Genomic DNA, 57131 nt, shown 5'->3' on the forward strand with positions numbered 1-57131 from the left:
TGGGCGTGGCGCGGGAACTGACCGGGCGGTCGACCTTCCGTCTCTACGGGATCACGTCATGAGTGTTGCGACCAGGAAACAGAAGTCAGCGGATGATGGCCACGCCCACTTCGACCGGGAGCTTGACGACCTTCCCCCGAAGTTGCGTTGGCGCGAATGGATGGGTCGGATCGAGGCAGTGCTCTTCGCCAGCGCGAAGCCGGTTGGTCGCGACGACCTGGCCCGCGTGGTGGGGCAGGGGGCGTCGGTCGAGATGCTGATCGACGACATCCAAGCCGAGTTGACCGGCCGTCCCTACGAACTGACTCAAGTTGCTGGCGGCTGGATGTTCCAAACGAAGACCCAGTTCGCGGATGCGATCAAGGCTGCGGCCGACCTTGGCGAGCATTCGCTGGCCTTCACCGAGATGGAAATGGGCGTGCTCTGCGCCGTCGCCTATCACCAGCCGATCGACCGGGCGGGGCTGGCAGACATCTTTGGCAAGGAGGTCAGCCGCGATCTGTTGGCCCGGCTACGCTACAAGGACCTGATTGCATCTGGGCCGCGGTCACCGCGCCCGGGTGCGCCGCATACTTTCGTAACGACAGAGACGTTCCTCGTGACCTTCGATCTGCAGAGCTTACGGGACCTTCCGGAGCTGGACCTGTCAGACACTTGACGTCCGAAATATGCAGGAATCTGGACACGTAGCGCCGCCTGCTTTCAATCGGTCGCGCTCTGACTTTCAATCAGCCGGCGACTTAAGAGGAATTGAGGTCCACGGGTATCAGGTTGCTACACGGCGTTGTCGCCGTGAGGCATAAAATTGAACTCTATAACTCAAAAATAGTCTATATGTGAGTTATAGAAAGGAGTTCTATAGCTCATGGCATGGAACTGGCAGGTACCCGGTTGGCCGAATTTCCGGTACGACGATGCAGAGCTTGCGCCACTCGAGCAGCGGTTCCTGCTGTCGTCAGGCGAAATCCTGGGTGCCGTTCAGCATGTCAATTCGGCAGAGCGTGATCAACTCCGCATCGACCTACTGAGCGATGAGGCCATGAAAACTAGCGCCATCGAAGGCGAGATACTGGACCGGCGCAGCGTGCAGTCCTCGCTGCGCCGACATCTCGGATTGGGACCGGACAATTATCCGAACAAACCTCGGGAACAGGGTGTGGCTGAGATGATGGTCGACGTCTACTCGACCTATGCCGAGCCCCTAACGCACGACACCCTGTTTCGGTGGCACGGGATGCTTTTGTCATTCGATAAACGCTTGGAGACCATCGGGTCGTACCGGCGACACGAGGATGCCATGCAGATCGTCTCGGGTCGTCTTGATCGCCCCGTCGTGCATTTTGAGGCTCCGCCATCTGCGCAGGTTCCGGATGAGATGGACCGGTATATCGACTGGTTCAAACGGACCGGGCCGGGTGCCGAAGAGCCCCTGCCAGCGTTGACGCGCGCCGGTCTCAGTCATCTCTACTTTGAAAGCATCCATCCGTTTGAAGATGGGAATGGTCGTTTGGGTCGGGCCCTGGCCGAAAAGTCCCTGGCTCAGAACATTGGGCAGCCGAGCCTGATCGCGCTGGCCTTCACCATCGAGCGAAAACGCAAGGACTATTACAATCAGCTTGAGCGGCACCAGAAGACGCTAGATGTCACGCCTTGGCTGGTGTGGTTTGCAGAGATCGTTCTGGAAGCGCAGCAGGTCACCCTCGACCGCGTGGGCTTTTTCATTGCCAATGCACATTTCTATGACCGGTATCGCGACGCGTTGAATGAAAGGCAGGCCAAGGTTATCGAGCGCATGTTCCGCGAGGGGCCGGATGGGTTCAAAGGTGGCCTGAGTGCGGAGAACTATATTTCGATCTCCGGAACATCGCGAGCAACCGCGACCAGGGACCTACAGGAACTAGTCGAGATTGGTGCCCTAACGCGTACTGGCGAACGCCGATACACACGGTACTGGCTTAAGCTCAAAGGGCCGGGTGGATAGTGCATTGTCGGCAGGAAGGGGCGGGCAGCGGTCCCTAGCTGCGGGTGGCGCCAAGTTCCGCTGTTCGGGACATTCCAGACCTTCATCAAGACTATTCAAAAATGCAAACGTTCCAGACCGGACATTCATGCCCTCTGTAGCGGAGCTCCGCTCTAAGTTTAAAACGTAAGTTGCTCGAAACCAAAGTTTGCAGATGCAGCAGTGCATCGACCGAGACTGTCGGCTGCAACGTCGCAAAACGGATGTTTCGTCTCTTTTTCGATTGCACGCGGAAGAATGAAGCGAAAATCTGACGAAAAGAGCGTTCGCGTGCCACATCCAAGTGACGGCGCAATTAGAGGCCTGACGTGGTACACTCATCTGCAATAGCGATTCTCCAATAGTTGTTTTCGTCGCGCATCGAAAAGGCGCGGCAGTTGCTCGAATTAAATTTGGGTCTGGGAGGAAATCATGACCAAAATCATGCTTAACGGCTCGGAGACGGAGTTCTCCGAAGATCCTGCAATGCCGCTGCTCTGGGCGATACGCGACATAGCTGGCTTGCCCGGTACGAAATACGGATGTGGTGCAGGTCTTTGCGGGGCTTGTACGGTTCATGTCGACGGTATGGCGCAGAAATCCTGTCAGCTCACGCTGTCCGACGTTGAAGGGCGTGAGGTGACTACGATCGAGGGTCTTGATCCAGATGGCAACCACGCGCTCCAGATCGCCTGGCGTGACCTCAACGTACCGCAATGCGGGTTCTGCCAAACCGGACAGATCATGCAAGCCGCCTCGCTGCTATCCGAAAACCCCAAGCCAACCGACGAGGAAATCCTGACTTCGATGTCCGGCAATGTCTGTCGCTGCGGATGTTACCAGAGGATCGTCGACGCGGTCCGTCTCGCGAGCACAGGGAGCTGAGCCATGTTGAAATTTATTGACCCTCTTGCCGCAACAAGCGAAACGGTCCACTTGACCAAGATCTCCCGTCGGGGCTTCCTCGGAACGACAGGCGCGTTCGCGCTTGCGGCTTATGCTTTCCCAGCCAGTTCCTTTGACACTTATCCGACCGGAGCTACCGGCATGGCGAACGGCATCGTCGAAGACCCTCTGATCTTCGTTTCGATAGACGCCGACGGCATCGTAACGCTGGTGGCGCATCGTTCCGAGATGGGCACCGGCAGCCGGACCTCGATCCCCATGGTGATGGCAGATGAGATGGAGGCCGACTGGTCGCGCGTGAAGATCGTCCAGGCCCCCGGCGACGAGCCGAAATATGGTAACCAGGACACGGACGGGTCACGCTCGATGCGGCACCATATTCAAATGGCGCGCAAGATCGGCGGTTCTGTCAGAACCATGCTGGCGCGTGCCGCTGCGCAGGAATGGGGCGTGGAGCCTGATCAGGTCACGGTCGAGATGCACGAGGTCAAAGGCCCTGGAGGCCAGACAGCTGGTTTCGGAGACCTTGCAGAGGCCGCGATGAGCCAGCCCGTGCCGCCGCACGAAGAGATCGCCTACAAGACGGAGGACCAGTTCCGTTATATCGGCAAGGGCGAGGTTCAGATCACGGACCTTCACGACATCACAACAGGCAAAGCCACCTACGGCGCCGACGTGACACTTGACGGCATGAAATTCGCCGTCATCGCCCGGTCGCCCGTGGTGGGTGGCAAGGCTATCTCCTTTGATGCCACCGAGGCACTCAACATCCCAGGTGTGGAGAGCGTGCAAGAGCTGCCATATGGGGGCCTCGGGCAAAAGTTTGCGCCCCTTGGCGGCATTGCCGTGATTGCGACCAATACATTCGCGGCGATCAAAGGACGTGACGCGCTCGAAATCGAATGGGAGTCCGGAGAGCATGGGAGTTACAACTCCGATTCCTACATGCAGGAGCTGATCGCCACCTCTGAGAAACCAGGCACCAGTGCGCGTACGCAAGGGGACGTCGATGGTGCCCTTGCCTCCGCAGACAAGGTCTTTGCGCGCACGTACACGCAAGCCCACATGGCGCATATCCCGATGGAGCCACCGGCCGCGCTCGCCAATTACACTGACGAGGGGCTGGAAATCTGGGCGCCAGTCCAAAGCCCCTACACCACCAGGACCGACACGGCGAAGGCCTTGGGACTGGACCCGGAAAAGGTCCGGGTCAACGTCACGCTTCTGGGGGGCGGCTTCGGACGGAAATCGAAAGCCGACTTCGTGACCGAAGCTGCGCTTTTGTCCAAGGCCGTGGGCGCGCCTGTCAGGGTGCAGTGGACGCGCGAGGATGACGTACAACACTCGTTCTATCATACGACCTCGGCAGAACGGATCGAGGTGGCACTCGATGCGGACAATAAGGTTACGGGATGGCTGCACAGGTCGGTCGCGCCATCAATACTGTCGACGTTCGCTCCGGACGAAGGCAACGTCCTGCCGCTGGAGCAAGGGATGGGCCTGAATGACTTGCCGTTCGACATCGCGAACATCCGATGCGAAAGCGGCAAGGCACTGGCCCACACAAGAATTGGCTGGTTCCGTGCCGTCTCGAACATACCGCACGCCTGGGCGATCGGCTCATTCGTTGGAGAACTGGCTGCGGAGCTTGGAAAAAACCAGAGAGAGATGTGGCTCGAACTGATCGGTGAGCCCCGTCAGCTTGATCCAGCGGCGGCCGGACTGCCCGATAACTTCTGGAACTACGGCGAGCCTATGACAGAGTTTCCGATAGAGACGGGACGACTCGCCAAAGTGCTGAACGTCGCTGCCGACGGAATCGGCTACGGCAAGGAGCTCCCGGAGGGCGAAGGTATCGGCCTTGCTGTCCACCGGAGCTTCGTGTCCTATGTCGCGGCCGCTGCACGCGTGAAAATCGTGGATGGCAGGATAACGGTGCCTGAAATGCACATGGCGATCGATTGTGGCTTCTGCGCCAATCCGGAGCGGGTTGAAAGCCAGATGCAGGGCGCAGCCGTGATGGGTATGACGGTGGCTTTGCATTCCGGTATCACGTACCGGGATGGCGCAGTGGTGGAATCCAATTTCTACGATTACGATGTGGTACGCTCAGATAACTATCCTTCGGTCACCACCCACATAATGCCTCATCCGTTTTCCGTGCATGCCACCGGCGTCGGAGAGCCAGGTGTGCCGCCTGTACCGCCTGCAGTGGCAAACGCTCTCTTTGAAGCGACCGGGGAAAGGAAACGCGACCTGCCGATCGGGACAACTGTCTGAGTACGGTGATACGGGGCGGGCCTGAAAAGATCCAAAATCGATGCTGAAGTCCGCGAAGCGGCGGCGAGGGTCAAGGCGCGATGTCGAGAACTGTATTCGTACCTGGCCAACAACTTCGATGCGCTCACCGATTATGGTTGGCGGTATCGGAATGGTTTAGCGATTTCATCCTCTCGCGCAGAAGGATGCGTCGATGAAATTGGAAATACTCGGATGGGCAAACGGCAACGCATGAGATGGTCACCCAAAAGCGCGCATCACGTCGCCGTCACAAGAGCCGCTGTCCTCGATGGGCGATTGGCTGTCTCACAAATGACAGCCTGACCCCCAAGTTTTGCCCACTCCCGTCCCGGGTGTTATCCCAGAAACTTTCGGTGGGTCCGAGAGCCCAGGCTAATCCACTGGTCGAGCGCCCGCGCGGCGAACTTTAGGCCGTAATCGACACAGATGCTGTTCGGTAGATTTACAACGGCTAGACGCCGAAGTCCTTACGTCAGCTAGTCTGGTCATCGACCCGCGCACCGGGTGCATTGTATTTCACTGACGCGATTCCATTTTCTCGTGCTGACGCGCTGCCATAGGCCTCGCTGGTTCCTATGACTTGGCCGTTGCTTGCCTTGAGATTGAACATCGGCTTTCCTGCGGAATTGGTTTTACGCTCGTAGCGCTCGTCCAGGGGCGCATTCGATTTCACCGATGCGATGCCATTTTCGGCGCTGGATTTTTGTTCGTAGCCCTCGCTCCCCAAGATGATCTCTCCATTGCCCGCTTTCAGGCGGAAACGGAACTCTCCTGCCTTGTCTTGGAAAAGCTCGAATTTACCAGCCATACAGAAATCTCCTGCGTCAATCTCATCGAGAGCCACAGTTGAAACGCCCTGAGAGCGATTGGCAAGGATAGATTTCTGTGCTCAGCCTCATCTGACCTAACCATTTTGATTGTTCGTGCATAATCGGCTTGGATCCTGAACTCATCGCAAACCCTAGGGGCGCTGCGCTCTCCGAGTGGCGTGGTCTCTGGGTGGCTTACCGGTCAATAACACTGCCCAAGCAATGACGTGACGAGTTAAAAAGGGATTGCCAACTAGTTTGCCGAGCGGGGCTTGGTTAGGCGTCGGGCATGAATATACCATCCACCATGCCGCGCCTGAAAGGCTACCGGTTTCCTCGTGAGGTCATCGCATATGCGGTCTGGGCCTACCATCGCTTTGCGCTCAGCACGGCAGATGCCGAGGATCTTCTTGCCGCTCGGGGTGTGGTGGTCAGCCGCGAAACGATCCGGAAATGGGTAAACCGCTTTGGGGCCCACTTCGCCGGTTGCATCAGGCGCGACAGACCGGATGCAGTCGACAAATGGCACCTGGATGAGGTCGTCATCCCAATCAACGGCAGAAAATACTGGCTCTGGCGAGCAGTTGACGCGAGCGGCGACGTGCTCGACATTCTCGTTCAGGCACAGCGGAACGCCAAGGCTGCAAGGCGTTTTCTGGCAAGGTTGATCAACCGATTCGGTGAAGCCCGTGTTGTGATCACGGATAAGTTGCGGAGCTATTTCAAGCCGATCCGGGACCTTGTACCGCGCGCGGATCATCGCGCACACAAGGGCTTGAACAACATGATTGAAGGATCACATAGGCCAACACGAAAACGCGAGAAGCTAATGGGGCGGTTCAAATCGCCCCAACAGGCACAGAGATTTCTGGCTGCCCATGATCAGATCAACACCGTCTTTCGTCCGCGTCGCTTTCAACTTTCCGCTATCTCATATCGCCACGCCAGGGCGGACGCTTTCGACCTATGGCAAAGCTATACTGCCGAAATGACCGCCTGATAGGCAAAGCTCGCGATCCTCTCAGTCAGGTGGAAACAAGTTGGCAATCCCTGATGAACGCCTTCTGCGCGTCCGTGAACTTTGACGTCTTCATGCGTATCCGCTCCTCTCCCAGCCAGGGATTCGATGCGGAAAACTCTAACCAAGATCGGGGGCATTTCAGGGGATCACATCACAGAGCCGACGCGTTCAATCTGTGGGAAGGTTATGCTGCCGAACTATCGGCCTGATTGCGCGGTCTCACGCTTATTCCAGTCCACGGCAGATAATTTGGCAATGCCCCAATGCCGCCTCAACCCGGTTTCCTCTGACATTGCCCCCGGCTGGTTTTGAAATACTTGAATGGGTCGCGTTTTGTCATCCGGGCAGGCTAGGCCGCAGCCGATTGCTTCTCAACCCGGTTTCCTTTGACAGTGCCCTGACACCGCCTACCTCGCCTACTGTTAAAGAAATACGTCGGCATATTTTTCACGTAGTTGGATTTTCAGAACTTTGCCTAGGGAGTTGCGGGGAAAATCTGAAACAAAAATGATCTTTTTCGGTTGTTTGTATCGTGCTAGGTTCTCGCGTACGACGCGTTCAATTTGGTCAGGGGTCTCTTTTGCTCCTGGCGTCGATTTTACAGCAGCAACAACACCCTCGCCAAAGTCAGGATGTGCAACGCCGAATACAATGGCCTCTTCGACTTCGGCAAGGCTTTCAATCACTATCTCAACCTCTCGTGGATAGACGTTGAAGCCACCGCTTATGATAAGATCCTTGCTCCGTCCAACCAGCCAGAGAAAGCCTCTTTCGTCTTTCCGACCGATGTCGCCTGTATCGAAGTGTCCGTCTTGAGACCATGCCCCAACACCATCCGGCTGATTCAAATAGCCCTTGATAATTGCGGGGCCACGCACCCAGACACGTCCGACAGCGCCGGGTTCAACCTTTTTGCCATCGGCATCAACAATACGCATTTCAACGCTTGGCAAGGGTTTTCCAACCGAGCCAATCTGTGCGCTTCCATCGGCCGGGTTTGATGTCAGGATATTGGTTTCGGTCAGCCCATAGCGTTCAACCACAATAAGTCCGGTGCGTTTTTGTAGCGCATCGAATACCTCTGGTGAAAGCGGCGCGGATCCGGCAGTCATCAGACGCAAGGATGAACAGGAAGCATTGTTAAAGTCTTCATGCGCCAGAAGTCGGGTATAGATCGCGGGCACGGCCATCAGGACCGTGGCGCTTGTAAGATGCTGAATGACCAGAGCGGCATCAAATTTGGGCAAGAATATCAGGCCGGCCCCGTGAATAAGTGGCATGCAGGCCGCAATAAAAAGCCCGTGCGCATGAAATACTGGAAGTACATGCAAAACTCTGTCATGCGGACCGATGCTCCAGCACTCGGCCAGTTCTACCGCGTTGGTCATCAGATTGCGGTGCGACAGAGGTGCGCCTTTAGGTCTGCCTGTGGTGCCGGATGTAAATAGTATTGCCGCTATATCATCCGGGGATGTCTCTCCCCTTTCGAGGGGGGCGGTTGTCTCGGACAAGGTCAGATCATTGGGCCCGCCTGTCATGAACTCGCAATGGCGGATGGATTTGTCAGTCAGTATCTTTTCAGCTGTTTTGCAGTTGTCGATTAACATTGATGGAGACGATTCTGAAATAAGGAACGCGGCTTCGCGCTCAGTGAAGCCGGGGTTAACCGGTACGAATGTGCACCCGATCCGCAGAATGGCAAAAAATAGAAGAATACCCTCGCCAGACTTTTCAAGGCGTACAGCCACACGATTTCCGTGCTGTAGTCCATACCCCTTCAATTGCCGTGCATATTGATCAATCAGCGTATCTGCTTCAGCAAAGCTGATTGTTCGTGGTAGCGCGTCCGGGTCGGCGTGTGGCAGGATTAGTGCGAGCTTATCCGGAAATGCCTGTGCCTGAGATCGAAACGCGTCAGGCAGTGTTTGCGAAGGGTTTTCAATTGAGGTCTTGATCATGTTCCCAATCTCCCGGGGAATACGCAACGTGTTGATATTAATTATGACAACTAACCAAATCCATAGAGCTGCGCAGGGTTGTCTTTTAAGATTTTTGCGTAGGTCAGGTCGTCTTGAACCCAACGCCATAGCAGGTCGAGTAATGCTCCATCATTGGGCATCGGTACAGGGATCTGCGGATGGGGCCAATCCGTACCCCAGAGCATCCTGTCAGGGCAGTTCTCTATAAGAAGCCGCGCGAATGGTGCGGTGTCATGATAGGGCGGTTTTGGCTCCGCTGTTATCCGATATGCGCCGGAAAGTTTGACCCAGACCTTGCCCGTATCAAGGAAACGCAACAACTTTTGAAAGCCGGCATTCCCGGTACCCTTATGTACCGGCACATGCCCCATATGATCGAAAACCAGATCACAGGGCAGGTGCTTTAGGGTTTGCCACAGTGAATCATTATTATGGGATACATCAACCAGAAACTGAATATGCCATCCGATTTCACCGAGGCGCGCCGCATAACGCGGTAGATCCTTGATTCCAGAACCACCCTTAAACAGTAGATTTATCCGTGCTCCACGCGCACCTGAGGAATTCAGTTGCAATAGGTCTCTGTCTGAAATGTTTTCATCTGTAACGACAACAGCGCGAAAATCCGATCCCGCCTTGCTTATCGCCTGCATTGTAACGCGGTTGTCGGTTCCGTAAAAGCTGGGCTGTACGATGACCGCGCGGTGAAGGCCAAGGCGCCCCAACATATGCTGATAGGCTGTGAGTGAGGCCGGTGAAGGCGTATAGCTGCGATTTCCAGCAAACGGAAACTCTTTCCGACGCTCAACAATATGCGCATGGCAATCACAAGCCCCGGGCGGGGGGCGATGAGCCGGGAGCGCCGGTTCTGGATCGAACGGGGCGCATACTTCACTGTTTTCAGCATTAGGATCGCTCATCTTAAATCACCAAGCAGCAGTATAAAGAGCCAGCGCATCGGCCTGCGTTATCTCACGAGGGTTATTCACCAGCAGACGGGTTTGCAGCATCGCGTCACTAGACATCTTTTCCAAAGCCTCTTGGGGAATGTCAGCATCACGTAACCTTTGAGGAAGGCCCAGTTTTTCCGACAACTCCGCAAGTGCGTCAATAAATGCTGCACAGCGCGCCTGACCGCCTTCGATGTCCTTGAGCCGCGGAAAGGCGTCTACGGCAATTTCGCTATAGGCGTTCCAGGCATTGGGGGCGTTGAAGCGCAGGACATGCGGCAGCATCAGCGCATTAGAAAGCCCATGCGGCACATGGAACGTCCCGCCGATTGGATATGCCAGGGCATGAACGGCAGCAACCGGTGAGTTTGCAAATGCCTGACCTGCCAGCATTGAACCAAGCAACATGGCGCTACGCGCCTCGATGTCTTGTGATTCTGCGACGGCTTTCTCGATATTCCCCCCCAGAAGACGGAGTGCTTCGCGCGCCAGCATCTTGCTAATCGGATTGTTGTTGGGATTGGTCGAGGCATAGGCCTCAATCGCATGCACTATCGCGTCGATGCCGGTGGCGGCGGTAATTGCGGCGGGCAGGTCCAACGTGAGTTCTGCGTCTAACAGGGCGATATCCGGTAAGATGACCGGGCTGGACACGCCGCGTTTTTCTTCATTGCCGACCGTGATGATTGATACGGGTGTTACTTCGCTTCCGGTGCCTGCTGTGGTTGGGACAAGCACAAGGGGCAAACGCGGCCCTTTGGCATTTGCGACCCCCCAGACCTCATCCAAGTCTTCGTTTGAACCCAAAATGAGCGCGGCCAGTTTTGCAACATCCTGAGATGATCCGCCACCAAAACCGACAACGCCCGTCACCCCTTTATCGCGTCCGATGTCTATGGTTTTTTCAAGCGTTTCGCGCGAAGGGTCTGCTTCAACCTCATCAAAAATAGTAACTTCGGATGTGGCGGTTTGCAGTGATGCTAGTGCGGGGTCGCATAAACCGAGTTTACGAAGTCCGGGATCGGTGATGAACAATATCGAGCTACCCAAGAGAGAGCCCGCAATCTGGCCAAGTTCCGAGGCGCTGCCCGGTCGCGAAACGATGGACTTCGTCGTGTTGAAGGTGAACGTTGTCATGAAAATTCCTGTCTGAATTGTCAAACTTGCGAATACCCTACTAGCGATGCGGTTTCATTTGCCGGTGAACTGGGGTGATCTTTTCTCAAGGAAAGCTGTCCGGCCTTCCTGGTAATCGTGGCTCATTATGGCACGTGATATCACCTCCTTGGTAATAGCCGTATCAATGTTCTGCTGTCCCTTTGCCATGCTATTCAGCATCAGTTTAGTTCCTGACAGGCTTAGTGGGGCATTGTTGGCAATCTGTGCTGAAAACGCGTGGGCTGTTTCCATTGGATCTGTGCTGATTTCATCAATGAATCCCATCGTGTGACCCGTTTCGGCGGAGAACCGATGCGCCGAGTAGAGAATGCGTTTGGCGTTGGATAGCCCAACCAGCGACATCAGCTTGCGCGTGGCCGAGAGGCCGTAAACGATCGAAAGGCGCGCGGCGGGGATCGCAAAACTGGCATCATGGCGGGCAAATCTGAAATCGCACGCCATTGCAAGATGGCATGCACCGCCAAGGCAAAACCCGTTAATTACCGCGATGGTTGGTTTTCGCAGGTTTTCAATTGCATCTCCGCAGGTGTCTACAACAACTTCGTAATCTTCGGCCTGTTGGACGGTGGCGCGCACCGCGTCGAATTCGGATATATCGGCGCCTGAGCTATAGTTTTCGCCTGCACCGGTCAGGATGATGGTGCGAACAGCCGGATTTTGTTCCAGACCTTGCATCGCTTGTGGTAAACGCTGCCACATCTCAAGGCTTATCGCATTATAGCGTTCGGGTCGATTGAGGGTGACAATACCTGTTGCGCCTTGAATTTCAGTTATAATTTGGTCAGACATCATCATCCCTCGGTTCACTTTTTACCTTGGCCAGATGCATGCGCATTTCCTGCGGTATACTGACCGGCTGGCCTGTCTTGCGGTCGACATAGACATGCACCATTTCCCCTTGTGCCGCGGCGCGGTCGTCTCCTTCACGAAATATCCCCAACGCATAGGTCACGCTGGAATTGCCCAGCCGGTTGGCTTTCAAGCCGACATCGATGGAGTCGGGAAAGGCCAGAGAGCTGAAGTAGTTGCATTGGCTATGTGCAATCAGGCCAATTACTGGACTGTGCTCGATATTCAGCCCCCCGCGGATCAGGAATTCGTTCAGGGCGGTATCGAAAAAAGAATAATAGGTGACATTGTTGATGTGTCGATAGGCATCATTGTCTTTCCAGCGCGTGGTAATACGGCTGAAATGGATGAATTCGCGGCGTTTTTTTGGTGAAGGGCGCGCGCTCATTTGGGTGGTTCGTTCTCAAGAGTGTGATATGCGCGACCGTCGATCTCAGTCAGGAAATCCAGCACGCCACGGTTGAACATATCCGGTTCCTCCAGGTTCAGGGCGTGGGTTGTATATGGCATGATCCATAACCGAGAATCTGGTATGGTTCGCTTCATGAACAGGGCTGGATCGAGGCATGGATCATCATGATCACCGGCCATGATTAGCGTCGGAATCTGCAATGTTTCCATTCTTTCTTGCAGGTCGTAAATTGTCGCCCGGCGCATTTGGTAACCTCGGGAAGTCAGTGCGCTGCCCAAGGCAGAATGTTCGACAAACTGAGCATTTGCTTCGGCAAAGCCGTGCGGATCTTTGAGCTGGAACAATCGACGCGCTTCACCATTTCGATATTCACGGGTTGCGTCATCCATACCCTCGTTGAGCATACGCTCCGCCATTTTGTCAGTGCTGGAAAGAAACTCCTTACGCCGATCTAGATCTGATCCGTGCCCTGCAGAGGCGATAACAAGTGATCGGCACATTTCTGGATGAGCGAGACCGAAATTCAGGGTCGCATACCCCCCCATTGACAAGCCGATAATGTGCGCTGGTACTTTTACGGTTTCTCGGATGATGTTTGCGATATCCTCGACCCACGCTTCCTGATTGTATGCATCCACATTCTCAGGAACATCGGATGGAATATAGCCCCGGGCACTAAAGCTGAAACAACGATAGCGTCGGCCAAAGTAGCGAACCTGAGGTTCCCAGCTGCGATGGTCTCCGGCAAACTCATGCACGAAAACTATCGGAAGCCCCCTGCCGGTCGATTCAACGTAAAGTCGTACACCGTTGGAGTTGATATAGCTCATTACTTTCTCCTCAACGCCTCTCTGAGAGAGGCGGTTCAATTAAGCAGCTGTGGCAAGGCAAGCGTTATCCAGGGAACATAGGTAACCAGCATCAGTACAAAAATCATAACTCCCAACATTGGCCAGAGGGCATTTGATACCTGCTCAACCTTGAGGCCGCTGATCGACGCTCCGACAAATAGCGAGTAGCCAAAAGGCGGGGTTGCCATGCCGATGGCAAAGTTGATCACGACGATGGCCCCAAGATGGATGGGGTCAATCCCGAGTTGTGCGCCAATCGTTATGAGCACCTGACCAAGAATGATCATGGCTGCAATATTGTCCATGATAGCGCCGACAAACAGCAATAGCAGGTTGATCATCAGCAGGATAAGGATCTTGTTATCCGATACCGACAGAATGGCAGCAGCCAGGCGCTCTGGCAGACGTTCCATCGCGATGAGCCAGCCGAATGCCGATGCAACGGCGATAATTGAGCATACCATCGCAGTGGTGCACATTGATGCCGAGACGATTGAGCCGATTTCGCGAATATCCAGCTCACGATGAACGAGCAATCCAACAAAGGTTGCATACACAACACCAAAGGCCGAGGCCTCCGTCGGTGTGAATATGCCGCCATAAATCCCGCCCAGAATGATAAGTGGTGCCGCAAGCGCCCATTTGCTGTCTCGTAATGTTGCGCGCAGCGCGCCTTTTTCCAGACACCCGGTTTCGGGTGAAATGTCATCTTTGCGGGCTTTGAAATAGCTGACCATCATCAACCCGAGAGCGATCAGAATGCCCGGGATGATACCTGCGAGAAACAGATCGCTAATCGATTCCTCAGCGATGATACCCCAGATGATCATCGGGATAGAGGGCGGAATCATCTGTCCGATCGGTCCGGAGGCGGTGGCAAGGGCGGTCGAAAAATCTTTCTTCCAGCCGCGCTTTTCCATCTCGGGGATCATGATGCCACCAATGGCAGCGGTGGTCGCTGGTGCTGACCCCGAAATTGCGGCAAAGAAGGTCGCTGCCATTACCGTTACAATCCCCAAGCCCCCGACCATCCGCCGGACCAGTACCTGACACAAGGCAACAAGGCGCTTCGAGAGGCCGCCATGCATCATCAGGTTACCAGTCAAAATAAAGCCTGGAATAGCAAGCAGCGAAAAGACCTGTGATCCCGCGACGACCCGCTGTGCCAAAACGATGAGATCAATATCGGTGATCAAAAGGCCAAGGATAGAGGCGATTCCCAGTGCGAATACGACCGGTAGCCCACTAAGCAGTGCAAAGAGAAACCCCGCGATCAGAATCCAGTCTGTGGCACTCATGTGAAGTCTTCCTTCGCTGAGGTCAGCGGGTTGATAAGGCGATTCAGCGCTTGTATTGCGCCCAATACTCCGCAGACGGGCGCCGCCAGATGCAGGGCTTCAACCGGATATCGGATTGCCGCAGATGTTTGTCCCACCGTCGCGGCGACATATCGGTAACCCGACCAGGCAAAGACCAGAAAGAATATAAGAACGACCAGCGAAAGGAAGCTCAGCCATATCTCTCGGGGCTTCCGGGGCAATATTTCGACGATGAAAAGGAGGCGGACATGCCCGTTGTGATAAACCGCCGACGTCATTGCTAAGAGCAAGAGCCATGTGAAAAGCAACAAGGCTAACTCTTCGGTCCACACGAATGTCGCCCCTAGGATATATCGAGAGAATACCTGCAAAACCAGACTGACGATCATTACAATCCCCATCATGGCCACAATCCAATCTGTTGCTCGCGCTATCGAGCCTGAAAAAGAATTAAAACGTGGAAACATCAGCCTACCTTTGACGGTGTAGGGTAGTCTTCCGGAGCATGGCCGCCCCGAAAGACTTCGCAAAAGTGAGAATTATTGAAGATTGTTTAGGGCGCGGTCGAAAAGCTCCGCGCCGATTTCCGGTTTGAACTTCTCGTAAACATCACCGACGAGGTTTCGGAATGCGGCGGGGTCTTCCGTTTCATTCACTTCCATGCCTTCTTGCTTCAGTGAGGCGATCATGTTTTCGGTGTTTTGCCTAACCACTTCGCGCTGGCGTTCAATGGCCAATGTTGCGGCTTTGCGAACCGCGTCCTGCTGATCGTCATCCAACTTGTAGAACACACGCTTGGAAATGAGAAGTTCCAGCGTTGTATAGGTGTGGCGCGTTAGGGAGAGATACTCGACAATATCGCTAAAATTGTTCCCCTTGACCACTGGAATGGGAATCTCCAGACCGTCAATGGTTCCTTGTTGTACTGCGGTATATACTTCTCCCCACGCCATGGGAACTGCCTCACCTCCAAGGCTTTGGAACATGCTGACGAAAACCGGGTTCTGCATAACCCGATATTTCACACCGACAATATCTTCGGGAGTAGTTACGGGGCGCACATTGTTCAGCATGTTGCGAAAACCGCTTTCGGCAAAGCCCAGACCAACTATGCCACGGGTTTCCAGCTTGGTCATCAGCTCCATACCTATTTCGCCGTCCAGCAATTCATGTGCTTGTTTTGAACTCGAATACAAGAACGGCATGTCGTTGAGAAGGAATGCTGGCTCAAGGTTGGCAACCACAGCATTGGTAATCACACCCATATCAAGCGTACCAAAAGACAGCCCTTCGACCATCTGCTTTTCATCACCCAACTGATTGTTCGGGAAAAACTGTACCTCGAAGGTGCCGGGCGAGACCTCTTCCAATGCCTCGGCGAATTTATGCGCTGTGATTGCGTAAGGATCACTTTCAGAATCTGCGGTGGTCCATCCGATCTTGAGAGTCACATCTTGAGCGTATGTGGCTCCGGCCATACCGCTGATCGAAACGGCAACCGCTGCTAACATATTGGTGAATTTTATCATGTCATCTCCTCCTGATATGATTTGGTCTGTCAATGGGCCGTTTTACGTATCTGCAAGCCGCATTGCCTAACATCATTTTGACAAGACTGTCGGCTACACCGCTCCCTTTCCGGCGCGATGCAACGGCTGGTCTTCGACTGAACCCGAGAGATCCACATCTGCGGCTCCTCTCTCTCCCGAGCTCCCTCTATCGCCATCTAGGCGATCTGTGTTTATCCGCATCAGCAGTTCTCTCAGAGTTTCCCCCTGAGCCTGAAGGTGCTTGCGCATGATTTCTGCGGCAAAATCTTCCTCTCTGTCCTCGATCGCAGAAATCAGACGGCGGTGTTCATCATAGGAATTCGCCAGTCGGCCCGGCACAGCACCCTGAGCATTGCGCAACAATCGCATTCGGTTACGCAAAAGAAGAACATCGCGTTCAAGCAGCGTATTCCCGGCCGCGCGATAGATGCATTCGTGGAATTTTTCATTTACATTGTAATAGAGTCCTGAGTCATTTGCCTTTGCCGCCTCGGCGCATTCCTCATTATGGCTGCGCATTGCATCAATAACATCCTCTGTACGCCGTCTGGCGGCCAACCGCGCACATGATGCCTCAAGCTCTCCCATCATTTCGAAGAGTTCCAAGACGTCACGGATCGTAAGTTGCGCGACGATTGGCCGTCTGTTGGGTCGCAACTCGACAAGACCAAGCGCAGCAAGATGCCGCAGGGCCTCACGGGCCGGGGTCCTTGAAACACCAAACTCTTTAGCAACCCAGCTTTCTGACAGCACGTCGCCGGCTTTTAGCTGATTTGACAAAATGCGCTCTCCAAGCGCGTTTCGGACCACCTCTGCGCGAAGATATGACGATTTCTTCATGTTGTCATCAACCATAACCAAACGCTCTATGACTCCGATTCGAATTTAACTGTATAAAAGTTTATATAAAATGTATACACTTTTACAAGGTGATTTGTCAATGAGGGTTGCCAGCGGTCATGTGGGTGCTGTCATGTGTGGACGTATATGGACCCCGCCTGATTGCAACGGTCTGGTTGGGTCAGGTTTGGTGATCACGATTGCTGACGTATATCCGGCTTCTCTGAGCGGCCCGATACATCGTCGCCGCGAGCCCCGATTGGACCTGTCACGCTTTCGTGCCTTTGTGGTTGCTCGCTTAAGCGCCCATTCTTTCCCAGGCCATGGGGCTTTCCCAACCGTGGGTTAAATATCCGCGTCACAAATCAACTTCGGTAAAAACTCACCGCCTATTTGCCAATCTCGTCGGCAGATCGGTGAGCGTCTCACTGAGGAAGGCGACCGGGTCAATATCCAAAACCTTCAGAATGATGAACACCTCGACGACGTCGAGACGCCGCTCACCGAGTTCATACTTGGCGACGAATGACGGGGGCTTGCCGAGTTTACTGGCCAAGGCAGCCTGCGAGACACCACGGTCGCGCCGTGCCGCCACCATGGCCTGCAGGAATTCCTGATACGGTTTAGATCTGACAGTTCCGGCCACGCGCCATGTCTCTTTCCAGTGGACATGTGCAGATACGCTCGTTAGTCAAATACTCCCAAAACGGGATTAATGTTCTTGCCTTATCAACCATGTAACAAAGGAAATCGGACGAATGCGAGCTAAGCGATTTTTCACAAAACTTTGGCGTGCCGGCGTGATCATCGCTGCGCTGGCGTTTGCGATGCAGCTCAATCCGCATGTCGCGCAGGTGCTTACGCTTGGGGTGGCCCTGATCTGTGGGGTGGCTCTGATCCGCCCCTTTAACTGGCTGGGTCTGGGGAGCCGTGTCTTCTCGGGTTTGTTGTTTGTTGTCGTCGGCTTCGTGATGGCACCGCTCAGCCTCATCAAAGCCGATGAGGCGTGGAATGCACATCTTGCACAACTCAAGGAGGTCGATGCGGTCGCCTATCTCGAAGAGATCTAACATGTCGATCCGGACCGGTGGTATCGCGAACTTAAGGTACTTGCGCCAGAACGCTACGAAGAAGAAAGGCAACGGCGCGCGCGCATCAAGGCGGAAGAGGAAAAGGCCCGGCAAAAGGAACGCGCAGAGCGTCGCGCTGCGCAATGCGGCGAGGGGAACGCGACCAACGCCTATTTCTATACCCAGGCCTTCGTCGAACAACGCCTCAAATCGCCATCGACCGCGGATTTTCCGAGTACTCACACCCGCAATGCGGTGAGTGCCTATCCGATCGGGGGTTGCGTGTTCGAAGTCAGCGGATATGTCGATGCGCAAAACGGCTTTGGAGCAACGCTGCGCACCTATTTTCTGGCAAAGATCAAGCGCCTGCCTGAGCAGGACTCGTGGCGTCTGATCGATCTGCAATTCCTTACGAACTGATGAGGGAAACTGCCGAAATCGGGATGTCAGTTCTGGTCCTCCAACCCGCGCAAAAAAAAGGCCGGCTCACCTGAGCCGGCCAGTCTAACAGGGAGGTAGGAGATAACGTATCTCCGACTTTCACCATATCATGATATTGCCGCTCCAGCCGCTTCCTGAACCAGTAAAACCGGCGCCTGTGCCTTTCCGACATCACCTGCGGAATGCGTGTCGGCATAAAGCGTGGTGGGGGCGGGCTATGTGGGTGTGTTCGGGCACGAATGCCCCCGTACTGGGCGTCCCCAGATCTCACCGGCGTCTGGGGCGTCGGTTGGCACGCTCCTGTCGTTCTTTGTTGATCGGGTGGTTGCGTCCAAGCGAGCGCCAAAAGCCGACTCCTTTCGTCCAGTTCAGGAATTGGCTGAAACTGTCGACCTGATCGTCGTAGCGGCCCCGGGGAAAACTCTGCAGTTCCCGTTTGAAATCCGCAAGCCACGGAGCGTCAGTCGGAAGATGGACAAGTCCTTCCTCGATAGGGGCACAGGCCGCGTTGAAACGGATTTCCTTATCTTCGGACACATTGATGGGAATGTGCTGTTGATACTCGTTGCGCCGAAACTCCTGAAGTAAGGGTTTGCCGCTGGCCGCATCCTCGATCAGGACCCGATCCGCTTGCCAGCTGTCGCAAAGCGAGAAGGCCTTGCGTTTCAGGTCCGGAAAGTCGAGCTGGGTGCGAATGACGTCGAGCAGATATCAGCGCCGCTCCCGAAACCCCCAGATCGTGCAGACCGAATAATCTGCCCGGGGATCGGCTGACATCCCGGTGTCCCAGCTTTGCACGATCAACTCATACTCGGAGCGCTCAAGCGGGGTGTCGTAGCTGCCAAACCATTCCCACCGCAGGGGTGAGCCATCGGGGGCGATGGGGTTTTGCTGATACTGACAGTTGAACGCCGCCGCTCCCATTTCCTTACGCATCTCGTTAAGCGTGCTGAGGGGCAGGTTCTTGGGAAACAGTGCTTTCCCCGCCTTGCGCAGGTGGGTTTCGCCGCGAGGTAGCGCAATGCGCTCATCTTGTTCGGCGATGGCTGGCAGGTTCAGATGCCGATAGGTGCCTTTCTTGAGGAGATATCCTGGCGGATCCAGTTCATGCAGACGCTGGGCGATCATTGCGACCCGCCCTTCGGCGGGCTTGTCGAAGCGTGAAAGCAACGTGCCCTCAATGAAGTTTTGCGCGCGTTCGAGTTCGACCTCCGAGGCAGCGTCCTGGGCTTTCAGAAGATCATCGATGATGATGTAATCGGCACCATGGCCAGTGACAGCGCCACCCAGCGAGACGGCTTTGCGACTGCCGCCCATGGTGGTGTGAAACGCATCTGCTGTATTTTGGCGTTTGCTCAGGCGGGTGTGGCGAAAGGCCCGTTTGTACCACTCTGACTGCATGACGCGCCGGCAATCCTCGGAGTGTTTGCGCGCGACAACAACAGGCCTTCGGCTTTGCCGGCCATGATGAGATCGCTCACGTGCCGCCAGTCCATGCAAATCATGCAGATACCGCCATCGGTGAGCAGAGCGGTACTTTCGCGAATGAATTTGCGCAGGAAACCCTGGAACTCGCTCTCGCTCATCTCGCCCACGCTCATCGCGAAATCACGATGTCCGCTGTGATCGCCCGTTCGCACATGGCCGTTGATCGGCACGCTATAGGGCGGGTCGGTAAAGATCATGCGGGCCGTTTCATCGCCCATGAGACTGCGATAGATCGCCGGGTTCGGGGCATCGCCACAAACCAACCGATGGCATCCCAATTGCCAGACCTCTCCGGGGCGCGCGACGGGATTAGCCTTCGGATCCGGATCCTCCACGGTTTCGGGGGAGGCGGATGGCGCGGTGGTGCTAACGCCATCGAGGATGATATCCAACTCCGGCGTGTCAAACCCGGTGAGGGTGACATCGAACTCGAGGCTATCTGCGAGATCGAGATCGCTCAGGTCGAGAATTTCGAGGCGCAGAACCTCGTCATCCCAGGTCGATAGTTCCGCGATGCGATTATCGGCGATACGGTAGGCCTTGATCTGGGCTTCGCTCAGATGTTCGAGCCGGACGGTTGGCACCGTTGTGAGCCCAAGGCGTTTGGCGGCGTCATACCGGCCATGCCCGGCGATGATGGCGTGATCACGATCGATGAGCACGGGGTTGTTGAAGCCGAATTCGCGGATCGACCGGGCAATGAGATCGATCTGTTTGTCGCTATGTTGGCGCGCATTGCGCGCGTAAGGCTTTAGCCGATCAAGCGGCAAAGTGGTTATCTCTGGCGCTTTGCCCGACTGCGAAAGAGGTTTGTGTTCAGACATAAATGTCACCTTTATGGTTTCGAGCCCGTAGGCCATTTCTGTGAAACCAAGATCCGGAGACAAAAGAGCAGCGACTCAACGTCATCCCCGACCTTTCGGTCCGGACCTTGGTTGAGGCTGCTTCCTGCCGACTTGTGATAAGCCGCGCTTTAACCCAAGATTGGGTCAGGTAAGACTGCCTGTTAATGTTCGGCCACATGATTTAAGCGGCCGCTATGCAATCATGAGATAGCAAGAACACTGCGTGCTTGCAATAGGGAAATGTGCTTTATTTCGTCGTAAGTCATTGATGTTGACGAAAAATTCGGGGTGTCCTACCAGGTTTGGTGAGCCATGTCAGAACGGCAACCGGCCGGCCCGTCACACACATTCTGGACTGGTGGCATATCTCGATGCGGATCAAACACATCGAAAATGCTGCGGCAGGCCTTCAGGAGCGCTGTGCGGGTCGAAAGGGTGCCGACAAGCTGCCCTGGCTGGCGAAACGTCTTCGATGGCTGATTTGGCACGGCCAAACCACCAAGGCCTTGGTGGGGCTTCGTCACCTGCGCTGGCGTGCTGAGAGCTTGCAGGACCTCACCCGACCATTGGTGGGTCTGGCCATCCAGCGTATCCGAAAGCGCGGCGAATTTCTCGCGACCTACCTCGAGAACAACGCTGGCTCCATTGCGGACTACGGCAAGCGCCACCGGGACGGTCATCCGGTCTCGACGTCTCGTGCAGAGGGCTGCGTCGATGATCTTGCCAACCTCCGCATGGGAAAACGTCGAAGGATGCGTTGGTCACCCAAGGGCGCGCACCGCGTTGCGATCACAAGAGCCGCTGTGCTAGATGGAAGACTTAACGTGTCGCATCGACCAAAGGCTGCTTGACCCCCAACTTCTTTCCACTCCCCTGATGATCGCGATGACGGTCCTACTGATCGTCGTAATCGATCGAATCCTTGGAATTCAGAAAGTAGCTGGCTGACATGACGACTGACACCAACAGTGCCGTTAGGCTTGACAACGTATCGAAGACTTATGGAACGGTGCAGGTGATCAAAGACCTTTCACTGTCGATCGAGAAGGGCGAATTCGTCAGCCTCCTCGGCCCCAGCGGATGCGGGAAGACGACTCTGTTGCGCATGATCGCCGGCCTTGAGGACGTGACGTCGGGCACCGTACTGATCGGCAAGACCGACGCGACGAATTTACCCCCTGAAATGCGGGACATTTCGATGGTCTTTCAGTCTTACGCGCTTCTTCCGCATCTTACGGTGAGAGAGAACGTGATGTTTCCCCTCAGGATGCGCCGGCTTGGGACTAAGCGCGAGCAGGTCTTGCGGGCGGAGGGGACGTTGGACCTGGTTCAATTGCGGCACCTTGCAGACCGCAAGCCAGCGGAGCTGTCCGGTGGTCAGCAACAGCGCGTTGCCATTGCGCGCGCGGTGGTGTCTCAACCTCAGGTTCTTCTGTTGGACGAACCGCTTTCGAACCTCGACGCTAAACTGCGCGAAAACATGCAGGAGGAGCTAATTCGTCTTCACCGGCAAACCGGTTTGACAACAGTGTTCGTGACCCACGACCCGAAAGAGGCGCTCAGCCTGTCCGACCGTATCGTGCTGCTCAATGGTGGCAATATTGAGCAGGTAGGATCGCCCAAGGAAATCTACGCCGAACCCCGGACGCGTTTCGCAGCTACGTTCATGGGAGCCGGCAACCTCATCGACGCCGTATTCGAGAACCGGGGGACGTCCTGCTCCGCCATTGTCGGTGATCAGCGCATTCCGCTAGGCAGAAGAGACCTCTCCGACGGTGCAAAAGTGACCTTGATGCTGCGGCAGGAAGCCATTCAAATCCACGACAACCCGGGGGATGGCGATCTGCGCGCGCAAGTGCGGACGCGCATATACTTGGGGGGTCGCTCTCGGTACGTCCTTGATGTGGGCGGGCAGGAACTCCGCTGTCTTGCGGATGCGGCAAAGGATTGGGCGCAAGGGCAGGACCTTGGCCTGAGCGTAGAGCCTGAAGCTGTCCACGTCGTTTCAGACGGGACTGTTGCATTAATCAATTGAGTTCAATCGGCTTTGTCAGTTTGCTGATGTCAGGCTGAGTTTCTTGGTGACGGTGATGGTCACGCAGTCAATTCGTTGGAATAACCGGTCCACAGCGAGAGTGCGGCGTTCCAGCGTACAAATCTCATGTGATCGCGACTCGCCCCAACCAAATTCCGTCTCCAACATTATCCTGAATTTCATCTCCATCCCTCCTGCAGAAACAGCGAGACTTTAGATCAGAAACTTCTGGTATCCCCACATTCTTTCCACTCCCGGTCAAGCGTGCCTCACTGGTGTTGGAGGCGGTGCTGCGCGAGGCGCCGCGGGCCGACGTTCCGGGGCTGATCCTTGCGGATGCGGCCCTTGCCCAAGCCCTCGGTTGGGACCATCTCGTGCCGCTGCTGGCCTCGGGCCTGAAACGCGCCGAACTGCGCGAGCCTGGGGAAGACTTGCGGCTGGCCTGTCATCGCGCGCTCACCTCGTCGGCGGCCGAGGCCGTGCGCCTCGCTGCCGATCTCGCGCGTCGTGCGGCGTATCTGAAAGCGGTCGCTCCGAAACTGCGGGCCAAGCGGGCCGGCGACGCGGTCGAGATGTTCCTGACCCGCGATGCCGTCGCCCCCTCCGAGTTGCCTATGCAGGATCGGGCCGCGCGGCGGCTCTGTGACCGGTTGGTTGACCTCGGCGCGATACGCGAACTGACCGGGCGCGACACCTTTCGGCTGTATGGGGTGTAGTGATGGCGAGTGGATCGGTGATAGAGGGCGGTTGTGGGTTGGATGTTCAAATAGTATGATTAGATATGAACAGGTATGACAATCAAGGCGGAGGCATATCATGTCCAGACTGACGATTTCGATGCCCGATCAGATGAACGATTGGGTCGAGGCGCAGGTCAGCGCAGGCCGTTATGGCAATGTGAGCGAGTATTTTCGCGATCTGGTGCGGCGCGATCAGGAACGCCGGGAGGCGGCGTTTGATGATCTGCGCAACATGCTGGAGCGGGCCGAGGCCGGGGGCGTCAGCACGCGTGGCTTGAGCGACATCATGGCCGCCGCACGCGAGGAAGCGCGGCAAAAGGGCCTGCTACGTGGCGAGGATTGAAATTTCCCGTGATGCCGAGCGCGACCTGATCGACATCTACCTGTATGGGATCGAAGAGTTTGGTCTGCATCAGGCCGAACAGTATAGCGAGGTACTTTATGGCCGGATCGAAACCGTGGCGGAAAACCCGAGTTTCGGCTCGGATTATGGATATGTGAGCGAAGGGGTGCGGCGCTATGAGAGCGTCTCTCACGCTGTTTACTATCGGCAGATTGCGGGCGGTATTCGTGTCCTTCGGGTTCTGCACGGGCACATGGACCCCGGGCGGCATCTTGGGTGACCGGGATGTATGTGGCCCGTTGCGGAGGAGGCTGGGCATGATCTGCTGCTCTGGAGCCTGAGATGGCCATAGACCGACCCGACCCCGATCTTGACCGCGAGTTGTCCGACCTGCCGCCGGAGTTGCGCTGGCGCGAATGGATGCGCCGGATCGAGGCGGTGCTCTTTGCTTCTGCCTCGCCAGTGTCGCGTGAAGACCTGGCCCGCGTGTTGGGGCAGGGGGCTTCGGTCGATCTGCTGATCAAGGACCTCGCCGCCGATCTCGAGGACAGGGCCTTCGAGATTGCTCAAGTCGCCGGTGGGTGGATGTTTCGGACACGGGTTGCCTATGCGCCCGCGATCCGCGCTGCGGCGGATGTCGGGAATCAATTGCTGAATCTGAGCGAGTTCGATGTCGCGGTGCTGGCCGCGATCGCCTACCATCAGCCGATCACCCGCGATGGACTGAAGGATATCTTCGGTAAGGAGATCAGCCGCGACCTGATCGGGCGGCTGCATGCACGCGGTCTCATAGGCACGGGACCACGGTCGCCGCGGCGCGGGGCGCCCTATACCTACGTAACGACGGATCAGTTCCTGGTCGCCTTCGATCTGGAGTCGCTGCAAGACCTGCCGGATCGGGAGCAGCTGGAAGATGCGGGCGTGTTGTCCGAGACTGGGACATGAGCCTGTTTGTCACTGTACCCTAATTGATCAGAATCCAGTCTGAAATTGTCCCATAAAATCAATGGGGTCTGTTGCATTAACTTCTTCTATTGCGCAGGTTCCGTGTGTTGTTGATGATGGGGGTGCTGATGGCGCTGCGCAAGAACCCGTTCAAGCGGCATCGGTCTCCGCGAGAGATCATCCTTTTGGCGGTGCGCTGGTACTGTCGTTATCCGCTGTCGTGCCGAGACGTCCGCGACATGCTGGGCGAGCGCGGGGTGACGGTCGACGCCTCCACGATCCACCGCTGGGCCAGGAAGTTCGGCCCCGAGATCTGCGAACGGGCCTACAGTGGCCATCGTTCCTGGCGTGGGTTGCAATGGCATGTCGATGAGACCTACATCCGCGTCGGCGGACGCTGGTGTTATCTATGGCGCGCCGTCGATCAGTTCGGCCAGTTGATCGATTTTCGGCTAACCGCGCGGCGAAATGCCAAGGCTGCAAGAGCCTTCTTGCGGCAGGCCCGAGAGACGGTACGACTCTACCACCCGCTGACGATCGTCACTGACAAGGCGCACAGCTATGCGAAGGTGATCGGTGAGATCAATGACCGGCTCGGGCCGAAGGATGTGATCCGGCACGTCGATCGAAAGTACCTGAACAACCGGATCGAGAGCGACCATGCTGCCCTGAAGCAGCGACTGCGACCGATGCGTGGTTTCCGAACCATGGCCGGAGCGAAGGCTGCCCTCGCTGGGATCGAAACCTTCCGCACGATCCGAAAGGGCCAATTCGAGAACTGCAAGACCGGAGTTGCAAACGAGATCGACTTCGTCGCCAAGCTCTTCCCGGAAGCTGCCTGAAGGATGCGGTTCTGCCTCCTAGTGCGCGGCTCTCAAGTTAATGCAACAGACCCCGCATGAGATGGTCACCCAAAGGCGCCCATCGCGTCGCTATCGTGCAGGCCGCCGTTCTCGACGGAAGGTTGACCAGCGCATACCGCAGGACCGCAGCCTGACCCCCAAGTTTTGCCCACTCCCGATGTGGGTTGTTCATCCTTCGGGGTCCTCGGCTGGAGATTGGCGATTGCAGCCTAACTCCGAACCGGATGAACAGCCTACTGAGAGTTCACACCTAGTACAGTCGACCCAGGCTTTGAACTTCGGTGAATGGTTCTTCACTTCCACAGCTTAGGTTTTCTTCCTCATCAGGGGATCTGCCTTAACGATTGGCCCCAATTCTTGTGGCTACCTCACCGCGGGAACCATCAAGTAACTTAAAGTTAATTGACCCGCAATAATTTCTCGTTTGTCAGCTCAAGTGAGCGCTGCAAGCATGTCACATAGTTAGTAAAGCTGCGTTACTCGATTCTCGAAAACGACAAAGTGAGGCTACGCAGCCAGTGCGAAACCAGGGGATTAGTATTGATTTGAAGGAAATAACAAAGGTTCTGTTTGTCCAAAAGTCCGGCCCAAACTCTCGAAGTTTTCCTACCACAAGGTGGGTGCCGTGATGCGTGACTGACAGTTGTATCCCCGAATGAAAACCCAATTGGAAACACGGAACATGACCTACTCAGACGTCCAGCTCTATATTGGTGGCGCATGGCGCCCAGGCGGTGCTGGTGACACGATTGATGTGGTAAATCCTGCGACCGAGAAGGTAATAGGCACTGTTGCCAGTGCTACGCACGCCGATCTAGAGGCAGCGCTTGAAGCAGCGCAACTCGGATTTGATGATTGGAGCCGCCGCTCGGTCCACGAACGGTCGGCAATATTGCGCAAAGCTGCCCACTTATTAGGAGAAAGGGCAGAACGGATCGCCGAGATCCTGACTTTGGAACAGGGTAAGCCACTGCGGCAGGCAAAGTCTGAGGTGCTTGCCGGGGTCGAGATGATTGAATGGTGCGCCGAGGAGGCCCGCCGGACGTATGGATTGGTTATTCCCGCTCGCAGTCCCGGCGTGTTTCAGGTCACGCTGAAAGAACCGATAGGGCCGGTTGCAGCCTTCGCCCCTTGGAATTTTCCAATCAACCAATGCGTCCGAAAGCTGGCCGCGGGTTTAGCTGCTGGATGCTCCTTTGTGTTGAAGGGTCCCGAGGACACCCCGGGATCGCCCGCCGAACTCGTGCGCGCCTTTGTCGATGCGGGAGTTCCCGGGGCCGCTATCAACTTAGTTTTCGGCGATCCTCCGTTGATTTCCGGCCATCTGATTCCGCACCCCGTGGTTCGCAAAGTTAGTTTCACCGGGTCGACTGAGGTGGGGCGCTACCTGGGGGCATTGGCAGCCAGCCACATGAAACGCATCACTATGGAACTGGGTGGGCATGCGCCGGTCATTATCACCGAAGACGCGGATCTTGACGTAGCCGTCGAGTTGATGATTCAGCAGAAGTTCCGAAATGCGGGCCAAGTCTGTACCTCGCCTACGCGCTTTATAGTCCAGGAAGCAATATTTGACCGCTATGTTGACATGTTCGTCGAGAAAGCCGCGGCGCTGGTGGTGGGCGACGGACATGATCCGATCAGCCAAATGGGACCGTTGATAAACCAGCGCAGGATAGATTCTATAAGGTGCTTGATCGAAGATGCCGTCTCCGCAGGAGGGAACCTTCGTACCGGCGGAAACCGCATCGCCAATAAGGGGTATTTCTTTGCGCCTACTATTGTGACCGACGTCCCGGTCACGGCCCGCATTATGAATGAGGAGCCGTTCGGCCCAGTCGCTTTGATCAACCGCTATCGAACGCTGGACGAAGCCCTAGCTGAGGCAAACCGTCTGAATTATGGGCTAGCATCCTATGCATTCTCCGATAACGCTGCGACAGTCGCACGACTGAAGCATGGCATTTCAGCGGGTATGCTCAGCATCAATCATCTCGGGCTAGCACTTCCCGAACTTCCCTTTGGCGGAATCGGTGATTCCGGTGTGGGAACCGAAGGCGGGTCGGAGGTAGTTGCGCAATTTTTGGAAACTAAGATCGTAACCCAGTTACTAGGGAGAAAATAAGACGTTTACTGCGTCGCAGAACTGCAAAATTACAAAGTAGGGAGGAAGACATGAAAATCACAATGAAGCCGATTGCTTGGAGTGCAATTGCGGCGGTCGCGGCTTTCGGCTCAATCGAGGCTAGTGCCTCAGAGGTCGAATGGAGTATGCAAACTTATGCCAGTACCGGTATGTCCGAATATAACACGCTGGTCACAAATTTTGCCCAGAAAGTTGAAAAGGCGTCTGGCGGCCGAATGAGTATCCGGGTTTTCCCTGCGGGCCAAGTGGTGTCTTCGGCCGAGGTGCCCGAAGCGGTGCGGGCCGGGGCTCTGGATCTCGGAAGCACCTTCATGCTTTATTACGCAAGCAAAGAACCGGCTTTCCAAGGAGTCAATGAATGGCCCGCTGGACTCGAGCGTCAGCAAGCACTCGACTGGTTTTATTCTGGCGGGGGCAAAGAGTTACTGCGACCGGTGGCCGAGCGACATAACCTGTATTACCTCGGCGTCACGACATTGTTGGGCGAAAACATCTGGTCCAACAAGAAGATCGTGGGCCTCAGCGATCTCAACGGACTTAAAATACGAAGCTCCGGCTTGACAGCCGAGTCCCTTGCTAAGCTAGGCGCTTCGCCGGTCAATATCTCGTCTGAAGACATTTACACTGCCATGCAGCGCGGAACTATCGACGCGTTCGAATTCGTATCAACGCCCGTGCACTTTGGCTTTGGTTTGCACGAAGTAACAGAATTCGTGGTCTACCCGAAGTTCACTAAGGGTGGCTCATCGGATTGGATAGTCAACTTGGACTCCTGGAACGCGTTACCAGACGATCTCAAAGTGATCGTCGACCATGCGCTACGCTCGGCAAGTCAGGAATTTTTTGTTCAATCGCGCCTGGACGAAAGCAAGATTGAGCAAGAACTCAGAGATGCCGGGATCGAATTCGTCACCTGGCCCGACGGCGATCTCGAAAATTTCCAGAAAATCCGATATGAGGTCGTGCGCGAAAAATACTCGCCTGCGTCGGAAGAGTTTCGCAGAATCCAGGAGTCTCGCATGAACTTCTTGGCAGACCTCGGCTATAGCGTCGAAGCCCCCTGAAGACAGCCCTGATCTATTACAGAAGAATAAATCGGTTCGGGTCACAATCAGCCTGGGCCGATCAGTCTGAGGGGAGACAAGACGATGCTGAAATTGATGTATTCGATAGATAAGGTTTCGAGATACTTGTCATATCTTGCAGCACTGGCACTGATCGTGGGCGTGATCGCATCGTGTTACGAAGTATTTGTGCGATACATACTTTCAAAACCTACCTTATGGTCGGGGGAGTTGGTGCAGATCTTATTCGGCGCGATCTTTCTGCTTTGCGTGGGAGACAACATCCGAACTCGTAGTCATGTCGCCATAGATTTTGTTCAAAGCCTGTTGTCTTCTACCGCCAAGAATATCCTCGGGGCGAGCGTCTACTTTATTCTGTGTATCTACGCTGCGATATTTCTATCGGTCGTGTGGAAACGTTCTTGGGATTCCATCTTGATTCTTGAGACTTCGAACACGCCTTGGGATCCGCCCATCTGGCCGCAGTCCGTGCTACTGTTGGTCGCGGTGGCGTCGTTGTTTTTCCAGTCGCTGATCGGTGTAGTCAGGATCCTCAAGGGGACAGACCCAGACTTTCAGAATAACGACACCGAAACTGAACCGGAAAAGAGATAAAACCATGGACGCTTCGGTTATAACACTTTTGCTTTTTGTTTCTTTGATTTGCGTACTGTTTATGAGTGTGCCGATCGCCTTCGGCATCGGCATAGTTTCACTTACTTTCGGTTATTTCATTTGGGGCCCAGCTTCAATCTTCATACTGGCTAGCCAGGTGTTTGCGGGGATGCAAAATCCTTCATTGGTTTCACTGCCCTTCTTCATGTTTATGGCGGCGCTACTTGTACGAAGCGGGATTGCCGACGATCTCTATGATGCGATGTACATGCTAATCGGCAAGTTCCGAGGCGGGTTGGCGATAGGTACAATCTTCGTCTGCGCAGGGATCGGATGTATGTCGGGGGTCAGCGCCGTCGGTGTTTTGACGTCGACGAAGATCGCACTCCCCGCAATGCTGCGACGGAACTACGATGAAAAAATGTCGCTAGGAGTCATCATGGCAGGAGGCGCGCTAGGACAACTGTTTCCACCCAGTGTTCTAGCAATAGTTTACGGCGGTCTTTCAGGTGTTTCAGTTGGCAAAATGTTTGCTGTCGGTCTATCGACGGGAGCGGTAATGGTAATCTGCCTTGTAGCCTATGTGTCCATCCGTTGCTGGCTGGACAAAGATCTTTGCCCTGCAGCGTCGGACGATACACGCGAAAAGACCCCCCCGAAGTTGCGGATGCGGACCTACGCTCGCACCTTGCCGTCCATTCTGGTGGTTTTGGCCGTTCTGGGCTCGATGCTAGCGGGTATCGCCACTCCAACCGAAGCCGCGGCCATCGGTGCCGCCGTAAGCGCCGTGATTGCCCTGGCCCTACGAACTATTAATTGGAAGGGGATTTTTGATGCTGCAGTCGATGCTGCGAAGCAGACCACGATGGTTCTCTGGATCGCACTGAACTCGCTGCTATTTGTATCGGTTTATTCCGGCATAGGTGGCGGGGATGTCGTGCATGACCTGATCGCAAGCTTAGGCGTCACGCCCGGCGTCGTTACTGCGACGATGCTGCTAATCGTTTTTTTCTTGGGCTTCTTCGTAGATCCGATCGGTATCCTTTTCCTGACCATGCCTGTCTTTCTGCCGGTTCTGTCGGCGCTGAACGTTAATCTCATCTGGGTCGGGGCGTTGACCATTCTGGTGCTTGAGACCGCGTATCTGACGCCGCCTTTTGGCTATAACATCTTCTTCTTAAAATCGGCAGCCCCTGCCTCAATCTCGTTGCGGCGGATCTACTCAGCTGCTCCGGCATTTGTGTTCATGCAATTAATGACGGTCGTGGTCTGTTTTACACTGCCCGGACTCGTTCTCTGGATTGTCACATGAGGGACGCATCGATAGCCAAAAACGTTCATTATGACTATGTCATTGTCGGCGCAGGATCATCTGGCTGCGCACTTGCTGAGCGCTTGAGTCGCGACGGTACGGTGCGTGTTGCGCTGCTCGAGGCAGGTAAGAGCGACAAATCTTTCTTAATCGGCATGCCATCGGGAGTACGGCTGCTCTATGAGGGCGCGGGCTTCAATTGGAAATTCCAAACCACGCCGCAATTGGAACTGGGCTCACGACAAATCTACATCCCGCGTGGTAAGGTGATTGGCGGCTCCTCATCAATCAACTCGATGATCGCTATAAAGGGTGCTCATGTTGATTTCGAAGACTGGGCCAAGGCCGCCTCTTCCATTTGGGGAGCGGAAAATATGTTTCGGGTTCTGCGCGATATTGAGAATGCGAGTGGACTACCGACAAAGCATCGCGGTGACCGCGGATTGGAAGGCCCCATCAGATTATCGCGACGACTCATCGGGCATGAACTTTCCGAAGCGTATATCACCTCTTGCGAGCAGGCCGGGCTCGCAAGAAACTGTGACGGCTTCAATGGTAAAAGTCAGCTCGGTGCGGGGTTCTTCGATGTTAACATCGCGGATGGCCAGCGACATGGCGCGTCAATGTTCTTGCGAGAGGCTGCCCATCGCCAAAATCTCGTGGTTGTACCAAATCAGATCGTACGCCGAATCTATCTGGAGCAGGGTACTGCGCGAGGCGTCGTCGTACAGCAAGGCTCTGATGAAACTCTATTGCGCGCAGACAACGAGGTAATCTTGTGCGCGGGGGCGATTGGCAGCCCGCAGCTTCTGATGTTGTCGGGTATCGGGCCCTCTCAGCATTTGTACGACACTGGGGTCAAGGTCGTGGTTGATGCACCAGAAGTTGGTCAAAATCTGCGCGACCATCTTGATTGCTCAATGCGGTGGTCAACCAAGGGCGTCGATACCTTTACCAAATACTTTCGTCCTTATGAAGGGCTCGTGCATAGCGCTCTTTCTGGTGCGCGATACCTCGCGACCGGCACCGGCAACGCAGCGACACAGGGTATTGAAGCCGGTGCGTTCTGGACCGATGGGCAGTCAGGAAATGCAGAGTTTCAGAGCCATCTTGTTCTGGCGCTTAAGTGGCCGCCACATGGAAAGCACCCCAGAAACGGCTTTGCGCTGCGCGTTTGTCAACTCAAACCCAAAAGCGTCGGAGAGATTCGTTTGGCGTCATCGGATCCTCGCGATGCACCGCTTATTGACCCGGGGTTTCTCACCGATCCAAGAGATATCGACGCGCTTGCTGACGGTGTCGCGTTTTCCACCGAGATAATCCAAAATGGCGAAATGCAGCGGTATCTTGATCAAGCGCTTGATCACGAAGCCACAAGTTCAAATAAGAGAATTGTACACAATTGGATTCGGAAGACAGCCGAAACCGTTTATCATCCCGTTGGCACGTGTCGGATGGGGGATGACACTAACTCAGTTGTGGATAGTTCGCTTCGGGTGCGGGGCGTAGAAAATCTGCGTGTTGCTGATGCGGCGATTATGCCAACTATTCCAAGAGGAAACACAAATTTAATCTGTATGGCTATTGGCGTAATTGCGGCCGAAATAATTCTTTCTCGGTAACGTACCGAATGGCCGTTTTTGCCAATCATGAAAATGTGATCTTTAGCGCTAATTGGCGCGCTTTCTTTAGCGATGAGTAGCACGCATGCATAATCGGAGAGTGTCGCTTAGCGTGGTGACCTAATGGGATGAACTGCCTTCCCACCAACCCGCTGCTACTGTGGCGGGCATAGGTGGAGAGAGGAGCATCTGATGGACATCAAGGTTCTGGGCATTGATTTGGGCAAGACCGTTTGCAGTCTTGCCGGGCTGGATGAAGCGGGAGCGGTCGTGTTTCGCAAACGCCTTCAGCGGCATCTGCTGCTGGGCTTTCGTAACCACCCGGTTTCTACCGCAGCGGTTGGTCCTTGACGCGGGCGATGATGTCGGGCTCGCCGACAAAGTCCTCGAGGAAGCTGTGCCATGCCTCGACCGAGACTCTCGCAGACAGGAGCATGTCGCGGATTTCGTCGATTACGTCATCCGTGAGGGCCGTGATGTAGTCTTCGCGGCCGATGTGGACGCTGTCGATGTTGACATAGGAGAGATTGTCGTCGTTGCTGACGATGGCCTCCAGAAGCTCCATATCCTCGCCCAGCAGGGTGGCAACATGGCCGACCGAGCAGACATATGTCGTGGCTGCCATCAGGCGACCTCGCTGCGGGGGTGGACTGCAGCCTTCCAGTTCCACGGCAGCAGTTCGTCGAGCCTATTGATCTTGTGATCGTGGATGCGGTCGAGCACGTCCGCCAGATAGGCCTGCGGGTAGAGTCCGTTCATCTTGGCGGTTTCGATCAGCGTCATGGCGCGGGCCAGGGTTTCACCGCCGGTGTCGGCGCCGGCGAAGAGCCAGTTTTTCCGACCGATACCGATGGGGCGCATTGCCCGTTCAGGGGCGTTGTTGTCGATAGCGACGTGGCCATCTTCCAGGAACAGGATGATGGAGGGCCAGCGGCTGAGCGCATAACGGAAGGCTTTCGCCAGGTCGCCCTTGCCCGGTATGCGGGTCAACTGCGCTTCGGCACACTGGAGATCGGCGCCGTTCAGTTCTTTCACGATCCGCTGGTGACCGGGACCGCCGACATTCAGGAACTGTCGAAGACCCACGAGATCGTCTCGCGTTCGAAGACCGAGCTTTGGCATCGCATCCTGACGCATTATCTGCCGCTCTACTTCCCGGAGGCCGAACGATTTCATCGGAACTCCAGAACCGACTGGTTTCTGGCGTTCCTCGAGGAGTATCCATCACCACAAATGATCACGGCGATGAGCCGGGTGAGAACGGCGGTGCGAAAGTCGGCCACGGTAGCGGCGGGATGAGCCTGCTGCGGGCGGCGTAAAAGTCGGCCACCTTTACCCTTTCTGGCGACAGGGAGGGCGGGAGGTTTTTCACCGTGGATTTGTATCGGAAAGTTTGGCTGGCTTGTGCTGAGGGCATGAGCCAGCGAGAAGCGGCGCGGCATTTCAACATTTCTCGCGACAGCGTAGCTAAGATGATGGCGTTCTCGGTTCCGCCTGGATATCGACGAACGGCACCGGTCAAGCGACCAAAGCTGGATGCCTTCACCGGCATCATAGACGGTTGGCTGGACAGCGATCGGGAGATCCATCGCAAGCAGCGCCACACGGCGAAGCGTGTGTTCGAGCGGCTCCGCGAAGAGCACGGGTTCACCGGCGGCTACACGATCGTGAAGGATTACATGCGTCAGCGCGAACGGCGCGGCCGCGAGATGTTCGTGCCGCTGGCGCATCCGCCCGGGCACGCCCAGGCCGACTTCGGCGAGGCGGTGGTTGTCGTCGACGGTGTTGAGCAGAAGGCACACTTCTTCGTCATGGATCTGCCGCACAGCGAAGGCTGCTTCGTGCGAGCCTATCCGGCGGCCACCGCCGAGGCTTGGGTCGATGGCCATATCCACGCCTTTGCCTTCTTCGGCAAGGTGCCGATCTCGATCCTGTACGACAACGACCGCTGCTTGGTTGCGAAGATCCTGCCGGACGGAACGCGCAAGCGGGCGACGCTCTTCAGCGGGTTCCTGTCACATTACCTGTTCCGTGATCGATACGGCCGTCCCGGCAAAGGCAACGACAAGGGCAACGCGGAGGGCCTGGTCGGCTATTCCCGGCGCAACTTCATGGTGCCGATCCCGCGGTTTGCTTCTTGGGACGCGTTCAACTCCGATCTGGAGGAGCAGTGCCGCAAACGCCAGTCGGATGTCCTGCGGGGGCAATCCGAGACCATCGGAGACCGGCTCGCGCGGGATCTGGCGGCGATGTCCGAACTCCCCGCTGCGCCGTTCGATGCCTGTGATCAGGCGACCGGACGGGTCAGCTCCCAGGCGCTGGTGCGCTACAAGACCAATGATTACTCGGTGCCGGTCGCCTACGGCCACCGTGACGTCTGGATCAGGGGCTATGTCGACGTGGTCGTGATCGGCTGCGGTGGCGAGGTGATCGCACGCCATCCCCGCTGCCACGACCGTGAGGACATGGTCTTTGATCCGGTGCATTACCTTCCGCTCATCGAGCAAAAGATCAACGCTCTGGACCAGGCGGCGCCCCTGGTTGAATGGGACCTGCCGTCTGAGTTCGCGACCCTGCGCCGCCTGATGGAAGCGCGGATGATAAAGGCCGGGCGCCGCGAGTATGTTCAGGTTCTGCGCCTGCTCGAGACCTTCGGCATCGATGACCTCCACGCCGCGGTGAAGAGGGCCCTGCAATTGGGGGCGGTCGGCTTTGATGCGGTCAAGCACCTCGTGCTCTGTCACGTCGAGAAGCGGCCGCCGAAGCTCGACCTCGACGTCTACCCCTACCTGCCACGCGCGCATGTCGAGACGACCTCGGTCGCCAGCTACATGGCCCTGACGTCGGAGGCGGCGGAATGAGTGACGCCCCGAAGATCCTGCTCGCGGATCATCTGAAGACGCTGAAGCTGCCGACCTTCCTGCGGGAATACGACAAGCTCGCCCGACAATGCGCCGCCGAAGGTCAGGACCACGTCCAGTTCCTGGCCCGCTTGGTCGAGTTGGAACTGATCGACCGGGAGCGGCGGATGATCGAGCGGCGCATCAAGGCGGCGAAGTTCCCGGCCACCAAGAGCCTCGACAGCTTCGACTTCAAGGCGATCCCCAAGCTGAACAAGATGCAGGTGCTGGAACTTGCCCGCTGCGACTGGATCGAGCGGCGGGAGAACGTCATCGCCCTTGGCCCGAGCGGCACGGGCAAGACCCATGTTGCTCTCGGCCTCGGGCTGGCGGCGTGCCAGAAGGGGTTGCCCGTCCGCTTCATCACCGCCGCCACGCTGGTCAGTGAACTGATGGAGGCCCGCGACGAACGTCGCCTGCTGCGGCTGCAAAAGCAGTTGGCCAGCGTCAAGCTGCTCATCATTGACGAGCTGGGCTTCGTGCCGCTCTCCAAGACCGGTGCGGAGCTCTTGTTCGAGCTGATCTCGCAGCGCTATGAGCGCGGCGCCACGCTGATCACCAGCAACCTGCCGTTCGACGAATGGACCGAAACCTTCGGCACCGAACGGCTGACCGGCGCTCTCCTCGACCGCCTGACCCATCACGTCAGCATTCTCGAAATGAACGGTGAGAGTTACAGGCTTGCCCAAAGCCGCGCCCGGAAAGAAGCCGGCACCTGATCATCCGTCACAGAATTGGCCCTGCGGGCCAATGCGCCATGGCACGCGCCAGCTATCTGGAGAGCACGCGTGCCATGGCGCTTGGCACCCCCCCACTGGCCTGGTTTTACGCCGCCGCGTGGCAGGTTTTTACTCCGCCGTTGACACCGGGAGGCATTCATTGCCGATGCCTGGCAAGTGGTTGGACGCAAAGTGTCCAAAGAACGCTTACTTTCAGATATTTATGCGACTGCGGTTGACTCAGTGGGGTTGCCAGTCCAGCCGGATTCTGACGCTGTCCGCATGTTCCGCTTGGTGCTGGCCGAAAGGAGAAGCCTAATCCGACAGCGCGATGTGATTGAGGCACGGGCCATCGAGTTGCTGTCGGATCTGCCCGACTATCAGTTGCTGACGACCATTCCCGGGATCGGCCCGATCAACGCCATGACCATCCTGGCCGAGGCCGGTGACCTGCGTCGGTTTCGGCATCATCGCCAGTTCCTGAAGTTCTGCGGCATGGACCTCGCCACGGTCCAGTCCGGCATGTTCCGCGGCCAGAGCAGGATCTCGAAGTACGGCAATGCCCGGTTGCGTCGCACCCTCTGGATGGCCGGCCAGACCGCTGTGCTGAAGCGGACCAATAGCTTCCGCGACAAGTTCGAACGCTACATCTCGAGGGCCCGGCACAACGCCCATCTACGCCGCAAGGCTTACACCGCCATCGCGGCCAAGATGGCGCGCACCGTACACGCCGTGGTCAAACACGGCGAACCCTATCGCCCCTTCTTCGAGGGGGTGAGCCCAGGCGGAAGGACCTCTCTCTGACATGAGCCGTGGAGGCAGTGCGCTGACCTCGTAGATAATGTTCGGGCCTTCTGCTTGGGATTTGGGATCTCGTATTGAGGACGGTGAGGGCCGCCATCGCGCGTACCCTGTGTTTGCTATGGAAGAGATCATTTCTTGACGGCAGAGCCCGTCTGGGCAACCTTAACAGGGCATCTGGAGTACCAAATGCCCCAAGACCTGCTGACCTAAGCAGCCAGATTTTCCCGACATAGGACGTTGTCACTTCGCAAGTGCTCCGTTGTCAGGCCCTCGGCTTTAGGTGGTTCAGGCTTTCCCTCAGGATCAGCTTGTCCAGCTTGAGCTCTGCTATGATCTTCTTCAGCCGGGCGTTCTCCTTCTCAAAGCTGCGCAGCTCCGACAGCTGTGAACGCGCCATCCCGCCGAACCGTCGGCGCCAATTGTAGTACGTCGCGTCGCTTACGCCGACGGCGCGGCATGCCGACTGTACATCACCGCCTTCCGCCAGCTTCAGCTCGATCTCGCGCAGATGCTTCAGGATGTCTTTGTCCGAATACCGTTTCCGAGCCATTCCAAGTCTCACTCTCTCGGCCATCGTAGTGGCCCAGTTCTAGGGGGGAAGGACAGTAGGTTACGGCTAAGCCAACATGTGGATGCACTCAACCGGCACGTATTGTCGCCAGAGACCTTTTAAACTGCAGAGGCCGTCCACAGCATCAGGTCAAAAGCAGGTCACCCTCAATTCAGATTGATGCGGCTGAGACGAGGGTCGGACAAAGGGCAGGTGACCACATAACTAACTGTAAAACGATTGACATCTTGGAATTAACAATTTTAAAGCGGCCAAAAGCCAAGCTGGAGTTACTCAATAAGCAGCTGGCAGTCTTTGAATAAGCAGCCCAAAGTCTTGTGATCCAATTCAACTAAGGAGCAATACCCGTGACCGCACATCTCTTCGCTTTGGAAGACATCGAACCTCGTGGACCCACTGAAGGAGAAGCTTTTGTTGCGCCGACTGCGGTTTTGATCGGGGACGTGCAGATTGATGTTGACGCTAGCGTTTGGTTTGGGGCGGTGCTTCGAGCTGATGACGATACAATATATTTAGGAGTAGGGTCAAATATTCAAGATAACAGCGTGCTGCATGTTGACCCTGGGTTTCCCATACACATCGGGGCAAACTGCACAATTGGCCATCGTGCGATGATCCACGGCTGTTGCATCGGTGATAACACTTTGATCGGTATGGGTGCCACTATTCTAAATGGAGCCAAGATAGGCAAAAACTGTTTGATTGGCGCGGGTGCGCTGGTCACCGAGGGCAAGGAAATTCCCGACAATACACTAGTGGTCGGAAGTCCAGCCCGTGCAGTGCGTAGTATCGACGCTGCAGGCGTGGCTGAGTTAACAAAATCCGCAGAGCTTTATCAACTCCGCTGGAGGCGATTTGCCAAAGGACTCGAACGTGCCGCTTTTCCCGTAGGAATTACCACTTCGAAAAACATTTGAAATTTGTCCCGGACTGAATTCCGCACAAAAGATCCAGGAACGAATTTTTTCTGTTAAGCAGTGGAAGTATAGGTTTTCCAAAATTAGTGGCTGGATGCGGATTACCTATATTTACGGATAAATTTGCCGCAGATCACAATGTTTTAGAGCTTTTTCTTACCTCGTCTTGTAACCAATCCAAGAAGGTCGGAAAAAACGGATGATCTTCCGTCTTTTTGGGGCGGATGACATAAAATGGGCAGACGATCTCAGCGTTGTCGCGAAACGCGACTGCAAGTCGGTTTGATGCGAATTCGCGGCTTAACAGCTCTTCAATTCCAATTGCGATACCCAGCCCGCTCATCGCGGCTTCATACATCATTGATGCATTTTCAAACCATTGGCCACGCGACGTGTCTAATGGCACACCATTTGCCTTCGACCATCGATCCCAATCGTTGGGTCTGGTGTCGCAATGCAGTAATGCGTCTTGCCAGTCTTCAGTGTCACCGAACAATGTCTCAGGAGGAAGGTAGTCTGGACGGCACACTGGAACCAGGGTCGTCTCCAGCAGCCGTGTCGAAATATAGCGAGGATCACTTGCGCAGCCCGAAAGGATCGCCAGATCAATGCCTCTTTGTTCAAATGGGACGTCATGGCTGAGTGTTGTAACAATCCGAAGCTGAGCGTCAGGATGCGATTGTACGTAGTGTGACCAACGCGGGACAAGCCAGCTGACAATAAAGCTAGGATAAGCGCTTATAATAAGCGGGCGATCAGTGCGTTGCTGCTTTAGGTCCAGCGTAGCTAATTTTATTCGGTCAAAGATATCTGCAACATTGTCGAAATAGATCTGCCCTTCGCGGGTCAGCGAAATTTTCCGGTGCATTCGGTGGAATAGCATGCAGCCCAAATAGGCTTCCAAAGATTGTATGGAGCGACTGACAGCCGCTGGCGTCACACTCAGTTCATTAGCAGCTTTAGCAAAGCTACCTACGCGTCCCACCTTAACGAAGGTTCGCAACCCATTAAGTGGTGGGAGCCACGGATCCATATGCAGCCTTCAGGTAACAAAAATTCAACTAATGACTAAAATTAAGTGTGTTGTAAGTCAATGGCCGATTTCGGACTTTAAGCGCACAACGAATAACAACTGGATGATTGTTCGTTAGCGCAAATTTGCTAAGGAGGCTTGTTGTGAGCGAGAGACGTAGAAAATTTTATGCGTGGGGATTTGAGGATCAGAGCGCAACGGCCGAAGAGATGGCCCCGGTTCTAGATACTTGGCATCGTACCTTTGGCGTCGACTCTTTCGATGTAATGGCTGCACCAACCCTCGACAGCATCGACATGCCTGAAAGCAGAATAAATGTTTTCCCGGAGGCAATTAAGACTATCTGTCGCACTGATCGGTACGAACGCGCCTTGCATAGCTATGGCCGATCATTCCTGGACAGCGCTAAGATGTTCCGTGGTGATTTTAGAAACGCCCCCGACGTGGTTGCTTATCCGCGCACCGAAGATGACGTCCGCGCAATCATAGACTGGGCTGGTGACATTGGTGCTGCGGTTATTCCATTTGGCGGCGGGTCGAGTGTAGTCGGCGGAGTGAATCCTGAAATCGAGGGAAACTATGCCGGTGTAGTGACCATCGACATGTGGTATTTAAATAAAGTTTTGGAATTCGACCCCGTGTCCCGTTCGGCGCGTGTGCAGGCTGGGGTGTATGGGCCCGACCTGGAAACACAATTGAAAGATCACAATGCCACACTGCGTCATTATCCTCAAAGCTTTGAGCTTTCGACGCTTGGTGGCTGGATTGCGACGCGGGCTGCCGGGCACTACGCGACACACGGCACTTATATTGATGACTACGTCGAAAATATTCGGATGGTATCGCCAAGTGGAATTAGCGAAAGCCGCCGTTTGCCTGCTTCTGGTGCGGGTCCGTCGCCCGACCGATACGTGATGGGTACCGAAGGATCAGTGGGCATTATCACCGAAGCTTGGATTAGGGTTCTTTCCCGGATCAAGCACAAAGCGACCAAGACAGTGACTTTTGCTGAATATGATCAGGGAGTTGAAGCGGTACGTGCGATCTCGCAATCTGGACTTTATCCAGATAACTGCCGGCTGATCGATGCGCTTGAAGCTAAGCTGACCGGATCATTTGATGGAACCCGCCCCATTCTGGTTCTTGGATATGAAAGCTCACATTATCCCGTCGATCAAATTCTGGATCTAACCGTTGATTTGTGTCGCGAGTTCGGAGGCACGCCAGTTAATGAGACAGAACAGGGACGCAACAGCGTAGCTGGTCAATGGCGTAACGCCTTTATTCGAGGGCCATACTATCGCGAGCACATGACCGCGCGCGGTATATGTCGTGAGACCTTTGAAACGGCTGTGTGCTGGAAAGATTTCAAAGAGCTGCATAGCACAGTCATCGAAACAGTGAATGCAGCGATCAAGCGTGTGACCGGTCGGGCAGGCACTGTTACCTGTCGCTTTACTCATGTCTACCCCAATGGTCCCGCACCGTATTTCACCTTCCATTGCCTGCCGGATCGTGAACGGATGGGTGAGCAATGCATGGAGATCAAGATTGCAGCCTATGATGCCGTGATGAAGGCCGGGGGAACGATAACCCACCACCACGCTGTCGGTAGACTGCACATGCCATGGTACGAAGAACAGCGTCCTGCACCGATTAGCGCAGCATTCTCGGCGGCAAAACAAGCGCTTGATCCCAAGTCGATCATGAACCCTGGTGTGATCATTTCTGAACAGGTGGGGATTAGATGAATTCGCCACTTGAAGGTTTGCGCGTCCTCGATCTATCGCGCATTCTTGCGGGGCCAAGCTGCGCCCAGACATTGGGAGATCTGGGAGCTGATGTCATCAAAATCGAAAGACCGGATAAGGGTGATGATATTCGCGGCTGGGGCCCGCCCTTTCTAAAAGATCGTGACGGTAACGACACGCTCGAAAGCGCCTATTTCATGTCGACCAATCGCAACAAGCGGTCCCTGACCATCGACATTTCTTCTCAGGAAGGTCTAGAGATCATTAATGACCTCATCGACAAGAGCGACGTTCTGATCGAGAATTTTAAGGTAGGTGATCTTAAGCGCCGCGGCCTGGACTGGGATACGGTCCACGCCCGCAACCCAAATCTTGTCTATTGCTCCATCACAGGGTTCGGGCAGTCAGGACCTTATGCCACACGGCCCGGCTACGACTTCGTCGTTCAGGGTATGGGCGGGCTAATGAGCATCACCGGCGAGACTGAAGGGATGCCGATGAAGGTGGGGGTGCCGATTTCCGACATCATGGCGGGAATGTATGCGACAGTGTCTATCTTAGCGGCTCTGAGGGAGCGTGATCAAACAGGTTCCGGGCGGCACATAGATATATCGCTGCTCGATTGTCAGGTCGGATGGTTGTACAATCAGGCCTCAAACTACTTGATCGGGGGTACGGAGCCACAACGGTTGGGCAATGCCCATCCGAACATCGTTCCGTATGAAACGTTTGCGACAGCTGATGGACACATCAACCTTGCCGTCGGAAACGACAATCAGTTTGAGCGCCTTTGTCAGGCTATCGAGCGACCTGATCTGGTGGACAATTCAAGGTCAGCAACAAACACCCAACGACTTGTCAATCGCAAAGCGATACTAATCGAAATCCGCTCAGAGTTTACTAAGCGTTCTTCGACCAAGTGGCTGGCCGATCTGCAAACGGCTGGAATACCTTGCGGGCCAATCAACACCCTTGCCCAAGTTTTTGACGATCCTCACATTCAGGCACGCGGCATCGTTCAAGAGGTCGAACATAGCGCCGCACCAGATGTGAAGGCCAAGATAATGCGTACCCCCATTCGGATGGAGGGTCACGAACTCGATGTTCGTCTGCCACCTCCTATGTTGGGCGAGCACACTAATGAAATCTTATCCGAGATGCTCGAGTATGATCCCACTAGAATTGCAAAGCTACGGGAGAATGGGGCGATATAAATGCGGCAATCTTACTCTACCTGAAGCTTCTGGAAAGACACGCCGAGGGAGCGGCTAACCCAAACAAGAGGGTCGGGAAAGCAACTAAGATTGGCAAATGATTCAATGGCACACGAGGTTCTTTTGTCCCTGTGGAACGCTTTGTGATCGGTTGACGAAAGGTTTCAACGCAATTCGGTGAAGTCTACGCAGCTGCTTGCCACGGAAAGGGTCGAAGAGAGAGAGCTAGTATTTTGCTAGCCAAAAGGGAGGAAGACTGATGAGATCGAAGCTGAAGCTGAGTGCGGCATTCATGGTGAGTGCTTTTACTTTAGCAACTGCCACTGGAGCTGTTGCAGAATACCCAGAACGCGCCATTCAAGCTATTGTCCCCTGGGGAGCGGGGGGCGGTGCCGACGGTGTTGTTCGGAAAATCATGAGCATCGCTGAACGTGATTTACCAGAATCCATCTTTGTCGAGAATCTGGATGGGGGCGTCACCTCTATCGGAATAAATCGACTCATGAACTCGTCTGCTGACGGTTACACCATTGGTGCTTTAACCTACGATAGCATCGTGACTGTGCCATGGGAAAAAATTCTACCCGGCTACAGTCTCGACAAGCTTGATATGATAGCTTTGGTCACCACCGAACCTAATGCGATGATCGTTGGTAGCGATACAGATTATACTTCCTTCGACGAACTTGTTGCAGCGGCAAAGGAAGCGGAAGGAGAAATCAACGTCGGCATTATGGGCCTAGGGTCCATGACGCATCTGACACTTTTGCAGCTTCAGGAAATGACCAATACTAGATTTCGCGTGGTTTCATTTCCCGACGGTAGCGCAGGTCAGAAAGAAGGCGTCCTATCCGGCGAGGTCGACGCGGCGGTCACCAGTCTTGGGGATTTTGCACCCTTGCTGGCATCCGGGGACGCGCGTGGACTTGTCGAGTTCAGCGCGACCGAAAATCCGGGGTTTCCTGATGTACCTACAAGCGAAGAGGTAGGGCTTAACCTTCAGACGGGGAGTTTCTTGTTGTTTGCTACTCCGGCCGGAACGCCTGATGAGGCGAAACGGATTCTGGAAGAGGCGATCAAGACCGCTTGGGACAGCGACGAGTTTCAGGATTGGGCGGAAAAGGTCGGTGTGACGGCCACCTGGATGGGGAGTGATGAGGTTACGGAATTCGCTACTAACTTTCAGGCTAAGGTTTTCGAAATTCTCGAAGACCTGACGGAACGTGGTATCCTCGAATAGCGGCATTCCTCAATGCCTGAAACTCACCCCAGTTTTTATAAATTGGAGGCGGGCGACGGTAACACCGTTGCCCGAATTACTCAACTTCGCGATGAGGGAACTTTAATGCCTGAAAAGCTCTCGTATTTCCGGTCTGGTGACTGGATCCTGCCAATAATTATTTTCATCTCTACTACAGCCTATCTTGTTGAGGCTTTGCAGAACGGTTCCTTTTTTCGTTACGGGCTACCTAGTGCGGGCTTCATGCCAATCGTTCTTAGTGTTGCAATGTACCTCTCACTATTGGCGGTTATTGTGGGGCAAATTAGGCGGCACAAGGTCAGACACGACATAGAGTCCGCCCCTAGATCCTTAGAAGAGATGCATGATCTGGAGCCTTCCGTTCGTCCCAGTGGTAGCAGCGCATATGTTTCGCTGGCCGCCGTTATATTGATTTCCCTCTTGTATGTATTGTTGTTTCGAAAGCTTGGGTTTGCAGTGGCCACCTTCTTTTTCTCACTGGGACTGCTGTCTACTTTCCGGTTCGGATGGTCGAAAGGCTTTCTCGGGATTGCACTGAATATCGTAGTGGCCGCGGCAATAAGTCTATTCGCATATTTGTTCTTTGCCGTTCTTTTCGGCATTCAACTCCCAAAAATGGAATTGCTGACATGATGGAACAGTTGCTGCACGTTCTTGGGGGCTTCGAAACAATCGCGGAACCGGCGGTGTTCGGGTATTTGGTAGCCGGCTTCCTGATCGGGACTCTCTTTGCGGCGATCCCTGGGTTGACAGGCACATTGGCGATAGCATTGATCTTGCCGATTACCTATTCGATGGACATTACCCCGTCGCTTGTCATGTGCGCCGCTATTTTCATGGGAGCTCAGTATGGCGGCAGCATCACCGCTATAACAGTAAACATTCCTGGCGCACCTTGCGCTGTTATGACTGCATATGAAGGCAACATATTAATGCGTCGGGGGGAGGGTGCTCGCGCGTTGCGCAGTGCGGGCCTAGCGTCGATGATGGGGGGCGTGGTTGGTGCCGTACTACTAATGACACTAGCACCTATAATAGCTCAAGCGGCATTGTATGTACAAACTCCCGGGAAGTTCTCTCTGATCCTATTCGCCTTTTTCGTAATCATTATTTCGAACGATCAGTCCATTGCGAAGGGCATCGTCGCTACGCTGCTTGGCCTCATGGTCGCCACGATTGGAATTGATGTGGCAAGTTCCAAGGCACGTCAAACCTTCGGACTGCCCTCTTTAGTTGAGGGTATCGATTTGATGGCTGTCATCATCGGGGCTTTTGCAATTAGCGAGTTATTGGTTCAGGTTACGGCAAGCTCTCGGAATAAGAATACTTTGAATTACAACCCAACCGAGTCAGTGAAGTGGAGTTGGCGTGACTTCCTGCCACGCGGTTCCGACTACAGCTTCATCGGCACCTACCGCTACATAAAGTTCGCGATGATTGGCTACTTCGTTGGCGTCCTGCCGGGAGCAGGGGGAAGCAGTGCAGCGTTTGTTTCATATGCAGAGGCGAAACGCAGTTCCTCGCGTCCTGAGGAATACAACAATGGTTCCGTAGAAGGAATTTCTGCCTCCGAAAGCGCTAACAACGCGATGTGCGGTGGTTCTCTCGTTCCGATGTTAACTTTTGGCATACCGGGAGATACTACATCCGCGGTGATACTCGGCGTCCTTATCATTAACGGCCTGCAACCGGGTCCACAGATGATGACTGAGCAATTCGCAGTAATAACACCAATGATGGCAGCTTTGCTCATCGCGGCACTACTGATCCCGATCACTCTTCTGTTCTTGGGTCCCTGGTACATGCGGCTTGTTTCAATCAACAAGGCGGTGCTTTTTTCGAGCATTGCAGTTGTTGCCATGGTAGGTGCATATGTATCAACTTTTTCTGTGTTTCAGATGGGAGCCGCGCTTGCCATCGGGGTTGGTGCCTATTTCATGCAGCGCGGTGGGTATCCAATGGTCTCCTTTCTGCTGGGTTTTATTCTCGGGCCAGACCTCGAGGTATACATGAGGCGTAGCCTTGCCATTACTGACGGGAGCCCCTCCATTTTCTTCACTAGACCGGATAGTCTTTTCTTTCTTGGACTAATTGCAGTGTTTTTCTTCTTCATGATCGTCCGTCCGTGGATTTCTTCGAGGCGAAAACACCTGTCACCGGATAAGTAAATCAAAGGCCGCCAAATTGGGCATCGATGGTGATCTGATCCCTGCAAACTGGACCGCCTGAAGCTGGAGTTTTCCGCTACGATTTCCCGGCTGGGAGAGGAGCGGAATCACATGAAGGCATCGAAGTTTTCGGACGCGCAGAAAGCGTTCATCATCAAGCAGGGCGAAGAAGGCACGCCGGTGTCTGAGATCTGCCGTAAGGCAGGCATCAGCCAGGTGACCTACTGGACCTGTCGCGGGATTGTGCCGCTCCTTTGTAAGACCGCATGTCTTTTCCACCGGCCCGACCCGGCCCTGCCTGATCCGCCTGTATGCTGGTCGCGGGGCGGCGGGTGCCGTCGGTTTGCGATGGAGGAAGACATGCGGAACACCCAAGGAACGATCTACGTCGGAATTGATGTGTCCAAGGACAAACTTGCGGTCGCGATCGCGGGTGGAGAGCGTGGGGACGAGGTTCTCAGCCTTGGCACGTTCGAGAACACACCCGCCAGCATCAGCAAGTTGCTGAAGAAGCTTGCCGGGCGAGGAGACATCTCGACCTGCTACGAGGCCGGACCGACGGGCTACGGCCTCTACCGGCAGATACGTGCGGCCGGCTGCGAATGCTGCGTGGTCGCGCCATCCCTGATTCCGGTCAGGGCCGGAGAGCGGGTCAAGACCGATCGACTTGACGCCCTGCGTCTTGCACGCCTTCTACGTGCCGGAGAATTGACCCCAGTCTGGGTCCCCGACGAGACGCACGAGGCGATGCGCGATCTGGTCCGGGCCCGGGAAAGTGCCGCAGAGGATCAACGCCACAAGCGTCAGCTCGTCTCGGCCTTCCTTCTGCGTCATGGGCGGGTCTATCAACGCTCCAAGCCGTGGACGATGCGTTATCGGCGCTGGCTGCAGACCCTGACGTTCGATCACCCGGCGCACCAGATCGCGCTGCAGGAGATGTTGCAGGCGGAAAGAAATGCCTCGGAGCGGCTGGAGCGGCTGACCGGGCACATCGAGGTCCTTGTGCCGGACTGGACGCTCGCGCCAGCAGTGAACGCGCTTCAAGCGCTGCGGGGCGTGGCGCTGATCAGCGCCGTCACCTTCATGGCCGAGATCGGCGATGTGCGGCGGTTCGAGACACCTGTGAAACTGATGGCCTATCTCGGGCTGGTGCCGAGCGAATACTCGACCGGCAAAACGACCAGGCGCGGTGGCATCACCCGTGCGGGCAACGCCCGCGTGCGACACAAGCTGATCGAGGGGGCCTGGACTTACCGCCTGCAGGCACGACCGGGAGAGCGGAAGCTCTACATCCTCAGAGAGCAGTCGCCGGAGGTCCAAGACATTGCCTGGAAGGCGCAATCTCGCCTGACCGCCCGATATCGCCAGCTCATCCGGCGCGGCAAGAAGCCGACCGTCGTCACCACGGCGATTGCGCGAGAGATGGCCGCATTCATGTGGGACATCGCCCGCCGTACCATGCCTGCGCGCTGAACTCGCTCCCCCGACGCGCCCAATGGCGGGCGCGAGGTCGACGGCAGGGGAATATCCGACACTCGCTTTGTGGCCAGCTTCGTGCTGACGCCCGTTGTAAGACAGGAATAGCCCCGAGACGCACAATCGGTCATGCGGTATCCAGCCCGCGCATCAGAGCTTGTTCACCGACGTCTTCAGACCTCGTGCCCACCCTTGGGCGTCCAGACCACGACGAACGCCCGGGCGTAACCAATCGTGTGGCTCTCCCCTTGAAAAAAGACATCAGAGCGGTGCGCCGATCACACGGATCTGACGTAGTTCCAGGGCAGCAGCTGGTCGATGTCGGTCTGTTTGTGCCCCGCGGCGATGGCTGTCATGGCACCAGCCAGATAGCCATGCGGTTCGATCCCATTGAGTTTGCAGGTTTCGATCAGAGACGCGATAACTGCCCAGTTTTGTGCCCCGGCATCGTGACCTGCGAAGAGCGCGTTTTTGCGGTTGAGGGCGATGGGACGGATTGTGCGCTCGACGGGGTTGGAATCCAGTTCGATGCGACCGTCGTCGAGGAACAGGATTAGCCCGTCCCAGTATTTGGCGATGTATTTCAGGGCCTCTCCTGTGGGCGATTTGGCTGAGACGCGTGCACGGCTTTGTGCGAGCCAAAGCTCGAATGCATCGATATTGGGTTTTGAGCGGTCCTGTCGTGCAGCAAGCCGTTGATCGGCAGGCAGGCCGCGCAGGTCTTTTTCGATGCGATAGAGTGCCTGGATTTGTGCCAGACCTTCCTGCGCAATTGGGTCTGCGCCAGATTGGGCAACATCATGCAGTTTGCGGCGGGCAGCAGGCCTACAATCGCTACTTGATCGGCGGGGCAAGTGGCGCGGAATACGCAGCTCTCAAGGCGCGGCAGTTCTTCGGCGTGCAGCAGATGCCGGTGCGGCAAGGCATGGGACAGACGGGGCAAGCAAGCGGCACAGGATCATCGGGGGCCGGGTCTCGAATGCTGGCGCAACTGGCCCGGTTGGCTAGGTTGGGGCGGCGATGACGGGTACCGGTCACGAACTCGATTTGGCCAGAGGGCAGTATTTCATCGTCCCACAACACTTGGGCGCATCCTTACAAATATCCTGGATAAAGTCGTGCTGCGCCTTGCGACGCCTGTGCTCCAGTAAAGCAATGCGCTCTAGTGCAGATCTGTTTGGACACTCTGCCCTTAGGATCGGTTTCCCACCTGTCATCTCTCGGTCGGTGTCTACTGGACGGCAAACAATCGAACGATTGCTGTCGGCCTGACGCGTGCAACCCCTCGGGCAAGGAGTTCTAGAATTGAGCAATCGATCCAAGCGGTGAGATGCCTTGGGTAAGGAGTTGGCCAACCAGCCCTTCCCGCGGAACATGCCGACTAGGATCTCTTCTTTCCAACCCAATGGAGCAGCCAGCTCTTCCATTTTTTCCTGAATCCGCGCCGCGTCCCCGTGAGAAAGACCTCCTTCAAGAGGCCACACTCCATACTTCCGCGCATACTCCTGATGAAGGAGGAACATGCGTAGGTATTCCCACCAGGCTATCGCCGCATGCGCTTCGATTAGCGGTTCAGTTGATCCATAGGAGATACAAAAGGTGGCATCGGGATTGATGTGTCTCTCAGGACAGGAAGCGGGGAAATGATTGGCCGCTACGTCCTCCGCCACGCTAACGCCTCCTCCGTGCAATAGAGCGAGCTTCAGAAGGTAGTGTCCCGCGATCGATCCGCTCGCCTTTTGGGGTTCGCAAGTTACCTGCGCCGTTGCTGGTCTATCTGTTTCTACTCTGACCCATAAAGGGGTGTGTTTCAGCAGTAGCCTAAGAGAGTTCATTTCTTTGCGAGATGCGCGCGCGGTTGGCTTGGTTCCGAGGGGACGTGGGCTCGAGCGTACAACGGTTGAGCCAATTCAGTCGGCGTCGCAAGAATGCTAGCTGAGACATCGTCGTAGTCGACTTCTCTCGCGTACCCCTGATCACTGAGGACATCAATAAGGCCCTTGGGAGCAACACGAAGTGCGTCTGGTCCGATCTTTACACCGCCCTCGTTGCACTCTCGCTGCATTTTCTCCGACGTAGATGTGGCCTTTGATGACGCCACTCGTACGGATCGTTCGCCTCGAATACCAATCCTCGAAATCGGAGTCGGGCCGAGCTCTAGACCTACGGCAAGCTCTAGGCTTTCGATCTCCTCAAGCATCGATTTGCAAAGGTCGAAGGAAGCATGAAATCCCGCTGCGCACTGTGTGGCTGTGGCGACACTCTTAGCTTCGTCAGTTGATGTGCCGCTGCCTTCTGCAACCAAAGCATGGATACTGTCACCGATGAACCGAACTTTGCGACCGCCAAAGTCGGCTTCTGCCACGTTTTGAAACTCTTGGCGTATGACAAAGAGCGCGCGCACGGCATCCTGAATGTTTCCTTCGGACACCGCCTCGTCGATGAAATTGGTGTAGCCCGATATGTCGGCGAACAATGAGACCAGAGGCATCCGGATTGATTTGCTCGGATAGAGTTGCGAGTAGTCAATCTCGCTCAAAGGAGGCTGCTTGAAGGAAAACCTAAAATCGGAGGAAGTTAAGTCGTCCACAATCCCCTTTCGAACATCGCCCGACCAAGTGTCTACAACTCGTTCCGAAAAGGCTTGCCTGTTCATTACGCCAAACATCAAGCTGCCATCGTCAGAAGTGTAGGCTGAATTCGTGCTGATTTGGCTTGCGTTCAGCCCCAAAAACTCTTCGAGCACGCCAACTTCTTGATATCCAAGCACGGCTCTAACTCGGTCTGAAACGTACACACCGGCCGTATCACCTTCTGCAAGCTTTGCTGCATGGTTGGCCGCTGAACCGAGAAACATCGGTTCTTGTTCAGACCCGGTCCCGTTGTTGATCGCAACGCATGTCCCAACATCAACACCGATCCGGAACTCAGTTCCAAACTCCCCATTGGCCAACCGATCATTGGCCAATTGGACTACGCGCTTGAAATCTTCAACAAAGGCAAGGGCTTGACCTATAGTTTCTCGCGATACTCCGCCGCCCCCGGTCTCAAGAAAAACTGCATGCATCCGCCCGCTGTGAAAGTCGACCCTTTGTGCACTGGTTTCTTCGATCACGCGATCCGCCGCGCCGTAGTATAGATGCAGCCCCTTAAGCGCCCGCGCGTGAGATCCCTCGGTTTCACGACCATCGTCCAAACGCATCTCATGGTACCCTACGATCGAGATATAGATCTGAACAGTATCGACTACGACTGCCTTGTCCCTTGGTAGGCTGAAAAGCGGTGGCGTAGTGGGCTGCTTCATCGCTGTCTGCAGCGCCTTATCGATTTGATATCGCGACCAATATTGGTCGAAGCGCTGGACATCCACTTCGGGCACTTCATCCAAGAGCTTCTGAATACGATCACGTGCGACCGAGTGCTTCCAAGGCATGATCTTCATCTCCTAACATAGCGGCTCAGCATGGCAGCGAGTCGCAAAGTTTTTTCTGTGGTCATACAAAATAGGAGTTTCCAAGAAAATGTCAATATGGTAGAAATTGGGAGACATCAGGGGGGGGGGACAAGCTATGGACATCAAACCAAGTGTACGGCGACGTTTTGAGTTTATCGATTTTCAGTTGCAATGGACAGGTTCGATCGGTCGCAAGGCCTTGCAAAATCAGTTCGAGATATCGCCTCAACAAGCGACAAACGACCTAACCACATATCTTGATATCGCACCCCGCAACATGAGCTACGACCCGCGACGCCGATCTTACGTCGTGGGTTCAAAGTTCAAGCCAAAGTTCTCCAGCGGGGAGTCTTCCGGTTTCTTTCTTCATCTGGAGATGTTTCATCAAGGCTATCGCACTAAAGAGGAAATTTGGCCAACTCACTTGCCGGAGTTTGACGCTGTTGCCATCGCGTCTCGCAAGGTTGATCCGAAAATTCTTCGATCAGTACTCGATGCAATTGATGCAGAAGCATGTTTGGAGGTTCGATATGTTTCGCTCAGCTCAGACTCAGAAACCATACGAACGCTTTGCCCTCATGCCATTGCTAGCGACGGACACCGATGGCACATGCGTGCCTATGATGTGGAGAAGGGCCGGTTCTCAGACTTTGTGCTTTCAAGAATTGAAGCCGCAAGCGTATTGCAAGAGGAATGCCCGGATCCGCGCCCAGACGCACTTTGGCAACAAATAGCAGCGCTAAAACTTCAGGCAGATCCAACCCTTACCGCAAGGCAAAGAGAACAGATTGAGATCGAGTACGGCATGGTTGACGGCGTTCTCGAGCTCCCAGTGCGCAAGGCAATGCTGTTCTATTACCTTAGATTCTACGGCTTTGATCCTCTCGAAATGGATGGGAAGGCCATGCGAAATAAGAGCAGCTACCGTCTCAAAATACTTAACTTGGAAGAAATAGAGACTTGTTTGGAAAGAAGAAAATAAGCGATCCACCGCCACCGGTGGAAAATGATCAATTGTCGACAGAAGTGTTAGACAAGCACCGACAGATCATTTGTCGAAGCGAACTCGTTGCCAATGAAGACGACCTCGCGGCTAAAATTATTGGCATGTCGAGGCTGGTTAAGTTCGACAAGGGTCAGGTTTTAATGACCCACGGCGAGGATGCTGATGATGTTTACTTCATTTTGTTCGGATCCGTCAGAGTATCCATCAACTCAACCTTCATTGATACCAGAGAGGCACCTCAGACCATTGGCGAAATGGCGGCAATGAAACCAGGTGCTGCTCGCTCCGCAGATGTCTGTGTCGAGTCCGAGAAATTGGAAGCACGGGTTATCTCGGCACACGACTTTAGAACTCTAATGTCCACGCACACCGAGTTTTCTACGCGACTGTCGAGCATGGTAGATTCCATGAATCGAAAAAACATAAGATTACTTGGCACCAGTAGTAGATCGCCGGGAAACGCCTGGACATGGACTTCGATAGTGTTCGGCGCAGTAGTTGGACTCCTTTGTGGCATTTGGCTTGGGCTTGGGGGCTCTCCACTTTGGTTTGCGATTTTGTCGGCCCTCGGTGCCGGTGCCTTGAGCACCCTCGTTGCTATCCGGATGAATCCAGACCTGATTTATCGCAACATGTTTTGGCTTTCGGGCGCAGCTATGATTGCTCAAACAGTCCAAACCGTCTTTAGCCTTTCATTTTCAGTCGATGGGACACAGAACCAACTGCCGCTTCTTTGGAATTTCAACTCGAACCCCGAGCAGAAGTGGTGGGTTGTCTTAATAATCTATCTCTCCCTTGCCGCGTTGGCGTTCATGTCTTGGCTGGCAGATCGAGATCTTCGAAGGAACTCCAGCAAAAGTGAGTGAATTCGAGAACAAGATACACGATGACGTTCGGGGCATCTTCAAATCAGCCTGGACTGAGACCAAAGGACAAGTTGTTCCAAAGTCAGAAGACCTGGGCCTGTCAAATGTTGGGCGTTCAATATCCGCGACGATACTCTACGCAGACATTGATGGGTCAACGCAGATTGTAGATCGATACGACGCCAAGTTCGCGGCCGAGGTTTACAAAGCGTTTTTGCTCTGCGCCACAAGGGTGATCCGGCTAAACGGGGGAGATGTTAGATCCTTCGATGGTGACCGAGTGATGGGCGTATTTATCGGAGACAGCAAGAACTCTGACGCTGCCAAAACAGGTCTTCAGATCAACTATTTGGTTAAGAAGGCTATCAATCCAGCACTGAAAGACCAATACACATCGACCAAATTTTCTCTTCGCCATACCGTTGGAATCGATACGTCAGAGATGCTCGTTGTGAGGAGTGGTATTCGCAACAATAATGACCTCGTATGGGTCGGAAGCGCCGCCAACAATGCTGCACGAATGAACTCTCTTTCGAGCGATTTCGCAACGCGGTTGACTCCAGCCGTCTACAAGAAATTGAACGAAAAATCGAAATTCGGCGGAAACCCGAGGCGCAACATGTGGACCAGCGCGGACTGGAATGGGCGAACAATCTACCGATCCTCTTGGACTTGGCGACCATGAACTCCTATTTCGACCATCAAAGCAGACACTTAAGACTTGTGCAGCGAAAGACCTCTTCCCGCCCGCTCGATCGAAATACGATCCTAGCCACCCTATCGGGTAAACAGCTTTTCACCGCCGTCCTCTCGCAGCATCGCTTCCATATCGTCCAAGCCATCAACGGCAGAGCGCATCTGCGCCTCATCATCCACGCCCACTGTCTCGGCATCCGCAACCTGGCCCCCCAAATCCATTTCCATCTGTCGTTGTTCCTCGGCGATAACGGCTTGAACGACGGGCGCGGTCTTCTTTGTGGCGACATCGGTTTGCCCTGAAGATTGGCCACCAGCAGCCTCGCGTGTCCGCTCCACATCAGCTTCAGAACCACGGGGCCCGCTCGACGGCGGTGTCATCGGCATGGCGCGCATACTCAGCGGCAGGTTCCCCTGCGGCCCCCCTCCCCCCTGATCCGGAAACGGCAACTCACCCGTCTGCGCCGCGTGGATCGCCTTGAACAGCCGGTCGTCAAAATATTGGATCCGCTTTGCACGGACCGGCATTTGCGCATCGATCACCATGACGATCTCGTCGAGCGGCAGGCGGCGGGCCTCATCTTCGGGGAGCAAGGAGCTCTCTTCGGTCCGTGTGGATTGGCTGCGCCCTTCAAAGGGGTTCTTGCCGATGGACTGGGAGCGCGTGACCACGGTTTTCGTGGTCTTGCCGACCGCCTTGCTCAACTCTTCGACGGTTTTCTCATCCGAAGGCGTCAGGTAGAGCTTTACACCCGCGTTCCCCTGCAGCGCGCGGCGCGTGTTCTCACCATAGATTTCATCGAGGGCGGGGATTGTCTGGGTGACCACGGCCAGATGACCGCGGTAGGTCCGCAAGGTCTCGATGCTCTCGACCACGATGGGCATCTTGCCCAGGCGGTTGAACTCATCGAGCATGATCATCACCGGCCAAGGCTCATCCGGCCCGGGATCCTTTTCCTGCATGGCCGAGAGGAGATCGGAGAAGAACAGCCGGATCAGCGGCGCGAGCGGCTTCACCATGAGAGGCTGGACCACCAGATAGACCGAAAAGGGCTTCTTGCGGATCGTCCGGAAATCAAAGTCCGACACCGCCGTCGCCTCATCAATCGCCGGGTTCTGCCATTGATCGAGCCCCGAGGTCATCAGGAGCGAAACGTAGGAGGTCAGCGTGTCGTTGTTGGTCGAGGCCAACCGCGTGAAGATCAGCTTGGCCGCCCGGTTGTCGACCTCGTGACCCCGCGCAAAATACTCCTTCTGCTTGTTCCCGCCCGAGGCGGCGATGCGGTAGATTTCGCCCAAGGTGGGACGCTTGCGCTGGAAGGCCAGCAAGCCTGCTGCCACAAAGAGATCGATCCCGCCCTTGAGGAGGCCCTGCACCCGGTCATTGTCGCTCTGCAGGAAGAGCGTCGCCAGAAGCTGCAGTTCCATCTGCTGGCGCGCGGGATCTTTCAGCTCAAAGATACGCAGGAGCGGGTTGTAGCGATGCGTGCGCTTGCCCTCCCAATCGGTGGGGGCAAAGCGATAGACCTTGTCGCCCTGGGCGGCGCGGTGGCGCGCCGTGGCCTCGAAACACTCGCCCTTCACATCGAGGGTGACTGCGGAGCCCTGCCAGGTCAGCAGGTTCGGAATGACGAAGCCCGTGGTCTTGCCGCGACCCGTGGGCGCCACGATCAGCGCGTGTGGGAAGACCTTCGAGCAGATGTATTTTGCGCGGGATTTTGGGGGGCCGAGTTTGCCGAGGATAAATCCCGTGCCGGGCGCCCCGAAGAAGCCATTGGCCTTCATCTCGCGCGCGCTCTGCCAATGGGTCTGGCCAAACCGTGTCAGGGCCGATCCCGAGAGAGCGAGGCTCAGCATCATGCCGGCGGCGGCAAAGCTGCCGATGATCAGATGGATGAGCTGGGCATCCTCGGGGCGGCGATCGAGTATCGCGAGATAGTTCTGCGCGATATAGGCGAAATCGATCTCGGCCCCGAAGCCGAGGTCCTGGTAGCTCAGCACCGCCGAGGCGATGGTGTAGCCTATGGCGGCGGTCACCAGCGTTACCAGCAAAACGCCGGTCGCGATCCGCGCCTTTCCCATGGCGGCGCTCAATGGATTTGTCCCCGCTCGGTCTCGCCATCCACGTCTGTCGCGCGGTGTTTTTCGTATTCCGCGTCGGCGAGTTCATCGACCACCTGGCGCAAGGCCTCCGTATTGGCCGTCGCTGCATCGGATTGCAGGTAGACCTTGGCGACATAGAGCCGGTCGAGGCGGTCCTCGAGAACCTTGTCCAGCGCATCGGCATCCCCGGATGTGAGCCGGCCCAATTGACGGTCATCCAGCACCCGCGCGATCTCGGTTCGGAAAGCGTCCCGCTCCGCCTCGGTCTCGAAGGGCGCGGACAACTCCCCCGCCCGCTCATGGTCCAGGACACGCGCGATTTCGTCTGCGAGAAGGTCGGTACGGTCAGTCTGCGGCGCCGTTTCATCGCGGGTGGCTAGACGTTCGTCACGCGTGCCAACCCCAAGCCCCTCGCGCAACTCGTTGTCGCGGCGAACCTGATTGATGGCCTCCGTGTCCCGGATCTCCACAACGGCGGCATAGGTCGCGCCGAGCCCACGGGCGAGGTGGGAGGGCATGTCCGGATAGCGCGCTCGTAAGTCATCCGTGACAGCATCCGCAATGGGCGTGCGGAGGTCGCGTGCCTCCATGATCCGGTCGACATCGCGGGCGATCTCGCTGGCGCGGGAAGCATCGGTGATGGCCTCCCTGTAGGGCTCGGACCGGTCGATCACATCGCCCGGCCGTGTCAGTAGGTCCGGATGTGCCTCGAGATACGCGCGCTGCTCGGTCTCGATCCGGCGCTCCGCCCTTGAGACAACCTCCCAGTCCCGGTCCTCGATCTGCTGCGCTGTCAGGCCGTCAGCGCGCATCTCCTGACGGATTGTCCCTTCCATCGCCCGGACCGCGCCCTCGTGATAATGGAACCGCTCGCTGACCGCTTCCGTTTCCACAACGCCATCCCGACGCAGCACGTTTTCCCGTTTCAACAGCGTGCCAAGTTCGACATGCACGTCATTTAGGATGTCACGCGCCTGCTCCAGATCGGCGCGGCGTTCGAGGTTCAGATCGCGAGCCTCGGCGACCTTTGAGAGATCATCGGCGATCCATTGATGTTCCAGCGCGGCACTCGCGGCGCCGGTCTCGATCCGGGCTACCACTTCAGATGTGCTGATCCCGGTTCCGCGCAGCGCGGTGTCTATGCGCGACCGCAAGTCCGGCCCGGCCAGACGGTCCAGCCGGCTGGCGTCGATATTGGCCTCAGAATAGACCCCGCCTTCCGAAGGAGCCTCGGAGAGCGTGGATGATCGCAAACCGAGAGGCTGCATGTGCTGGATCTGCGCCTGGATCTCGATGAGGCGCTTTTCCAGCACGGGACGTTCCGCATCGGGCTTCTCGGCGATCATGCCCTGCACCCGTGCGAGCTTCTCCGCATAGAGGCTTCTCAGATCCTCGAAACTTTGATCCTCGGCCATATACACATCTCCTGTTCGATCCACCTGCCCGCCCCGCGCCAGCACCTCGCCGGCGCGGAAGAGGGCCGCGGCAATATCCTCGCGGGCCTCCCGGGAGGCTTCCGCGGCAAGCGAATGGTAGACGGTTCTGGTATTGGCGATCTCCGCCAGCGTCCGCGCCAGGTCCTGCCCCACACGTTCGCGCTCGCGGGGTGCGCGACCCTCTTCCTTTGCGGCATAAACTTCGCGGGTGGGGGCCGGGTAATGCACAACCCCGCGATCCACCCGGCGCGTCGCTTCCAGC

General features: G+C 55.7%; 52 protein-coding genes and 8 pseudogenes (1 of these 60 running past the window's edge). 36 read left to right on the plus strand and 24 right to left on the minus strand.

Going from position 1 to position 57131, the window contains the following annotated elements:
- Window positions 1-58: 58 nt before the first annotated feature.
- The 5 genes and pseudogenes from RBB31_RS16215 to RBB31_RS16235 form a co-directional block, all read left to right on the plus strand.
- On the plus strand, window positions 59-658 hold the full coding sequence (locus RBB31_RS16215) for an SMC-Scp complex subunit ScpB (protein ID WP_306130386.1): 600 nt from the start codon (window positions 59-61) through the stop codon (window positions 656-658).
- A gap of 207 nt (window positions 659-865) precedes the next feature.
- Window positions 866-1981 (plus strand): Fic family protein, encoded by a 1116-nt coding sequence (locus RBB31_RS16220; RefSeq protein ID WP_306130347.1) that lies wholly within the window; start codon window positions 866-868, stop codon window positions 1979-1981.
- 450 nt (window positions 1982-2431) lie between these two features.
- Window positions 2432-2884 (plus strand): (2Fe-2S)-binding protein, encoded by a 453-nt coding sequence (locus RBB31_RS16225; protein WP_306130348.1) that lies wholly within the window; start codon window positions 2432-2434, stop codon window positions 2882-2884.
- A gap of 3 nt (window positions 2885-2887) precedes the next feature.
- Complete coding sequence (locus tag RBB31_RS16230) at window positions 2888-5185, plus strand: xanthine dehydrogenase family protein molybdopterin-binding subunit (protein WP_306130349.1); 2298 nt, start codon at window positions 2888-2890, stop codon at window positions 5183-5185.
- Between the two features lie 45 nt (window positions 5186-5230).
- Window positions 5231-5509, plus strand: a pseudogene (locus tag RBB31_RS16235) (ISKra4 family transposase); the annotation flags it as partial.
- A 169-nt stretch (window positions 5510-5678) separates the two neighbouring features.
- Here the strand turns inward: RBB31_RS16235 and RBB31_RS16240 are convergent.
- Window positions 5679-6014: a YegP family protein gene (locus RBB31_RS16240; protein WP_306130350.1), complete on the minus strand. Its 336-nt coding sequence runs from the start codon at window positions 6012-6014 to the stop codon at window positions 5679-5681.
- Window positions 6015-6304: 290 nt separating this feature from the next.
- On the opposite strand from RBB31_RS16240, the gene RBB31_RS16245 reads away from it, so the two are divergent.
- On the plus strand, window positions 6305-7015 hold the full coding sequence (locus tag RBB31_RS16245; protein ID WP_306130351.1) for an IS6 family transposase: 711 nt from the start codon (window positions 6305-6307) through the stop codon (window positions 7013-7015).
- 443 nt (window positions 7016-7458) lie between these two features.
- Here RBB31_RS16245 and RBB31_RS16250 read toward each other — a convergent pair whose 3' ends face one another.
- The 11 genes from RBB31_RS16250 to RBB31_RS16300 all read right to left on the minus strand — a co-directional run bounded on the left by RBB31_RS16250 (window position 7459) and on the right by RBB31_RS16300 (window position 17611).
- A complete protein-coding gene (locus RBB31_RS16250; protein WP_306130352.1) occupies window positions 7459-8994 on the minus strand; it encodes an AMP-binding protein in 1536 nt (511 codons plus the stop codon).
- A gap of 50 nt (window positions 8995-9044) precedes the next feature.
- On the minus strand, window positions 9045-9935 hold the full coding sequence (locus tag RBB31_RS16255) for an amidohydrolase family protein (protein WP_306130353.1): 891 nt from the start codon (window positions 9933-9935) through the stop codon (window positions 9045-9047).
- 6 nt (window positions 9936-9941) lie between these two features.
- Entirely contained in the window at window positions 9942-11102 is a 1161-nt protein-coding gene (locus RBB31_RS16260; RefSeq protein WP_306130354.1) for an iron-containing alcohol dehydrogenase, read from the minus strand.
- A 54-nt stretch (window positions 11103-11156) separates the two neighbouring features.
- Complete coding sequence (locus tag RBB31_RS16265; RefSeq protein ID WP_306130355.1) at window positions 11157-11933, minus strand: enoyl-CoA hydratase-related protein; 777 nt, start codon at window positions 11931-11933, stop codon at window positions 11157-11159.
- The gene (locus RBB31_RS16270) at window positions 11926-12381 is read right to left on the minus strand and encodes a thioesterase family protein (protein ID WP_306130356.1); all 456 of its coding nucleotides are present in this window, start codon (window positions 12379-12381) and stop codon (window positions 11926-11928) included. The genes RBB31_RS16265 and RBB31_RS16270 overlap by 8 nt, the downstream gene beginning before the upstream one ends.
- A complete protein-coding gene (locus tag RBB31_RS16275; protein WP_306130357.1) occupies window positions 12378-13235 on the minus strand; it encodes an alpha/beta fold hydrolase in 858 nt (285 codons plus the stop codon). Before RBB31_RS16275 ends, RBB31_RS16270 begins: the two co-directional genes overlap by 4 nt.
- A gap of 35 nt (window positions 13236-13270) precedes the next feature.
- Window positions 13271-14554, minus strand: a complete 1284-nt coding sequence (locus RBB31_RS16280; protein ID WP_306130358.1) for a TRAP transporter large permease — start codon at window positions 14552-14554, stop codon at window positions 13271-13273.
- Window positions 14551-15042 (minus strand): TRAP transporter small permease, encoded by a 492-nt coding sequence (locus RBB31_RS16285; protein WP_306130359.1) that lies wholly within the window; start codon window positions 15040-15042, stop codon window positions 14551-14553. The genes RBB31_RS16280 and RBB31_RS16285 overlap by 4 nt, the downstream gene beginning before the upstream one ends.
- A 72-nt stretch (window positions 15043-15114) precedes the next feature.
- Window positions 15115-16104 (minus strand): TRAP transporter substrate-binding protein, encoded by a 990-nt coding sequence (locus RBB31_RS16290; protein ID WP_306130360.1) that lies wholly within the window; start codon window positions 16102-16104, stop codon window positions 15115-15117.
- Window positions 16105-16197: 93 nt separating this feature from the next.
- Complete coding sequence (locus tag RBB31_RS16295; RefSeq protein ID WP_306130361.1) at window positions 16198-16980, minus strand: GntR family transcriptional regulator; 783 nt, start codon at window positions 16978-16980, stop codon at window positions 16198-16200.
- A gap of 367 nt (window positions 16981-17347) precedes the next feature.
- Window positions 17348-17611, minus strand: a complete 264-nt coding sequence (locus tag RBB31_RS16300) for a helix-turn-helix domain-containing protein (protein ID WP_306130362.1) — start codon at window positions 17609-17611, stop codon at window positions 17348-17350.
- 154 nt (window positions 17612-17765) lie between these two features.
- On the opposite strand from RBB31_RS16300, the gene RBB31_RS16305 reads away from it, so the two are divergent.
- Window positions 17766-18035, plus strand: a complete 270-nt coding sequence (locus RBB31_RS16305; protein WP_306130363.1) for a hypothetical protein — start codon at window positions 17766-17768, stop codon at window positions 18033-18035.
- 282 nt (window positions 18036-18317) lie between these two features.
- Entirely contained in the window at window positions 18318-18455 is a 138-nt protein-coding gene (locus RBB31_RS16310) for a hypothetical protein (RefSeq protein ID WP_306130364.1), read from the plus strand.
- Window positions 18456-18743: 288 nt separating this feature from the next.
- On the opposite strand, the gene terL is transcribed toward RBB31_RS16310, so the two are convergent.
- From terL to RBB31_RS16320, 3 genes are read right to left on the minus strand one after another with little or no spacing between them, the layout of a single operon-like run.
- Window positions 18744-19184: a phage terminase large subunit gene (terL, locus tag RBB31_RS20600; RefSeq protein WP_371931341.1), complete on the minus strand. Its 441-nt coding sequence runs from the start codon at window positions 19182-19184 to the stop codon at window positions 18744-18746.
- Between the two features lie 3 nt (window positions 19185-19187).
- Window positions 19188-19877, minus strand: coding sequence for a hypothetical protein (locus tag RBB31_RS16315; protein ID WP_306130365.1), 690 nt, complete (start codon window positions 19875-19877; stop codon window positions 19188-19190).
- Window positions 19832-20788, minus strand: coding sequence for a ParB/Srx family N-terminal domain-containing protein (locus tag RBB31_RS16320; protein WP_306130366.1), 957 nt, complete (start codon window positions 20786-20788; stop codon window positions 19832-19834). Before RBB31_RS16320 ends, RBB31_RS16315 begins: the two co-directional genes overlap by 46 nt.
- Window positions 20789-21417: 629 nt before the next feature.
- Here RBB31_RS16320 and RBB31_RS20605 point away from each other — a divergent pair.
- The 13 genes and pseudogenes from RBB31_RS20605 to RBB31_RS16385 form a co-directional block, all read left to right on the plus strand.
- A pseudogene (locus tag RBB31_RS20605) lies at window positions 21418-21660 on the plus strand (ISKra4 family transposase); the annotation flags it as partial.
- A 98-nt stretch (window positions 21661-21758) separates the two neighbouring features.
- Window positions 21759-22844, plus strand: a complete 1086-nt coding sequence (locus RBB31_RS16330) for an ABC transporter ATP-binding protein (RefSeq protein WP_306130367.1) — start codon at window positions 21759-21761, stop codon at window positions 22842-22844.
- A gap of 254 nt (window positions 22845-23098) precedes the next feature.
- Window positions 23099-23560: pseudogene (locus RBB31_RS16335) on the plus strand (DUF1403 family protein); the annotation flags it as partial.
- A gap of 100 nt (window positions 23561-23660) precedes the next feature.
- A complete protein-coding gene (locus tag RBB31_RS16340) occupies window positions 23661-23927 on the plus strand; it encodes a type II toxin-antitoxin system ParD family antitoxin (RefSeq protein WP_073037346.1) in 267 nt (88 codons plus the stop codon).
- On the plus strand, window positions 23914-24207 hold the full coding sequence (locus RBB31_RS16345; protein ID WP_306130368.1) for a type II toxin-antitoxin system RelE/ParE family toxin: 294 nt from the start codon (window positions 23914-23916) through the stop codon (window positions 24205-24207). The genes RBB31_RS16340 and RBB31_RS16345 overlap by 14 nt, the downstream gene beginning before the upstream one ends.
- Window positions 24208-24269: 62 nt before the next feature.
- Window positions 24270-24872 carry an SMC-Scp complex subunit ScpB gene (locus RBB31_RS16350; protein WP_306130369.1) on the plus strand — a complete coding sequence of 201 codons (603 nt, stop codon included), beginning with the start codon at window positions 24270-24272 and terminating at the stop codon, window positions 24870-24872.
- A gap of 128 nt (window positions 24873-25000) precedes the next feature.
- Window positions 25001-25714 carry an IS6 family transposase gene (locus RBB31_RS16355; RefSeq protein ID WP_306130370.1) on the plus strand — a complete coding sequence of 238 codons (714 nt, stop codon included), beginning with the start codon at window positions 25001-25003 and terminating at the stop codon, window positions 25712-25714.
- Between the two features lie 703 nt (window positions 25715-26417).
- Window positions 26418-27860 carry an NAD-dependent succinate-semialdehyde dehydrogenase gene (locus RBB31_RS16360; protein ID WP_306130371.1) on the plus strand — a complete coding sequence of 481 codons (1443 nt, stop codon included), beginning with the start codon at window positions 26418-26420 and terminating at the stop codon, window positions 27858-27860.
- A 50-nt stretch (window positions 27861-27910) separates the two neighbouring features.
- Window positions 27911-28945, plus strand: a complete 1035-nt coding sequence (locus RBB31_RS16365) for a TRAP transporter substrate-binding protein (RefSeq protein ID WP_306130372.1) — start codon at window positions 27911-27913, stop codon at window positions 28943-28945.
- Between the two features lie 84 nt (window positions 28946-29029).
- Entirely contained in the window at window positions 29030-29560 is a 531-nt protein-coding gene (locus RBB31_RS16370; RefSeq protein WP_306130373.1) for a TRAP transporter small permease subunit, read from the plus strand.
- 4 nt (window positions 29561-29564) lie between these two features.
- Window positions 29565-30872 (plus strand): TRAP transporter large permease subunit, encoded by a 1308-nt coding sequence (locus RBB31_RS16375; protein ID WP_306130374.1) that lies wholly within the window; start codon window positions 29565-29567, stop codon window positions 30870-30872.
- Entirely contained in the window at window positions 30869-32494 is a 1626-nt protein-coding gene (locus tag RBB31_RS16380) for a GMC family oxidoreductase (protein WP_306130375.1), read from the plus strand. Before RBB31_RS16375 ends, RBB31_RS16380 begins: the two co-directional genes overlap by 4 nt.
- A 192-nt stretch (window positions 32495-32686) precedes the next feature.
- The gene (locus RBB31_RS16385) at window positions 32687-32845 is read left to right on the plus strand and encodes a hypothetical protein (RefSeq protein ID WP_306130376.1); all 159 of its coding nucleotides are present in this window, start codon (window positions 32687-32689) and stop codon (window positions 32843-32845) included.
- Here the strand turns inward: RBB31_RS16385 and RBB31_RS16390 are convergent.
- Together RBB31_RS16390 and RBB31_RS16395 are read right to left on the minus strand one after the other, a co-directional pair.
- Entirely contained in the window at window positions 32823-33119 is a 297-nt protein-coding gene (locus RBB31_RS16390; protein ID WP_306130377.1) for a hypothetical protein, read from the minus strand. The genes RBB31_RS16385 and RBB31_RS16390 overlap by 23 nt on opposite strands.
- Window positions 33119-33496, minus strand: a pseudogene (locus RBB31_RS16395) (transposase); the annotation flags it as partial. The gene RBB31_RS16390 and the pseudogene RBB31_RS16395, both read right to left, overlap by 1 nt.
- 3 nt (window positions 33497-33499) lie before the next feature.
- On the opposite strand from RBB31_RS16395, the pseudogene RBB31_RS16400 reads away from it, so the two are divergent.
- The 4 genes and pseudogenes from RBB31_RS16400 to RBB31_RS16415 all read left to right on the plus strand — a co-directional run.
- Window positions 33500-33748: pseudogene (locus RBB31_RS16400) on the plus strand (IS110 family transposase); the annotation flags it as partial.
- A gap of 161 nt (window positions 33749-33909) precedes the next feature.
- The gene (gene istA, locus RBB31_RS16405) at window positions 33910-35355 is read left to right on the plus strand and encodes an IS21 family transposase (protein WP_306130387.1); all 1446 of its coding nucleotides are present in this window, start codon (window positions 33910-33912) and stop codon (window positions 35353-35355) included.
- Window positions 35352-36113, plus strand: coding sequence for an IS21-like element helper ATPase IstB (gene istB, locus RBB31_RS16410; RefSeq protein ID WP_306130378.1), 762 nt, complete (start codon window positions 35352-35354; stop codon window positions 36111-36113). The genes istA and istB overlap by 4 nt, the downstream gene beginning before the upstream one ends.
- A 144-nt stretch (window positions 36114-36257) precedes the next feature.
- Window positions 36258-36917: pseudogene (locus RBB31_RS16415) on the plus strand (IS110 family transposase); the annotation flags it as partial.
- A 262-nt stretch (window positions 36918-37179) separates the two neighbouring features.
- Here RBB31_RS16415 and RBB31_RS16420 read toward each other — a convergent pair.
- Window positions 37180-37467: a transposase gene (locus tag RBB31_RS16420; RefSeq protein WP_274594636.1), complete on the minus strand. Its 288-nt coding sequence runs from the start codon at window positions 37465-37467 to the stop codon at window positions 37180-37182.
- Window positions 37468-37835: 368 nt separating this feature from the next.
- Here RBB31_RS16420 and RBB31_RS16425 point away from each other — a divergent pair, with 368 nt between their 5' ends.
- Complete coding sequence (locus tag RBB31_RS16425) at window positions 37836-38405, plus strand: gamma carbonic anhydrase family protein (RefSeq protein ID WP_274594637.1); 570 nt, start codon at window positions 37836-37838, stop codon at window positions 38403-38405.
- 133 nt (window positions 38406-38538) lie between these two features.
- Here RBB31_RS16425 and RBB31_RS16430 read toward each other — a convergent pair whose 3' ends face one another.
- Window positions 38539-39438, minus strand: coding sequence for a LysR substrate-binding domain-containing protein (locus tag RBB31_RS16430; protein WP_274594638.1), 900 nt, complete (start codon window positions 39436-39438; stop codon window positions 38539-38541).
- A 143-nt stretch (window positions 39439-39581) separates the two neighbouring features.
- Between RBB31_RS16430 and RBB31_RS16435 the strand changes: the two genes are divergently transcribed.
- The 7 genes and pseudogenes from RBB31_RS16435 (at window position 39582) to RBB31_RS16465 (ending at window position 47305) form a co-directional block, all read left to right on the plus strand.
- Complete coding sequence (locus tag RBB31_RS16435; protein ID WP_274594639.1) at window positions 39582-41189, plus strand: FAD-binding oxidoreductase; 1608 nt, start codon at window positions 39582-39584, stop codon at window positions 41187-41189.
- Window positions 41186-42403, plus strand: coding sequence for a CaiB/BaiF CoA-transferase family protein (locus RBB31_RS16440; protein ID WP_274594640.1), 1218 nt, complete (start codon window positions 41186-41188; stop codon window positions 42401-42403). The genes RBB31_RS16435 and RBB31_RS16440 overlap by 4 nt, the downstream gene beginning before the upstream one ends.
- A 259-nt stretch (window positions 42404-42662) precedes the next feature.
- Complete coding sequence (locus RBB31_RS16445) at window positions 42663-43643, plus strand: tripartite tricarboxylate transporter substrate binding protein (RefSeq protein ID WP_274594641.1); 981 nt, start codon at window positions 42663-42665, stop codon at window positions 43641-43643.
- A 12-nt stretch (window positions 43644-43655) separates the two neighbouring features.
- Window positions 43656-44297 carry a tripartite tricarboxylate transporter TctB family protein gene (locus RBB31_RS16450; protein ID WP_274594642.1) on the plus strand — a complete coding sequence of 214 codons (642 nt, stop codon included), beginning with the start codon at window positions 43656-43658 and terminating at the stop codon, window positions 44295-44297.
- Window positions 44297-45832 carry a tripartite tricarboxylate transporter permease gene (locus tag RBB31_RS16455; RefSeq protein WP_306130379.1) on the plus strand — a complete coding sequence of 512 codons (1536 nt, stop codon included), beginning with the start codon at window positions 44297-44299 and terminating at the stop codon, window positions 45830-45832. Before RBB31_RS16450 ends, RBB31_RS16455 begins: the two co-directional genes overlap by 1 nt.
- Before the next feature lie 111 nt (window positions 45833-45943).
- Window positions 45944-46081 (plus strand): annotated as a pseudogene (locus RBB31_RS16460) (transposase); the annotation flags it as partial.
- Between the two features lie 111 nt (window positions 46082-46192).
- Window positions 46193-47305, plus strand: a complete 1113-nt coding sequence (locus RBB31_RS16465) for an IS110 family transposase (protein ID WP_274594674.1) — start codon at window positions 46193-46195, stop codon at window positions 47303-47305.
- 281 nt (window positions 47306-47586) lie between these two features.
- Here the strand turns inward: RBB31_RS16465 and RBB31_RS16470 are convergent.
- The 3 genes and pseudogenes from RBB31_RS16470 to RBB31_RS16475 all read right to left on the minus strand — a co-directional run.
- Window positions 47587-48138 (minus strand): annotated as a pseudogene (locus RBB31_RS16470) (transposase); the annotation flags it as partial.
- 204 nt (window positions 48139-48342) lie between these two features.
- Window positions 48343-49143 carry an E2 domain-containing protein gene (locus RBB31_RS20610; RefSeq protein ID WP_368373169.1) on the minus strand — a complete coding sequence of 267 codons (801 nt, stop codon included), beginning with the start codon at window positions 49141-49143 and terminating at the stop codon, window positions 48343-48345.
- Window positions 49140-50741: an adenylate/guanylate cyclase domain-containing protein gene (locus RBB31_RS16475; RefSeq protein WP_274594644.1), complete on the minus strand. Its 1602-nt coding sequence runs from the start codon at window positions 50739-50741 to the stop codon at window positions 49140-49142. Before RBB31_RS16475 ends, RBB31_RS20610 begins: the two co-directional genes overlap by 4 nt.
- Window positions 50742-50877: 136 nt before the next feature.
- On the opposite strand from RBB31_RS16475, the gene RBB31_RS16480 reads away from it, so the two are divergent.
- The 3 genes from RBB31_RS16480 to RBB31_RS16490 are packed head-to-tail and all read left to right on the plus strand — an operon-like array spanning window position 50878 to window position 53319.
- Window positions 50878-51744 (plus strand): WYL domain-containing protein, encoded by an 867-nt coding sequence (locus RBB31_RS16480; protein WP_274594645.1) that lies wholly within the window; start codon window positions 50878-50880, stop codon window positions 51742-51744.
- Window positions 51723-52634, plus strand: a complete 912-nt coding sequence (locus RBB31_RS16485; protein ID WP_152477282.1) for a cyclic nucleotide-binding domain-containing protein — start codon at window positions 51723-51725, stop codon at window positions 52632-52634. The genes RBB31_RS16480 and RBB31_RS16485 overlap by 22 nt, the downstream gene beginning before the upstream one ends.
- On the plus strand, window positions 52627-53319 hold the full coding sequence (locus RBB31_RS16490; RefSeq protein ID WP_254704042.1) for an adenylate/guanylate cyclase domain-containing protein: 693 nt from the start codon (window positions 52627-52629) through the stop codon (window positions 53317-53319). The genes RBB31_RS16485 and RBB31_RS16490 overlap by 8 nt, the downstream gene beginning before the upstream one ends.
- A gap of 92 nt (window positions 53320-53411) precedes the next feature.
- On the opposite strand, the gene RBB31_RS16495 is transcribed toward RBB31_RS16490, so the two are convergent.
- Together RBB31_RS16495 and RBB31_RS16500 are read right to left on the minus strand one after the other, a co-directional pair.
- A complete protein-coding gene (locus tag RBB31_RS16495; protein ID WP_274594646.1) occupies window positions 53412-55412 on the minus strand; it encodes a type IV secretory system conjugative DNA transfer family protein in 2001 nt (666 codons plus the stop codon).
- Window positions 55413-55420: 8 nt separating this feature from the next.
- On the minus strand, window positions 55421-57131 hold the 3' portion of the coding sequence (locus tag RBB31_RS16500; RefSeq protein WP_274594647.1) for a relaxase/mobilization nuclease domain-containing protein. The gene runs 623 nt beyond the window's last position; only the last 1711 of its 2334 coding nucleotides appear in the window; its start codon lies beyond the right edge, outside the window; the stop codon is at window positions 55421-55423.

Source organism: Roseovarius sp. MMSF_3350 (genome assembly GCF_030733425.1).
Classification (GTDB): Bacteria; Pseudomonadota; Alphaproteobacteria; order Rhodobacterales; family Rhodobacteraceae; genus Roseovarius.

Bases quoted from the DNA above. Each gene is read 5' to 3' on its own strand.
- RBB31_RS16215 (WP_306130386.1), top strand. From the start codon at position 59: ATGAGTGTTGCGACCAGGAAACAGAAGTCAGCGGATGATGGCCACGCC.
- RBB31_RS16220 (WP_306130347.1), top strand. From the start codon at position 866: ATGGCATGGAACTGGCAGGTACCCGGTTGGCCGAATTTCCGGTACGAC.
- RBB31_RS16225 (WP_306130348.1), top strand. From the start codon at position 2,432: ATGACCAAAATCATGCTTAACGGCTCGGAGACGGAGTTCTCCGAAGAT.
- RBB31_RS16230 (WP_306130349.1), top strand. From the start codon at position 2,888: ATGTTGAAATTTATTGACCCTCTTGCCGCAACAAGCGAAACGGTCCAC.
- RBB31_RS16240 (WP_306130350.1), bottom strand. From the start codon at position 6,014: ATGGCTGGTAAATTCGAGCTTTTCCAAGACAAGGCAGGAGAGTTCCGT.
- RBB31_RS16245 (WP_306130351.1), top strand. From the start codon at position 6,305: ATGAATATACCATCCACCATGCCGCGCCTGAAAGGCTACCGGTTTCCT.
- RBB31_RS16250 (WP_306130352.1), bottom strand. From the start codon at position 8,994: ATGATCAAGACCTCAATTGAAAACCCTTCGCAAACACTGCCTGACGCG.
- RBB31_RS16255 (WP_306130353.1), bottom strand. From the start codon at position 9,935: ATGAGCGATCCTAATGCTGAAAACAGTGAAGTATGCGCCCCGTTCGAT.
- RBB31_RS16260 (WP_306130354.1), bottom strand. From the start codon at position 11,102: ATGACAACGTTCACCTTCAACACGACGAAGTCCATCGTTTCGCGACCG.
- RBB31_RS16265 (WP_306130355.1), bottom strand. From the start codon at position 11,933: ATGTCTGACCAAATTATAACTGAAATTCAAGGCGCAACAGGTATTGTC.
- RBB31_RS16270 (WP_306130356.1), bottom strand. From the start codon at position 12,381: ATGAGCGCGCGCCCTTCACCAAAAAAACGCCGCGAATTCATCCATTTC.
- RBB31_RS16275 (WP_306130357.1), bottom strand. From the start codon at position 13,235: ATGAGCTATATCAACTCCAACGGTGTACGACTTTACGTTGAATCGACC.
- RBB31_RS16280 (WP_306130358.1), bottom strand. From the start codon at position 14,554: ATGAGTGCCACAGACTGGATTCTGATCGCGGGGTTTCTCTTTGCACTG.
- RBB31_RS16285 (WP_306130359.1), bottom strand. From the start codon at position 15,042: ATGTTTCCACGTTTTAATTCTTTTTCAGGCTCGATAGCGCGAGCAACA.
- RBB31_RS16290 (WP_306130360.1), bottom strand. From the start codon at position 16,104: ATGATAAAATTCACCAATATGTTAGCAGCGGTTGCCGTTTCGATCAGC.
- RBB31_RS16295 (WP_306130361.1), bottom strand. From the start codon at position 16,980: ATGGTTGATGACAACATGAAGAAATCGTCATATCTTCGCGCAGAGGTG.
- RBB31_RS16315 (WP_306130365.1), bottom strand. From the start codon at position 19,877: ATGCAGTCAGAGTGGTACAAACGGGCCTTTCGCCACACCCGCCTGAGC.
- RBB31_RS16320 (WP_306130366.1), bottom strand. From the start codon at position 20,788: ATGTCTGAACACAAACCTCTTTCGCAGTCGGGCAAAGCGCCAGAGATA.
- RBB31_RS16330 (WP_306130367.1), top strand. From the start codon at position 21,759: ATGACGACTGACACCAACAGTGCCGTTAGGCTTGACAACGTATCGAAG.
- RBB31_RS16340 (WP_073037346.1), top strand. From the start codon at position 23,661: ATGTCCAGACTGACGATTTCGATGCCCGATCAGATGAACGATTGGGTC.
- RBB31_RS16350 (WP_306130369.1), top strand. From the start codon at position 24,270: ATGGCCATAGACCGACCCGACCCCGATCTTGACCGCGAGTTGTCCGAC.
- RBB31_RS16355 (WP_306130370.1), top strand. From the start codon at position 25,001: ATGGCGCTGCGCAAGAACCCGTTCAAGCGGCATCGGTCTCCGCGAGAG.
- RBB31_RS16360 (WP_306130371.1), top strand. From the start codon at position 26,418: ATGACCTACTCAGACGTCCAGCTCTATATTGGTGGCGCATGGCGCCCA.
- RBB31_RS16365 (WP_306130372.1), top strand. From the start codon at position 27,911: ATGAAAATCACAATGAAGCCGATTGCTTGGAGTGCAATTGCGGCGGTC.
- RBB31_RS16370 (WP_306130373.1), top strand. From the start codon at position 29,030: ATGCTGAAATTGATGTATTCGATAGATAAGGTTTCGAGATACTTGTCA.
- RBB31_RS16375 (WP_306130374.1), top strand. From the start codon at position 29,565: ATGGACGCTTCGGTTATAACACTTTTGCTTTTTGTTTCTTTGATTTGC.
- RBB31_RS16380 (WP_306130375.1), top strand. From the start codon at position 30,869: ATGAGGGACGCATCGATAGCCAAAAACGTTCATTATGACTATGTCATT.
- RBB31_RS16385 (WP_306130376.1), top strand. From the start codon at position 32,687: ATGGACATCAAGGTTCTGGGCATTGATTTGGGCAAGACCGTTTGCAGT.
- RBB31_RS16390 (WP_306130377.1), bottom strand. From the start codon at position 33,119: ATGGCAGCCACGACATATGTCTGCTCGGTCGGCCATGTTGCCACCCTG.
- istA (WP_306130387.1), top strand. From the start codon at position 33,910: ATGAGCCAGCGAGAAGCGGCGCGGCATTTCAACATTTCTCGCGACAGC.
- istB (WP_306130378.1), top strand. From the start codon at position 35,352: ATGAGTGACGCCCCGAAGATCCTGCTCGCGGATCATCTGAAGACGCTG.
- RBB31_RS16420 (WP_274594636.1), bottom strand. From the start codon at position 37,467: ATGGCTCGGAAACGGTATTCGGACAAAGACATCCTGAAGCATCTGCGC.
- RBB31_RS16430 (WP_274594638.1), bottom strand. From the start codon at position 39,438: ATGGATCCGTGGCTCCCACCACTTAATGGGTTGCGAACCTTCGTTAAG.
- RBB31_RS16440 (WP_274594640.1), top strand. From the start codon at position 41,186: ATGAATTCGCCACTTGAAGGTTTGCGCGTCCTCGATCTATCGCGCATT.
- RBB31_RS16445 (WP_274594641.1), top strand. From the start codon at position 42,663: ATGAGATCGAAGCTGAAGCTGAGTGCGGCATTCATGGTGAGTGCTTTT.
- RBB31_RS16450 (WP_274594642.1), top strand. From the start codon at position 43,656: ATGCCTGAAACTCACCCCAGTTTTTATAAATTGGAGGCGGGCGACGGT.
- RBB31_RS16455 (WP_306130379.1), top strand. From the start codon at position 44,297: ATGGAACAGTTGCTGCACGTTCTTGGGGGCTTCGAAACAATCGCGGAA.
- RBB31_RS16465 (WP_274594674.1), top strand. From the start codon at position 46,193: ATGCGGAACACCCAAGGAACGATCTACGTCGGAATTGATGTGTCCAAG.
- RBB31_RS20610 (WP_368373169.1), bottom strand. From the start codon at position 49,143: ATGAACTCTCTTAGGCTACTGCTGAAACACACCCCTTTATGGGTCAGA.
- RBB31_RS16475 (WP_274594644.1), bottom strand. From the start codon at position 50,741: ATGCCTTGGAAGCACTCGGTCGCACGTGATCGTATTCAGAAGCTCTTG.
- RBB31_RS16480 (WP_274594645.1), top strand. From the start codon at position 50,878: ATGGACATCAAACCAAGTGTACGGCGACGTTTTGAGTTTATCGATTTT.
- RBB31_RS16495 (WP_274594646.1), bottom strand. From the start codon at position 55,412: ATGGGAAAGGCGCGGATCGCGACCGGCGTTTTGCTGGTAACGCTGGTG.